We start from the raw sequence: 40,918 nt of genomic DNA, 5'->3' as shown, positions 1-40,918 counted from the left end.
ATAGCAATTGACACTGTTTTTGTAATCAATAAATTGAGCAAATCAGTATCTTTTAACCGAAGTTTTCTAAATTTAGTTAGCGAACTCGGGTTAATAACAGCATCTTCTGGAAGCATTCCTAAAAAATATTTGAAGGACATGTCAAACTGTGAACGTTCTACAACATCAACATCTGAAATCGTATAAATAACTTTTAGCAACAAGTATTTAAACATTCGAATGGGACATTCTGCTGTGCGGCCATTATTCAGGCTATACTTGGTTACCAACTCTTCATAGATGAAAGAAAAGTCTATTAAATCATTAATTTTTCTTAATAAATTATCTTTAGGAACAATTAAATCATACAAAGAACTGTATTGACTAAATTGAATTTCTTGTTGTTGAACCAGCATCTATAAAAGCATTATTTTACTTTTTTAAGATACGAAAAAAGGAGTAAAAAGTTTTTACTTTCTACTCCTTTTAATTTAGTCTTGAGGACTTTTTCAGTGCCCTCTTATAAAGTGAGGTTTTTTTTTACTATTTAAGCGACTCCTAAAATTCTTTGCAACGGAATAATTGTTGATTTTTTTAAGATAACCGACTTTTCTGTCAATGCCCATATAGTAGTTTCTACCATTTTTAAACCTGTGTCATCTACAAAGGTAATTCTTACCTTTCCTTTTTCAAGATTACCAAGCGCTAAAGCTCTTTTTAAATCTAAAAAGCGGTTCAATTGATCATCTTTTTTACCTAAAACTTCTGATTTTGAAAAAGTTAAAAATTTAATTTGTTCTTTTTCAATAATTTGGACGTTGTTAACTGTGTTCATATAGCTGGGGGATTATAGGTTATTCTCTAATAAGCATACAAAATATAATACTCAGTAAATATACTAAATAAACAACTATAATACAATAAACATATGTTAACAATTACAATTCAACAACAAATCACTTAAAAAAACACATATAACAAAACACAAGTCCAAATACTCATCTATGGTTATAAACTCTCTAATTTAAACGAATATTTTTAAAATCATTTTCTTATTTTTACCCTATGAAATGTACTATTTTTATATTATTATTTTTTTCTGCTCTTGTTCAATCTCAACAATTGCCAAATGGTTTTTCTTATCTTCAAGAAGTAATTCCTACGGTAAAAAAAGAACTTAGGTATTGCTCTGACAATAATTTTATTGGCACATCTATAAATGGTTATGAAAAAAATGTACTTATTATTACTACGCAAGCAGCAAAAGCATTAAAAAAAGTACAAGCCGAGTTATTAAAAAAAGAATTAAGTCTTAAAGTTTTTGATGCATACCGCCCACAAAGAGCTGTAAATCATTTTGTGAAATGGGCTCGTGTTATTAATGACACATTAATGAAACACCAATACTACCCAAGTGTAAATAAGAGACACTTATTTAAAAAAGGTTATATATCGTCTAGGTCTGGGCATTCTCGTGGTAGTACCGTCGATTTAACAATTATCAATTTAAAAACAAAAAAAGAGTTAGACATGGGAAGTCCATATGATTTTTTTGGAATTTCTTCACATATTGCCTATCCGAAGTTAACTAAAAATCAAAAGAAAAACAGGCAATTATTACAAACTATAATGCGTAAAAATAATTTTAGACCCTATACAAACGAATGGTGGCACTTTACTTTACGACACGAACCTTTTCCTAAAACTTATTTTGATTTTCCTATAAAATAATTTTATTACTTAAACAATAACGGCAACAATAGATAAGATTCACCTCGTAGGCACATAAGTTTTAACGCTTTGTTTAGATTAATAAAAAATATCGGCATTATATTTGCTTAGATTAATTTGCGATGATAAAAACTAAACACTCTTTTTTTCTGATTATCTTATTAAGTATAAGCACCTATAATTTTGCGCAACTTGATGGTTCATTTAAAAATAAAAAAGACAACAATTCCTCTTTTGGTATTATAACCGCTCCTGCAAAAGAAGTTAAAAAACCAACTTCATTAGATTTTAAAAATAATGATGGTTTTAAAACTGCGCATAACAAACAGCAAAAAGATTTAAAAAAGAAACAGGCTGAAAGAAATTTAGCCAATAAAGGTATTTTAACTAAAGCAAAAATATCGGAAGAACGCTACTTAAAAGCTTTTCAAAAGATAAATGGAATGTACCAATACCCTATCATCGATCAAGATTTAGGTAGTTTTAGTACAAAATCTAATAGTGTAACTATTATTTGCAGAGATTTTCAGTATCCTGATGGCGATAAAGTAACCATTCTTATCAATAATATGCCTGTGGTTAGCAACCTAATTCTTAAACAAAATTACCAATCTTTTAATATCCCTTTAGATAAAGGTATAAATACTATCGAAATTTTAGCTATAAACCAAGGTAGTTCGGGGCCAAATACCGCCGGTTTTAAAATTTACAGCGAAGCCGGATCGTTAATTTCAACCAATCAATGGAACCTAGCTACTGGTGCAAAAGCATCAATTATAATAGCTAAACAGAAAGATTAATACGAGCAGGTTTTAGCACCAAAAAAACCTTACTGTAACTTTTAACAAGAACTTTTTTAAAATTACCAAAAACTACTTACTTTTGTAGTTACGTTTTAAAACACGTAAAACAAACAAACTTTAAATAAACAACTAATATATAATGAATAAAATCACCAAAGAAACCTATATCAACTGGTATAGAGACATGCTATTTTGGAGAAAGTTTGAAGACAAGTTAGCTGCTGTTTACATTCAACAGAAAGTAAGAGGTTTTTTACACTTATATAACGGTCAAGAGGCTGTTTTAGCAGGTGCATTGCACGCAATGGACTTATCTAAAGATAAAATGATTACTGCCTACCGTAATCACGTGCAACCAATTGGTATGGGAGAAGATCCTAAACGTGTAATGGCTGAATTATATGGTAAAGTTACCGGTACCTCTAAAGGTATGGGAGGTTCTATGCATATTTTCTCTAAAGAACACCGTTTTTATGGTGGTCACGGAATTGTTGGTGGTCAAATTCCTTTAGGAGCAGGATTAGCTTTTGGTGATAAATACCAAGGTAATGATGCTGTAACATTATGTTGTTTTGGTGATGGAGCAGCTCGTCAGGGTTCTTTACATGAAACCTTTAATATGGCTATGAACTGGAAATTACCAGTGATTTTTATTGTTGAAAACAATGGGTACGCCATGGGAACTTCTGTTGAAAGAACTGCAAATCATACTGATATTTGGAAACTAGGTTTAGGATACGAAATGCCTTGTGGTCCTGTTGATGGAATGAACCCTATTAAAGTTGCCGAAGCTGTTGATGAAGCTATTCAAAGAGCACGTCGTGGAGAAGGACCAACTTTCTTAGAAATGAAAACATACCGTTACAGAGGTCACTCAATGTCTGATGCGCAACATTATCGTACAAAAGACGAGGTTGAGGAATACAGAAAGATTGATCCTATTACACAAGTTTTAGACATCATTAAGGAAAACAAATACGCTTCTAACGACGAAATAGAAGCAATTAAACAAGAAGTAAAAGATTCAGTAAAAGAATGTGAAAAATTCGCTGAAGACTCTCCATATCCAGAATTAAATCAATTGCAAGATATGGTATACGAACAAGAAGATTATCCATTTATAAAATCTAAGTAAACCATGGCTATAATTATAAACATGCCTCGCTTAAGCGACACGATGGAAGAAGGAGTGGTAGCTTCTTGGTTAAAAAATGTAGGTGATAAAATTGAAGAAGGTGATATTTTAGCTGAAATTGAAACTGACAAAGCGACAATGGAGTTTGAATCTTTTAACGAAGGAACTTTATTATACATTGGAGTACAAGAAGGAGAAACTTCTCCTGTAGATACTTTGTTAGCTATTATTGGTGAAGAAGGTGAAGATATTTCTGCTTTATTAAACGGAAATACAACTTCTGAAGCTAAAGAAGAAACAAAACCTGAAACTACAAATAGTTCAGTTGCATCACAAAATGATACTATAACAATGCCCGAAGGTGCAATTGTTATAAACATGCCTCGTTTAAGTGATACAATGGAAGAAGGTACTGTAGCTTCTTGGTTAAAAAATGTAGGTGATAAAGTTGAAGAAGGTGATATTTTAGCTGAGATAGAAACTGATAAGGCGACAATGGAATTCGAATCTTTTAACGAAGGTGTTCTATTACACATCGGTGTTGAAGAAGGACAAACCACTCCTGTAGATACACTACTTGCTATTATTGGTAAAGAAGGAACAGATGTTGCTACTGTATTAGCTGCTCAAGCATCAGGAAACACTGTTATTACAAAGAAAACCAAAGATACAACAACAAAAGAAGAAACTAAAACTGTTACAGAAACTGCTGTAACCACAACAACTTCTTTAGGAAAAAGAATTTTTGCTTCTCCATTGGCTAAAAAAATAGCAAAAGATAAAGGTTTTAACATAGCTGATATTAAAGGTTCTGGTGAAAACGGACGTATTGTTAAAAAGGATGTAGAAAACTATACTCCTTCTGCAAAACAAGTAACACCTAGCTCGGCGACAACGAATACTCCTACTCCATCTGCAGTAACAAATTTTGCTGTTGCAGGCGAAGAAAACACATCAGAAATTAAAAATTCTCAAATGCGTAAGGCTATAGCTAAAGCATTAGGAAATTCTAAATTTTCTGCACCTCACTTCTACTTAAATATTGAAGTAGATATGGACAATGCAATGGCTTCTCGTAAAACAATTAATTCGATTCCTGATACTAAAGTGTCATTTAACGATATGGTTGTAAAAGCTTGTGCTATGGCATTAAAAAAACATCCAAATGTAAATACTAGCTGGACGGATAATAACACATTATTCCATACTCATATTCACATTGGTGTTGCAGTAGCTGTTGATGAAGGTTTAGTGGTACCTGTTGTAAAACATACAGATGCTTTAAGCTTAACTCAAATCGGAGCTTCGGTTCGTGATTTAGCAGGTAAAGCAAGAGATAAGAAAATTACTCCTACAGAAATGCAAGGTAGTACTTTTACGGTTTCTAATTTAGGTATGTTTGGTATTGAAAGTTTTACTTCTATTATAAACCAACCTAACTCAGCAATTTTATCTGTTGGAGCCATTATACAAAAACCTGTTGTTAAAGACGGAGCTATTGTAGTTGGTAACACCATGAAATTAACTTTAGCTTGTGACCACAGAACGGTTGACGGTGCAGTTGGTGCTCAGTTTTTACAAACATTAAAAACATTTATTGAAAACCCTGTTACAATGTTAGCATAGTTTTTCAATAATATTCTATAAAAAAAAGCTCGCAATTTGCGAGCTTTTTTTAGTTTAAGGCTTTTTTTGCTTGTACAATATGTCGTTCGTTATGATAAATTGTAAATCGAAAAGTATCACCTAATCTAAATTTTAATAAAGGCAATGTTATTGATGTTTTCACTTTAGTTAAATTAACTTTTTTAGAAGACTCTAACAGCTGTAAAAGCTCTTTTTGAAACGCTATAAATCGAGTTAAAACATCATTAACATCAAGTGAAGAATGTATCGGATTTTTACTCTTAAAGGTATCCATTGTTTTCATTTTTTCTTGCGGAAACATATCTAAAGAGAATTTATTACCTAAAAAACCAGGTTTAAAATTAGGGTTTGATTGTTGTTTTGCATTTTTAATTCTTCCCTTAATTTCGGGATTATAAAACGCCGCATATAAATTTAAATGCTCTATACACTCTACCGCCGACCAAGAAGATTTGTTTTCTTTTTGCTGTAATTCTTCTTCAGAAATATTTTTTATTGATTCGACAAAAGTAATGTGATTTTCTACATACTTTTTTAAGTCATTTATTAATTCTTCAGATTTTAAAATCATATCTACTAAATTTTATTCAAAGTTGATGATTTTAAAATTGATAATTCTTGAGGCTAATCAAGAGTTTTTAAAATTCTAGATACCGTTTCAGGTGTCATCCTTAAATAGGAGGCAATGTATTTTAATGGAATTTCTTGAAATAACTGCGGACTTCGATGCAATACTCTTTCAAAACGTTTTTGTGGAGAAAAAGTTATTAAATCTATTTCTCGTTCTATTTGTTGGTATACAAAACTTTGCAACATCTGTTCCCACACTTTTTTATTTTCTGCGGAAGATTGCATCACTTCATTAAAACGTTTTTTAGATATTACTTTTAAAGTACTCTTTTTTAATGCCTGAATATAAAAATCGGTAGGCTTATCTGTTAAAAATGAATCTAACGCTGTTATTAATGAATTTTTATATCCAAAACGGATTGTATGATCCTCCTCTTCATCATTAATAAAAACACGTAAACTACCTTCTTCAACAAAATACATTTGCGTACTTATGTTTCCTTTAGTTACTAAAAAGTCGTTTCTCTTTATTACTATCTGATCTTCCCAATTTAATGAAAGAATTTTTAAAAGCTGCTCATAAAAACTCATTATAAACTATATCGTTCTCATTTTATTTAACAACCAAAAATCTGCTAAAACTAACGCTGTTAAAGCTTCAACTATTGGCACCGCTCTTGGCACAACACAAGGGTCATGACGACCTTTACCATGTATTTCGGTTAACTCATTTTCCGAATTAATTGTTTGTTGATTTTGCATAATGGTAGCCACTGGCTTAAAAGCTACACGAAAATAAATGTCCATTCCGTTAGAAATTCCTCCTTGAATTCCACCTGATAGATTCGACTGTGTTGTACCATCTTCATTAAAGATATCATTATGTTCAGAACCTTGCATTTTTGCTCCACAAAACCCACTTCCAAACTCAAAACCTTTTACAGCATTGATTGATAACATAGCTTTACCTAACTCTGCATGTAATTTATGAAAAATAGGTTCTCCTAAACCAATAGGCATATTTTGCGCTACACATGTAATTGTTCCTCCAATAGTGTCGCCTGCTTTTTTTATTTCTTCAATTTTAGTAATCATTTTTTCTGCCGACACTTCATCAGGACAACGAACAGCATTATTTTCTGTTTTCGTAAAATCTAAATCCTGATAAGGTTTCATCATAAAAACATCACCAACGGATGATGTAAAAGCGTTTATATTAATATGCTTTATTAATTGCTTTGCCAAAGCACCCGCAACTACCCAATTAGCTGTTTCACGAGCTGATGTACGACCGCCACCTCTATAATCTCGAATCCCATATTTTTTATCATAGGTATAATCTGCGTGAGAAGGACGATATACATTGGTATTATGATTGTAATCTTTACTTTTTTGATTGGTGTTTTTAATTTGAAAGCCAATAGAAGCTCCTGTTGTTTTTCCTTCAAATATTCCTGACAAAAATTCAACCGTATCTGGTTCTTTACGTTGGGTTACAATTTTAGATTGCCCAGGCTTACGGCGATCTAATTCTTTTTGAACCGCACTAAGGTCAACTTCCATTCCTGCCGGAAAACCATCTATAACACCTCCTATTGCAATTCCGTGTGATTCTCCAAAAGTGATTAGTTTTAATATATTTCCAAATGAATTAAACATACGCTCTCTATTTTAAACGAAAGTAATTTATTTGCGATTAAAACTATAATTTTTGAATCATAATTATCTAAAAAGAAACCTAAAAACTCCAAATATTAATACAAATCTTAAAAATGAAGATACTAAAATACAATCTACAGAAAAAAAAACATTTATTTTTTCAGAGCAAACTTACTGGTATCAAAACAATTACCTCCAAAAGCTTTTAATCACTCTAAATTTCCATAAAAAAATCAACTAAAAGTTTTTTTAGAAGTGAAAAAAGGTTGTATATTTGCACCCGCAATCAGGACATACTTGATATGCATGTCAGGAGAAATGGCAGAGTGGTCGAATGCGGCGGTCTTGAAAACCGTTGTCTGTTACAGGACCGGGGGTTCGAATCCCTCTTTCTCCGCAAAACCCGAAGCAAATGCTTCGGGTTTTTTTATGCATTAAAATGAAACTCAAAAAAAATAAAACGATCTCTACTTTTAGAAAAGTAGAGATCGTTTTATTTTTTTCTAATATTAAGTATTTACATTACAAAAGAGTAGAATTAATCAAATATTTTTCTTGATATAATTTCATATAATTTATACGCAAGGCATCCTATTACTGTTCCGTTTATAAAACCACATAATATATCAATAGGAAAATGAACTCCTAAATACAGTCTGCTATAAGCAAAAACTAATGGGAAAAATATCAAAAACTTAATAGCCTTTACGTGTTTTCTTAAAAGCATGATTAAAAAAACAGTAATAACTGTAGATGTTGTTGCATGACCAGAAGTAAAACTAAAACTCTGAGGTCTTATAAGCGTTCTTAATGAATCTTTAATCGCTGGATCATTATTTGGTCGTAATCGCTCAAAAACACCTCTAATAACATTTGTTATCTGATCTGAAAAAGTAATTAAAGCCGCTATAAACAACATTGTAAACAATCCTTTTTTCCATCCTAAATGTTTAAAAACTAAAAAAAGAATAAATATAAAAAAAGGAATCCAGTAAAATTGATTCGTTATTACCAACCAAAGTCCGTCCCATTGCTCACTTCCTAAATTATTTAAATAAATTAAAAGCTCTTTGTCTTTTTGTATAATATTTTCTATCAAAATTATTTACCTACTTTTAATACTTCTATTTCTAAAACTAAATCTGTCTTTCCAATAATTGGCCCTAAACCACTTTCTCCGTATCCTAAATAATAAGGTATAAAAAACCTTGATTTACCCCCTTTTTTCATTTTCTTCACACCTTCTTTCCAACCTGTAATTAAAGGTAGTTTCGGATCATTAATTATAAATGTAAATGGAGTAGCTTTATCTAAACTCGAATCTATTTTTTTTCCATCAGCCAAAAACAACGTATAATGAACTGTGGTAGGAATAGCTGGGTTAACTTTTTCACCAGTTCCTTTTTTCAATTGTAATACTTTTAAACCAGAATCCGTTTCAACAGCTTCTTTAATTCCTTTTTCTTCTTGGAATTTACGTTTTAATTCTGCTATTATTTCTTCACGTTCAGCTTCTCTCTTTGCTACATTCGTAAGTTCATATTCAAATACCTTAACTGCCTTAAATTTTTTAGCTTCCTTACCTACTCTTATTATTTCTACTTGATTGATATAATCGTTTTGTTTTATTAAATCAACAATGTTCTGCCCTAACAATACTTTACCAAAAACCGAATGCAAACCATCTAACCAAGGCGTTTCTTTATGCGTTATAAAAAACTGACTAGAGTTTGTTGCTTTTCCTGAATTCGCCATAGATAACACTCCTGGTGAATCGTGCTTATAAATTAATTCTCCGTTTTCATTCATCGGAAATTCATCTCCAAACCTATAACCTGCATTACCTCTACCAGTACCAGTAATATCACCTCCTTGAACCATAAAATCTTTAATAACTCTATGAAACTTTGTATTATTATAATATGACTTTCCTTTTAAAGAATCAGTCATTTTCGGATTGTTTCCTTCAGCTAACGACACAAAATTAGCAACCGTCATTGGCATTTCTTGTTCGTGTAACTTTATTAAGATATCTCCACGATTTGTTTGTATATCTGCATACAATCCATTTTCTAAATCTGGATACTTAACAGATTTACAAGCTGAAAACAATACTAAAACTGCTATTAAAACTTTATAAAATTTCATTTATTATTATTTTAAGATTCTCTTATAAACAATCAATTAGGTTAGTAACGAGTACTAACCTAATTGTATTTTAGTTATTTATCTCTTTATTACTTGATCTCAAGCAACTCTACATCAAAAACTAAAGCAGAAAAAGGCTTAATTACAGCACCTCTTTGTTGTGCTCCGTAAGCTAAATCTTGTGGAATAAAGAATTTATATTTAGCGCCTGTTTTCATTAATTGTAATCCTTCTGTCCACCCCTTAATAACTTGTGTTACGCCAAACTCTATTGGCTCACCTTTATCTACTGAGCTATCAAAAACAGTTCCATCAGTTAATGTACCATGATAATGAACTTTCACACGTGAAGCTGTTGTTGGCGCATCACCATTTCCTTCTTTTAAAACAATATATTGCAAACCAGAATCGGTAGTTTTCACACCTTCTTTTACTTTATTCTCAGCTAAGAATTTTTCTCCCGCAGTTTTATTCCCTCCAAATTCAGCTTCTGCTTTTTTAGCTTGTGCCGCTTGTTGCTCTTTCATTTTTTCTTGTTGTTGTTTCTGAAAAAATGTTCTTAAAATGTTATCAATATCCTTAGATTCAACTAGCAGATTGGTAGAGTCCATTCCGTTTGTAAACCCTTGAACAAATAAACCTTGATCTATATCGTTAAAATTCATTTTAATTTTATTAGCCATATCTAATCCTAAACTATAACTTACAGAATCTATTTCTGTTGTTAATGATTTTTTGGTTTCAAATTGACTGTTACCACATGATACAATTGATAAGGTTACAACTGCTGCTGCTAAAATTTTAGTTAATTTCATTTTTATTTATTTGTTATTTAATTTCGATTAATGTTACAGTACTTTTTATTGGTTGATTTACAATTATCTTATTTCCATCTCCTACAACACCAAAAGCTCTATAAGACGGAATTACAAATGTAATTGTTTCTCCCTTTTTCATCAACTTTATTCCGTCTTGTAATGCAGGAATAAAATCTTCTTTATCTACTTTATAATTTCTTTTTTGCTTTGGATAAATAATCCAGTTATTAATATCAGAAATACTATAAGAAATTAAAACAAGATCTTCCGATTTAGGTTTTACGGTATTTAAAGTATCTTTAACAACATAAGTATACCAAAATCCACTTTCTGAAGCTATATATTTATGAACTGTATCTTTAGAAATAAAGTTTTCTAATCGCTCTTTCTCTAAAGCATTTAGTTTTTTGTTTTTAGCAACAACTTCTTTATAAAAATTAACGGTTCCTTGTTTTTTAGGCCTTCTTGCTTCAGGCTCTTTACAAGAACTTATACTTAAAACAACTAGTAAGAAAAAAACTAAATTAAACTTCATAAGACGCTGCTAATTCTTTTTGATAGTTAGGTAATAACGCTGCAAATGTTGCAATCGTATCTTCCATCGACTCTAAACTTTTACCACCAGCAGCATTGTCGTGTCCGCCACCACTAAAATGGTTTCTAGCAAACTGATTTACAGAAAATTTCCCTTTACTACGAAGTGACATTTTAATGATTCCTTGCTCTTTATCTTCAATAAAAATAGCCGCAAATACAATCCCCTTTAAAGAAAGCGCGTAATTTACAACCCCTTCTGTATCTCCTTTTTCGTAATTAAACTTTTTCTTTTCTTCTTCGGATAAAGTTATAAACGCTGTTTTATATGCTGGCAACAACTTCATATTACTTAATGCTTGCCCCAACAATAAAAGTCGACTGTATGAATTTGCATCAAGCACATTACTGTGTATTCTATCATTTTCAGCTCCTTTATCTATTAAATCTGCAATAATACGGTGTGTTGTACTTGTGGTAGATCTAAAACGAAACGAACCTGTATCGGTCATAATACCTGTATATAAACAGGTAGCTATGTTTTTATCAATCAAATCAACATCACCCATCATTTCGATGAAATTATAAACCATTTGACAAGTTGATGACATTGTAGTATCAGAATACATATAGGTAAAATCGTCTGGTTGTTGATGATGATCTATCAATGCAAAATCATTCCCATATTGCTCTAAAGTATTCTGCATATCACCTCCTACTCTGTGTAATGCATTAAAATCTAAAAGAAATACAATTTCTGAATTACTTAAAGACCGAACACTTTGCTTATTTTGGTGATCAAAACGATATACGGTATCTGAACCAGGAATCCAATGTAAAAAATCTGGGTATTCATTCGGCATAACCACCTGAGCAGTGTGTCCTTTTTTATCTAAATAATGTTTTAATCCTAAAGTAGAGCCAACGGCATCACCATCTGGATTTCTATGACCAATGATCACAATTTTTTTAGGTTGTGATAAAAATTCTTTGAGTTCTGTAAAGTGTTTTAAAATCATAAGTGGCGAATATACAATTAAATTAAAAAAATTGTGTAATTTCGCGCCGATTTTGTGTGACGTTCACACGTATAACTATTAAAAAAAATACAGATGGCAACAAATAGAACTTTTACAATGATTAAACCAGATGGTGTTGAAAACGGACATACTGGTGCAATTTTAGACAAAATTAATGCTGCAGGTTTTAGAATCGTAGCAATGAAAAAAACTCAAATGACTAAGCGTGATGCTGAAGCTTTTTATGCTGTGCACAACGAACGCCCTTTCTTTGGTGAATTAGTTGAATTTATGACTCGCGGGCCAATTATTGCTGCTATCTTAGAAAAAGACAATGCTGTTGAAGATTTTAGAACTTTAATCGGTGCTACAAATCCTGCTGATGCTGCTGAAGGAACTATTCGTAAAATGTTTGCTACTTCTATTGGTGAAAACGCTGTTCACGGATCTGATTCTGATGAAAACGCTGCTATTGAAGGTGCTTTCCATTTTTCTGGTAGAGAAATGTTCTAAGAGCTAACTTCTTAAAATATAAAAAAACTCGTTACTGTACAGTAACGAGTTTTTTTATGCTTCTAACTTTAATCTTTTTACAGGTTTGTTTCAAAAATCATTTTAACATTTTCATACTCTTTAATTTACCACTAAAACAAACCAGTACAATTAGAGCTTATTTAATAGTATGCATACTAAAAAATAATTAGAAAAATAAAAATACTAATTTAGCTCATTAAATATAAATCAAATGGCAGGGGAAACAAATTTATCTGAATTAATAAAAAAAATGACACCTAAATTGATGGATGGGGATTATGTGTTTTCTACAATAAAAGACATTAGTATAATTGATAGGAAAGATACTATTTGTGAATTTAAAGAAAAGGAAGGAACAACTATAGTTATTGAGAGAGAAAAAGCAGATAAACTGAGCTTAAATTATGAATATATTGCTTCTTGGATTACACTTATGATTCACTCATCTCTTGATGCTGTAGGTTTAACAGCTGTTTTCTCAACTGAATTAGCAAAAAGCAATATTAGCTGCAATGTAATTGCTGGTTATTACCACGATCATATTTTCGTTGATAAAAAAGATGCTAACAAAGCAATTAAAGTTTTAATAGAGCTATCTAAAAACCAACGATAAAAACACCACAAATTGGGGAGATTATTATACTAACATTAACTTTTTTACTAGCTCTTCTCCCATTTCTTCATTAATCATAGTTATAATTTTATCTTTTCCGTAACTTAATTGCTCTCTTAAAGCTGATGAAGTTAAACTAACTATTAAAGTTCCGTTTTGCAATTTCACTTCACTTGTATAAGATACCACACCTGGCCCCATCATTTTACCCCAGGCTTCATCTATATGGATTTTTTGAAAACCTTTATGTAAGTTTCCTTCTTTTATATAACTCCCCAATAAATCTTTCATTGAAAGACTATCGCTTTCTCTTTTTGCCATAATTATTTATGATAATACGTCATTACTAACAAAATGAAGTAACTTTTTTAATAATTGCTTCACCGTTTTCTCTTATGGATGACATTATAATTTAAAAATCTGATATTCTTGATTACTCTTTTTGATAACACTCTCGGTACGATTAAAATGTGTGTCGGTAATAAAAATCTGTCCAAAAGCGTCATTATTTACTAAATCTACTATTTGTGCAACACGATTTTCATCTAATTTATCAAAAATATCGTCTAATAATAAAATCGGAGTTACGTTAGATTGCTTTTTTATAAACTCAAACTGCGCTAACTTTAAAGCTATTAAATATGATTTTTGTTGTCCTTGAGAGCCGAATTTTTTTATCGGATATTCTCCTATTTCGAAATTTAAATCGTCTTTATGAATTCCTACAGAAGTATATTGTAATAACCTATCTTTCTCTAAGCTTTGCGCAAACAAATCTGTTAAAGAAAAATCGTGTAACTGACTTTTATAACGTAAATTCACCTCTTCTTTAGCGCCCGATATAATTTGGTGTTTTTCATTAAAAATAGGCACAAACTCCTCTAAAAAAGCTTTTCTTTTGTTATAAATAACGGTTCCGTATTCAACTAATTGTTCGTCGTACACTTTTAAATTTAAGGCATCAAAAATTCTGTTTGCTGCAAAATACTTTAACAATGCGTTACGCTGACTTATTATCTTATTATACGAAATTAAACCTTGTAAATAGTTTTTATCTTGCTGAGAAATAACACCATCTATAAATTTCCTACGAGTTTCACTTCCTTCAACAATTAAATCTCTATCCGCAGGTGAAATAATTACCAAAGGTAACTGACCGATGTGCTCAGAAAACTTTTCATAAGCCTTACCGTTTCTTTTTAGCATTTTTTTCTGACCTCTTTTTAAAGAACACAAAATTTTCTCATTTCTGTCGCCTAATAAGTAATCTCCTTCGATCATAAAAAAATCTTGACCATGACGAATATTCTGTCCAGCGACCGAATTAAAATAACTTTTTGCAAAAGATAAATAATAAATAGCATCTAACACATTGGTTTTTCCAATTCCGTTATCTCCCACAAAACAATTTATTTTCTTCTGAAAATCAAAGGTTTGTGTTTCTATATTTTTAAAATTTACTAGTGATATTTTCTGCAAATACATGAATGAGAATTGTTTCGAAAAAGAAGGCGCAAATTATCAAATTTTTTACGAATAACCGATTTTTAAAATCCAATTTAAAAACCTATTTTTGTCGCCACTAATTTTTAAGCAATTATGGCTACATACAAGAAAAGAGGTTATAAACCTAAAAAAGAAAAGTTTGCACAAGAAGAAGTAGAAAACTTTGATGAATCTCAAAGTACTACTGCCGAAGTATTTAATACTTTAGACGATACAGCCAACAAATCAGAACAATGGATTGAAAAAAACAGCAAACCATTATTTTATGGATTGATAACTGTAGCGGCTTTAATTTTAGGATATTTAGCCTATACTAATTTTGTTTCAGAGCCAAATGAAAAAGAGGCTTCTAACGAATTAGCTTACCCAAGAAGTTTCTTTGATAAAGCAAGTACTTCAGCAGGTGTTGCCGCAGATTCTTTATATAATTTAGGATTAACTGGTGGTGATGGAAAATATGGCTTTACTGATATAGCTGCTGAATTTAGTGGAACTAAAGCTGGAAACTTAGCAAACTACTACGCAGGTATTTCTTACTTAAAAATGAAAAAATACGAAGAAGCAATCGAGTATTTAAGCGACTTTAATTCTGATGATGAATTATTAGGGCCAACTGCTTTAGGTGCTATCGGTGATGCTTTTGCTGATATTAATCAACCTGAAGATGCTTTAGCTTATTACCAAAAAGCAGCCAACAAAAAAGACAACGACTTTACATCTCCTTTATTTTTATTCAAAGCAGCTCAAATTGCGATGGACTTAAAGGAATACAGTACTGCTGAAAAATTATACACAAGCATTAAAGAAAAATACGCTACTACTGATCAAGGTAGAGATATTGAAAAATATATCAACAGCGCAAAATATGCTCAATAATGGCAACAACAAATTTATCATATTACGATAAAGCTTCAATCCCAAATGCGAAATCTTTTCGATTTGGGATTGTTGTTTCAGAATGGAATCCTGAAATTACTGGCAACCTGCAAAAAGGTGCTATTGAAACACTTTTAGACTGTGGCGCAATAGAAAGTAATATTGTTTCTTGGGATGTACCAGGAAGTTTTGAATTGGTGTACGGCTGTAAAAAAATGATAGAATCTCAGAAAGTAGACGCTGTTATTGCTATTGGAAACGTAATTCAAGGAGAAACAAAACATTTCGATTTTGTCTGTGAAGGAGTAACACAAGGAATTGTAGATTTAAATATTAAATACGATGTTCCTGTTATTTTCTGTGTCTTAACTGACAACACTAAGCAACAATCTATAGATCGATCTGGAGGGAAATTAGGAAATAAAGGTATTGAATGTGCTGTAGCTGCTGTAAAAATGGCTGCTATTAAAAACCTAGAAAGACCTAAAGGCTCTTTAGGGTTTTAGAGATCATAAAAAATACAATTAAAATATAAAGAACCAAGATGTTTATCATTTTGGTTCTTTTTTTAACTTTAATTTAGTCATAATTTTTGACCAATTATTCATAATTCAGTAACTTTGAATTTCGTCTTAATTTGGTGTGATTTTTGTTACACTACAGTATTCAAAACAACCGCATTTTATGGGATTTATTAAAAGAGAAAATAAAAAGTTCGATTACAAGCCTACTTATTACAAAGGCGAAGGAAATCCGTATCAAGTAAAACATAAATTTGATAAATACCGTACAACTGTTGGTAAATCAAAAAATTTAAAAGGAAAATTTACTGCTGCAATTAATGAATTTAAAAGTTCTGAAAATGGCGGATTCAACCCAACAATCTTAATTATAATTGCTATTTTACTGTTATTATTTTTATTTTTTATCGACTTTGATCTTTCTATATTTTTATCTAAAAACAACTAATGTCAGATATTATACAATTACTTCCTGATCATGTGGCGAATCAAATTGCCGCAGGTGAAGTGGTACAACGACCTGCTTCTGTAGTTAAAGAATTGGTAGAGAATTCGATTGACGCAGGTGCTAGTTCTATAAAACTTTTAATAAAAGATGCTGGTAAAACGTTAATTCAAGTAATTGATGACGGTAAAGGAATGAGTGCTACTGATGCTCGCCTAAGTTTCGAGCGTCATGCGACTTCTAAAATTAAAGATGCCCAAGATTTATTTAACTTAAACACCAAAGGTTTTCGTGGCGAAGCCTTAGCTTCTATCGCTGCCATTGCACATGTTGAGTTAAAGACTAAACAAGAAGAGGAAGAACTAGGTTCTCAAATAAAAATAGAAGGAAGTAAAATTGTTTCTCAAGAAGCTGTTTCAACTTCTAAAGGAACAAGTATTGCGGTTAAAAACTTGTTTTACAACATCCCTGCTAGAAGAAATTTTTTAAAATCAGATACTATTGAAACACGTCATATTGTAGATGAATTTCAAAGAGTTGCATTAGCACATCCTAATATTTCATTTTTATTACACCATAACAATACAGAAGTTTATCATTTAAAAAAAAGTAATTTACGTAAACGAATTGTAGCTATTTTCGGCGCAAAGATGAACGAAAAATTAGTTCCTATTTCTGAGCAAACCGATATTATTACCATCAATGGTTTTACAGCAAAGCCTGAATTTGCTAAAAAGAAAAGAGGTGAACAATACTTTTTTGTAAATAACCGATTTATAAAAAGTTCTTACTTAAATCATGCCGTTTCAAACGCTTTCGAAGGCTTACTAGAACACGGTTCGCATCCGTCTTATTTTTTATATTTAGAAGTGCCACCTAATAGCATCGATATAAATATACATCCAACAAAAACGGAAATTAAGTTTGATAATGAAAAAGCTCTATATGCTATTTTACGTGCTACCGTAAAACATAGTTTAGGGCAATACAATGTTGCCCCTGTATTAGATTTTAATAGAGATGCCACGCTTGATACTCCTTATGATTACAGCAAAAAAAACACATCATCTTCTGTCCCTCCGATTAGTGTAGACCCTACATTTAATCCGTTTAAAACAGAAACCAGCTACGAATCAAAATCAAATAATTCAAACGATTCACAGGGTTCACAGGGTTCAAAATCGGTAAGTTATCAATCTAACTTCAAAAAAGACACCAGTAATTGGGAAGCTTTATACACCAATACAGCACCGTTAGACAACGTAAAACAAGAACAACTTTTTGAAAGTAATCAAGAAACTGAAACGGGTAAAACTTTTCAAATTCAAAAAAAATATTTGTTAAGTTCTATAAAATCAGGTGTTGTTTTAATCAATCAATCGTTAGCGCATCAACGTATTTTATATGAAGAATTTTTAGAAAACATTACCGTAAAAGAAGCAAGTAGCCAACAATTATTATTTCCAGTAAATATTTCTTTTTCTAAAGCAGATATTGAAATGATATATACGATAAAATCGGATTTAGAAAGTGCTGGTTTTATGTTTGATGAATTCACTAAAGAAAGTGTCGTTATTGGCGGAATACCTACATCAATCAGTGAAAGCCAAATTACCTTGATTTTAGAACAATTATTAGACGACATTAAATTAGAAGTACCTGATACTAGTTTTAGTCATTTTGATGTAATGGCAAAATCTTTTGCAAAATCATTGGCTATAAAAACAGGAACTGTGTTAGCTATTAAAGAGCAAGAAAATTTAGTAGACGATTTATTTTCTTGTAAAGAACCAAACACATCACCATTTGGTAAACCAACGTTTAAAACATTGACTTTAAACGAAATTGACACCATTTTTAACAGATAAAACAACACATGGGAAAATTAACTGACGCTATAAAACACTTAATAATCATTAACGTGATTATGTATTTTTTACCGCAATTTTTAAATTTAGACTTAACAAATATATTTGCTTTACATTATCCTCAAAATGAGCATTTTGGTGTTTGGCAATACGTTACGCATACTTTTATGCATGGCGGAACAATGCATTTACTTTTTAACATGTATGCGTTATGGGCTTTTGGTACTCCTTTAGAACAAATGTGGGGTAGAAATAAATTTTTGTTTTTTTACTTCTCTGCAGGTATCGGTGCAGGTTTGATATATACACTTGTAAATTATTATCAATTTAATGGTATTTACGAGCAAATAACTGCTTTAGGAATTTCTCCTTCAGAAATACAAAACATTTTAACTACAGGGCAGTACAATGAAAATATAATAACACTTTCTAACAGAACAATGAGCGAGTTTTACAGCTTGTACCACACGCCTGCCGTTGGTGCTTCTGGTGCTGTTTATGGTATATTAGTTGCCTTCGGATTAACGTTTCCAGATGCAAAATTAGCATTGATATTTTTTCCAGTGCCAATTGCAGCTAAATACTTTATTCCTGTAATGATTGCTAGTGATTTATTTTTTGGCGTTACAAAATATTCAATTGGTAACATTGCGCATTTTGCACATATTGGAGGTGCAATTATTGGTTTTATTATTGCTTGGTATTGGAAAAAAAATCAATTCAAAGCTCATTAATGTAGTATATTAGATTCCTTGAAAGAAAAAGAAAATTGATGAACACTTTAGAAAACTTAAAATATCGTTTTAAAAATGCAGGTATTGTAGAACAACTTATCTATGTAAACCTTGCTGTTTTTTTATTAGTTTTTATTACCAATACCTTTGGTTTTTTATTTCAATCTAATAATAATTTATTGGTTGAATGGTTTTCTTTACCTGCCAATTTTGATGATTTTTTATCTAAACCGTGGACAATTATTACCTATGGATTTTTACACACTAGTTTTCTTCATATACTCTTAAACTTAATTGCTTTATTTTACATTGGTCACCTTTTTAAACAATATTTTACCTCAAAACAACTGCTAAATTTTTATCTTTTAGGAACACTTTTTGGTGGGATTATTTTTATTGCGAGTTATAATTTTTTTCCTGCATTGCAACGAATAGCAGACAACAGTGTGCTTTTAGGAGCATCCGCAGGTATTTCGGCAATTTTTATAGGTATTGCAACCTATATTCCTAATTACGAATTAAAGTTTCCTTTAATTGGTTTTGTGAAATTATGGGTATTAGCTTGCATTTGGATCGCTATTGATGTTATACAAATTCCTGCTGGTAATGCTGGCGGTCATCTTGCGCACATCGGTGGTGCTTTATTTGGTTTTTTATATGTTGTAAGAGCAAGCAATAAAGAATTAGAGATTCTAAAACCTTTAAAAAAATTCTTTAAAAAGAAAGAAAAACCTTTAAAAACAGTTTATAAATCAAATAAAAAAACGTCAAAAAACACTTTTAAAAAATCAGAAAACCAAAAAGAAATAGATCTTATTTTAGATAAAATAAGTAAATCGGGCTATGACACTTTAACCAAAAGTGAAAAAGATTTTTTATTCAAAGAAGGTAAATAATTAAATGAAAAAACAATCACTTGTATATAAGTTGTTATTCTTTATCAATTCAGTTTTCGCAACTGTTTTGTTACTTTCTTATGTGTTGCCTTTTATATCTCCTAAAACAATTCCTGCGCTTGCGGTTTTTAGTTTGTTTGTACCTCTTTTATTTATTTTAAATATCACTTTTTTTGTGTATTGGTTACTTAAAGCACACAAAAATGCTTTTTTATCTCTAGTTGTATTAGTGATAGGCTGGTTTATTTCACCTCCACTCATAAAGTTTTCGGGAAAAGAAATTATACTAAATAACGACTTAAAAGTAATGAGTTATAATGTTCGTTTATTTAATCATTACAAGCATTTGGATGACGTTACTACCGAACAAAAAATATATGAATTTATTAACAACGAGAATCCTGATGTTATTACAATGCAAGAATTTTATAGGTCAGAATTATTAGACATAAAACTCCCGTATAAATACATTAAAACGAAATCGAAAGCCAATAAATTCGGACTTGCCATTTACTCAAAATATCCAATTGTAAACTCTGGTTCTTTAAATTTCAAAAAAAGCGCTAACAATACTATTTTTGCTGATATTGTAAAAAACAAGGATACTATACGTGTATACAATGTGCATTTAGAATCTTTAAAAATAAATCCGGAGGAAGTAAATTTCGGGCAAAAAGACTCTGAGCGTTTATTTAAACGTCTCGCAAATGGTTTTGAAAAACAAGTAGCTCAAGCAGAACTTATTTTACAACATGAATATTCTTGGAAAGGAAAAAAAATCGTGTGTGGCGATTTTAATAACACAGCTTATTCTTGGGTATATCAAAAACTATCAAAAAACAAAAAAGATGCGTTTTTAAAGGCTGGTACTGGCTTAGGTAAATCTTTTAGATATATGTATCCAATGCGTATCGATTTTATTTTCACGGATAATAAAGCCACTATAAATCAATACAAAACATATAGTGACATTAAATTATCAGACCACTACCCTATTATGACACGCTTACACTGGTAATTAAATTAGTTCTTTTTAACACGCTTCAAATTCAGTAAATCAATAGGATTTATTCCCAATCCTTGAATGTTTTTTTGACTAAAACGAATTACTTCATCGTAATATAACGGAACAATCGGAGCTTCCTCTATAATAACACTATCCATTTGCTGATATAATTCATAACGCTTTTTAACGTCGACTTCCTTTATTGAGTTCTCATATAGCTCATCAAATTTCTCATTCTTAAAATGCGTATAATTTGGTCCATTTGGTGTAAAATTTTTACTATAAAATAGCGACACATAATTTTCTGCATCAGGATAATCAGCAATCCAACTTGCTCTAAAAACGGGTAGCTTTCCACTCGATTTTCCTTGTCGCAAAGTTGAAGGCGGAATTACATCTACCTTGGTTTGTAAACCTATATTTTGTAATTCACGTTGTATAAACTCACATAAATCTAAATAATTACCATTTGTCGTGATCGTTATTTCCGGGTTTTTATTTCCTGTTTCTTTTATGTATTTCGCAACCAACGCAGCCGCTTTTTCTGGCTGATAAGAATATCCTTTTTGATTATTAAATGACGGTAATCCTTTTGGTATAAATCCACTTGTAGCAGGTGTTCCTATTCCATTTCTTAAAAACTTAATCATTTTCACACGATCAAATCCGTAATTTATAGCTTGCCTTATTAATTTTGATTTCGTTGGTTCTTCATTTTCACCATCTAAATAAATACCTAAATACTCAGTATTCAAATATGCACCGGTTTCCATCTTAATTTTACCAACATATTTCTCTTTTAAAGTTCCGTTTGTATTTAAAATATCATCTTTATAAGAAGCATCTAAACTTTTCATAAAATCGAGGTTTCCTTGTATAAATTGCAAAAATTCACTCTGCTTGTCAGGTAAAAAAGTAATTGCGACAGCTTCTAAATAAGGCAATGAATTCCCTGTTATATCCTTTTCATAAAACAACGGGTTTTTACGCAACACCAACTTCGTGTTTTCTACCCATAATTTAAATTTAAAAGGACCCGTACCTATTGGATTTGCTCTAAAAGAATTCCCAAAATAAGTCACTGCTTCTTTCGGTATCACAGAACAATATTTCATTGCCAACAACCCTAAAAAAGGCGGAAAAGGCTGTTTTAAATTGATTGTAAAAAGCGAATCATTTTCAGCTTTAAAATCTGCTACGTTTTGCAAAACCCAACCTCCTGGAGAGGCTACGTTTTTATGTAATAATCTATTAAATGAATATTCAAAGTCATGAGCTGTTACGTTTCTTGTTGAATCTTTTCCGAATAGCGAATGTTTATGAAATTTCACATCGTTTCTTAAAGTAAACTTATATGTTTTTCCGTCTTCAGAAATCGCCCAGTTTTTAGCAATGTCGGGTTGTACATGCAAACTATCATCTAACTGAACCAAACCATTAAACAATTGATTTACCGCCCAAATATTACGTTGGTCTTTTGCAAAAGCAGGATCTAAAGAAGTAATATTAGAGTGTTCGTTATAACGAAAAACCTGAGTTTCAGAAAAAGAACTGGCTTCTTTAGTACAAGAATAAAAACTTATAAAAAGGACTATTAAAATAAGAAATTTACTTGTTTTTTCTTTTGTTTTTATAATATGATTTATCTGCAATGTATATGATTTTAGAAACTTCAGCATATGTAATTGAAGCATCTTTATTTGTAATTTTAATTTCTTTTTGTAAATCTATTTCTTGCTCATTTTTTAGTCGTTCTTTTATTTGCTGAATTTCATCTTCAGTAAAAATAAAATTAACATACGAATTTGATTTTGCAGGTCTTTTAAATTTAATATTGGCACTTTTATCCCAAACTACATAATCGTTTCCTAAAACATTCATTAACTGAATCATAAAAACAGGATCGGTGGCTGAAAATAAACTTCCTCCGAAAATAGAACCTACATAGTTTTTGTTCTTATAACTAATAGGTATTTTAACTTTTACATTAAACAAATCATCAGATACTTCAATAATTTTCCCTGTCGATCTACGATACATTGGCGAAATATTAAATCCGTATTTAAAAATAGTACTTTGTTTTAAAAAAGTACTTAAAACCTTAGATATTGTTGCGTACATTTAATTGTTATTATTTTTCAAATCCATATTCTCGCTCTACCTTACAAATTCGGAGCTGGTATTTTGTATACCATTTTTCTCTTCCTTTTTCTCTAGCTTCTATATGCAACAAGTTGTTTTTCCATTTTGTAATAGCATCCAAACTTCGCCAATATGAAACGGTAATTCCAACTTCCGACCGAGCTGATTCAGCTCCTAAATAACCTTCTTGTTGTTTTGCTAATTCTACCATTCTTTTATTCATGTCTTCATATCCTTCTTGGTTTTCAGACAATACTGTTGTAAATACAACCGCGTAATACGGTGGTGTTAATGAATTTTCAATCATAATATTAATTCGTATTTAGTTTCTGGCAAGCCGATATCATCACTAATAAATTTCTTTACTTCTGTAAAATTAAATCGCTTTAATATTTTAGCTGAAGCGATATTTTCATCAACTACATAGCCTACAATTTTTTTCATCCCTACAAATTTACAATAAGAAATTAGTCCTTTGCAAATTTCAGTTGCATATCCTTTACCCCAATATTCTTCAATAAACCGATACCCTATTTCATCATCTATATTGTCTTTTACCAAAGCAACGGTTCCTATAAACTTCTTATCAGTTTTTCGTTCGATAGCATAAATCCAAAAATCATTTTTAGGCTTATCATACTTATCTATCAATTCTTTAAGTTCTACTTCACACGCAACAATCGTTTTAATTTCACCTGTTGCATATTGTAAAACTACAGGATTACTTTCTAGCTTAAAAAAAAGTTTTAAGTCAGTTAAAAGAAGTTTTCTAATGCGTAATCTTTCGGTTTCAAAAATCATGAATAAATTGTAATTTTGCCATTAATAAATACTGTCTAAAACAGATTTATAAAAATACACCATACGAACTTCTAAAAAATTAAAGACTTACACAAGACTTTTGTTTTTTATTAAGGATATTAAAAGAATGAACGTAGATAAAAAAGTAGCTTTTTACACTTTAGGATGTAAATTAAATTTTTCTGAAACTTCAACTATTGCTAGAAATTTTGTTTCTGAAGGTTTTGAACGCGTTGAGTTTGATGAAAAAGCAGCTATATATGTAATTAATACATGTTCGGTTACTGACAATGCTGATAAACGTTTTAAATCGATTGTAAAATCAGCTTTAAAACAAAATGAAGATGCTTTTATAATTGGTGTAGGTTGCTATGCGCAATTAAAACCAGAAGAATTAGCCAATGTTAATGGTGTAGATTTAGTTTTAGGTGCTACCGAAAAATTTAATGTTACTAGTTACATCAACGATTTAACTAAAAACGATATTGGCGAAGTACATTCTTGCGAAATTGAAGAAGCCGATTCTTATGTTGGTGCCTATTCTATTGGCGATCGTACCCGTGCTTTCTTAAAAGTACAAGATGGTTGTGATTATAAATGTACGTATTGTACAATTCCGTTGGCAAGAGGAATTTCTAGATCTGATACTTTAGAGAACGTTTTAAAAAATGCCAAAGAAATATCAGAAAGAGGAATTAAAGAGATCGTTTTAACTGGTGTAAATATTGGTGATTACGGTAAAGGTGAGTTTGGTAACAAAAAACATGAACATACTTTCTTAGAATTGGTTAAAGAATTAGATAAAGTTGATGGAATCCACCGTTTGCGAATATCGTCTATCGAACCTAATTTATTAAAAGATGAAACGATCGATTTTGTTTCTAAATCTAACACTTTTGTTCCGCATTTCCACATTCCGTTGCAATCTGGTTCTGATGAATTGTTAAAAAAAATGAAGCGTCGTTATTTAACGCAAACCTATACAAATAGAGTTACTAGAATAAAAGAAGTAATGCCAAATGCTTGTATTGGTGTAGACGTTATTGTTGGTTTTCCTGGTGAAACAGACGAATTATTTTTAGAAACCTACAACTATTTAAACGAAATGGACATTTCGTATTTACATGTATTTACCTATTCTGAAAGACCTAATACAGAAGCTGTTGATATGGATGGTGTAGTTGCCAAAAATGTACGTGCAAAACGTAGTAAAATGTTACGTGGTTTATCTGTTAAAAAACGTAGGGCTTTTTATGAAACTCAAATAGGAAATACGTTAACGGTACTTTTTGAAAGTGAAAATAAAGAAGGTTATATTCACGGATTTACTCAGAATTATGTAAAAGTAAAAACACCTTGGAACCCGGAGTTGGTAAACACACTGCATACTGTTTCCTTAACCGAAATTGACGAGGACGGTTTAGTTCGTTTTAACTTTGTAAAAAACGAAGTTATTGCTTAAATTGTGAATAGTTTTTCAACTACCTTAAAATAAAATTATGAAATACCTACTAGTATTGTTTTTCGCTTTAATCTTAGCCTGTAACGCTCCTAAAAAGGAACAAAAAAAGGAGGTTAAACCTATCGAAAAAGAAATAGTAGTTGAAAAAGCAATCGAAAAACCTAAAATAGCTGAAAACGAATTAATTGTAGTTTTTAAAAACCCTAAGAAAATAGAAGATGCTAAATCATTGCTTAAAAATAGCGGTTTAACGTTTCGTAAAATGGTATATAACAAGAGCTCTTCAAAGATTGGAATAATTGCCGTTCCCGAAGGGAAAAGAACTTTTTGGTTAGATAAATTACAAAAAACAAATGCTTTTAGACTGGTTGATATCAATACAAAAGAAACATTGAGTGAATTAATTAGCAAAGAAGAAAACACACTAATAAGCATTCGAAAAACACCTTGTTTTGGAGATTGCGTTGTTTATAATGTTACTATTGATAAAAATGGTAATGTTACCTACAACGGAATTAAATACGTACTTGAAAAAGGAACTCATGAGTTTACACTTACCAGTAATCAGTTAGAACAACTTACTAAAATGCTTGCTAAAAAAGATTTTAACGAATTTAAAGACACATACGATGACCCGCGTATAACTGATTTAGCAAGTACGTATATTGTAAGTAACGGAAAACAAGTTAAAATTCGTTTATGGAATGAAATTCCGGATGAATTAATTGATATACATGAATATATTGAAGGTCTTTTACTTGATAAAAAATTCTTTGAATAATGGCAAAAACGCCTATTTATTTTATGCCTGGTTTAGCCGCTAGTTCTAAAATATTTGAGTACCTTTCATTGCCTGAAGAATACTTCGAACTTTATTTTTTAGAATGGTTAATCCCAACATCAATAAATGAAAGTATACAAGAGTATGCACAGAGAATGTGTAATGCAATTCAACATGAAAACCCCATATTAATTGGTGTTTCTTTCGGAGGCATACTTGTACAAGAAATGAGTAAAATTATCACTTGTAAAAAGGTAATTATTATATCTAGTGTAAAAAGCAATGAAGAGCTTCCTAAACGATTAAAATTAGCTCAAATAACTAAGATTTATAAAATTTTCCCTTCAAAAATTATTGCAAATATCGAAAAATATGAACATTATTTTTTTAATGATTATTTAAAGAAAAGAGCAGAATTATACAAAATGTATCTTTCTGTTAGAGATCCTAAATATTTGCAATGGGCAATATATAATGTACTACATTGGCAACAAGATAAACCATTGGCCAATATTATGCATATACATGGAAAAAAAGATGAAGTTTTTCCTTTTAAACACATTAAAAACAGCATTGAAATAGAAAATGGTACACACATAATGGTTTTAAATAAAGCCAAAACTATTTCTAATATTTTAGAGAAAGAATGTTCAAAAATTAAAAAGAAAGAAAATGAATAAATATATCCGATTTTTATCGCTACTAACTATTGTTTTTGTAGCTGTACTATTTACAAATACAATTAGTCAAACGAACGAACCCGAAATAAAAAATGTTGCTGAAAGTTATGAAATTAGAGCCGTAAAAACGCCTAGTCATATGGAATTAGCAGGCGAGCGAGTTCCTTTAGAAAAAGCTGATATAAAAGAACGTATGGATCGTGAATTATTGGTAAATACTTACTGGCAATCTAACGGATTATTACTGATAAAACGCGCCAATAAATTTTTCCCTATTATAGAACCATTATTAGCAGAATATGGCTTACCTGATGATTTTAAATACTTATGCGTTGCAGAAAGTGCTTTAATTAACATCCCTTCTACTAAAGGTGCTGCTGGATATTGGCACTTTATGCCTGCTACGGGTCGTGAATATGGATTAGAAGTTAATAAAAACGTAGATGAACGTTATAATTTAGAAAAGTCGACACGAGTTGCTGCCGAATATTTAAAAAGAGCTAAAAAAAAACTAGGTTCTTGGACTTTAGCTGCTGCTGCATATAATGCGGGGAATGGTAGAATCTCTCAACGTTTAAGACAACAACAAGTTGATGACTATTATGATTTACTCTTAAACACTGAAACAGGTAGATATATTTTTAGGATTTTAGCTTTAAAAGAAGTTTTATCAAACCCTAAAAAATACGGTTTTTCTTACGATCAAGAAGATTTATATACCTATCCAGACACCTACGAAGTTAAAGTAGATACCACCATAACAAATATTGCAGATTTTGCAAAGAACTGCGGAATTACTTATAAGGATTTAAAATTAGTGAATCCTTGGTTACGAGAAACTAAACTTAATAATAAAAGCAGAAAAACATACACCATAAAAATACCTGTTCATTAATGAAAAAAGTATTGCCTTACCTATATATAATCGTTGGATTATTTATTCTAACAGCAACTTTCTCTCAGTTTTTTCAAGATAAAGAAAGTTACAGAGTACTTTTAAGCTTTAGAACCGAAAGCAAATACCTATTTTTATTAGTTAGAGTATTGTTTGCAGGTTGGTTTTTAGTTGATGGAATAAAAAAATTAAAAGAAAACAAAGAAGATTAGTTCATCTAATCTTCTTTTATATTTTTTACTCTTCCTACAATTCCAGAATCTAATTGCACCTTAATTCCATGAGGATGATTAGCTGAATTTGTTAATATTCTACTTACAATACCCGAAGTTAATTCACCTGATCTTTGATGATTTTTTTGAATAACCTCAACCTCACAACCAACACGAATATGGTTTCTATTTCTACCGTCTTTCATTTAAAATATTTTATATAAAAAAATAAGAAAGCCTATCAAATTATTGATAGGCTTGTCTTTAAAAAGTTTACTCTGGTAATAATATATATTATAATACTCTTACGTTTACAGCGTTTAATCCTTTTTTTCCATCTTGTAAGTCAAACTCAACCTCATCGTTTTCACGAATTTCATCGATTAATCCTGAAACATGTACAAAATGTTCTTTGTTGTTTCCTTCTTCTGTGATAAATCCAAATCCTTTTGATTCGTTGAAGAATTTTACGGTACCTTTATTCATAATAAAAAATTATTTGTTGCTTGCTTAAGTGCTAACAACGTTTATTGAATTGCAAATGTAATGCCAAAAATTATAAAATCAACATAAATAATTGATTTTATTAAAATTAGCTGTAAATTTATTCACATGTATACTCTTTCGCTAAGGTTATTTAACAAGTAAAAACAAAAAAGCCTATCAATAGTTGATAGGCTTTTTTTAAAAAGTTTACTCTGGTAATAATATATATTATAATACTCTTACGTCAACAGCGTTTAATCCTTTTTTTCCTTCTTGTAATTCGAATTCAACTTCGTCATTCTCACGAATTTCGTCGATTAATCCTGAAACATGTACAAAATGTTCTTTGTTGCTTCCTTCTTCTGTGATAAATCCAAATCCTTTTGATTCGTTGAAGAATTTTACGGTACCTTTATTCATAATAAAAAATTATTTGTTGCTTGCTTAAGTGCTAACAACGTTTATTGAATTGCAAATGTAATGCCAAAATATTAGAAACAACATAAATTTACATTTTATTTTAATAAACATTTCTTAATTACTCTTTTTTGTCCTTATGTTTTACGCAAACACAGAAAGAACACCTTACTTACTGACTTACAAGTTACTAAAATGTAAAATCCTCTATATAATCTGCTCACATTGTTTTATCCTAAGTAATAACCTTTACTAAAATATACCTCCTAAATGAGTTAGAAATACCACTAAAAAATAAAACTAACGCAAAAAAAAGTCGATTTACCTTTAGCAAATCGACTTTGTTATATTTAAATATTTGATATTAATCAAATTTTGTATCCATTTTTACGTAATCTAAAAACTCTCGTTTTCTATCTTTCTCTTTAAACTTACCTCCAAATTCAGCGGTAACAGTACTGCTTTCAATATCTTTTATACCTCTTGAATTTACACATAAATGTTTTGCATCAATAATACAAGCTACATCTTGTGTTCCTAATGCTTCTTGCATTGCTTGCACTATTTGCATTGTTAAACGCTCTTGTACTTGCGGTCGTTTAGAAAAATATTCTACAATACGGTTCATTTTAGAAAGGCCAATCACTTTTCCATCAGAAATATAAGCAACATGTGCGCGACCAATTATTGGTAATAAATGATGCTCACAAGTAGAATATACTACGATATTTTTTTCCACTAACATTTCACCATAATTGTAATTATTGTCAAACGTAGATGCCTTTGGCATATTTGCAGGGTTTAATCCCATAAAGATTTCATTTACAAAAGACTTTGCAACACGCTTTGGTGTTCCTTGCATACTATCGTCTGTTAAATCCATTCCTAAAGTGATTAAAATATCTTTAACACTTTCTTCAATTCTTTTAATTTTTTCTTGGTCCGAGATATCAAAAGCATCTGAGCGTATTGGCGATTCTGCTGATGTGCTTATGTGGTTTTCTCCTATCTCGTCTATTCTCTCGTCATTCATTTTGTTGCTCTTAACTTCAAACATTTCTTTCAATTATTAGGGCGCAAATTTACAAATTAGTTGTTAACTTACTGTACTTTACTTATCAATTCATCTAAAGAACAAGTAGTTTGCTCTCCGTTTATCATATCTTTTAAAACAAACATATTGTTTTCAATAGTCGTTACCACAAATTGTATGCCTCTATTGCTAACGTATTTCCATTGCTTCTTTTCCTGTTTATTACTTGTTGCGGTATCAGGATATAATTCTGATTTCACATTGTTTTCTCTTAAACTTTTTATGGCTTTTATTTTTGATAAATTCTCAGCTTCATCAAAATTTAAAAACAATACTCTTGGTTTAGGTAGTTCAACTTCTCCAAATAAACCAAGCTCTTCCATCACTAAGTAAATTCTGTCTAATCCGAAAGAAATACCTACGCCACTTACATCTTTTAATCCGAAGATTCCCGTTAAATCGTCATAACGACCTCCACCACCGATAGAACCCATTTTTACACCTTCGGGAGCACTTACTTCGTAAATAGCACCTGTATAATAATTTAATCCACGAGCCAAAGTTACATCTAACTCTAACGATGCTGATGTTAAGCCAATTTCTTCAATCATACTTACCACAGTTCGTAAATCTGCCACTCCTTGTAAACCTTCTTCGGATGTTTGCAACATGTTTTGTAAAGAAGCTAATTTAGCTTGATTACTTCCTGTAAAATTAAATAGTGGAGCTACTTTTTCAATAGCATCTTCCGAAATTCCTTTTTCAAGCATTTCTTTTACAACACCTTCTTTACCAATTTTATCTAATTTATCTAAAGCTACTGTAAAATCGATTAATTTATCCGAAGCTCCGATTACCTCAGCGATTCCTGATAAAATTTTTCTGTTATTTATTTTGATAGTCGTACCCTTTAGGCCTAACTTACTAAAAACAGTATCATATAACTGTACAAACTCTACTTCTTGCAATAAGGATTTACTTCCTACTACATCGGCATCACATTGATAAAATTCTCTAAAACGTCCTTTCTGCGGGCGATCAGCCCTCCAAACAGGTTGAATTTGATATCTTTTAAAAGGAAACGTAATATCGTTTTGGTGTTGCACCACATAACGTGCAAATGGCACTGTTAAGTCGTAACGCAATGCTTTTTCTGAAATTTTTGATATTATTTTCTGACTATTTTTTTCAGTCAATAAAGTATCATCAACTTTCTTTAAATAATCCCCAGAATTTAAAATCTTAAAAATTAAACGATCTCCTTCTTCCCCATACTTTCCCATTAAAGTTGATGAGTTTTCGAAACTTGGTGTTTCAATAGGTTGAAATCCGAAATTTTCAAACGAATATTTTATTATATTAAAAATATAATTTCTTTTTGCTACTTCGTTTGATGAAAAATCTCTAGTTCCTTTTGGGATTGATGGTTTCATGTAAATAATTATGAATTATGAATTGTAAATTATGAGGTTTTTCTCAAAACTTAAAATACTTATTTTTTAAATGTTTGTATGCTGTATTCTACTTCTTGAAAGTAAGTCTTTCACAAGAGTGAAATACTTAATCCAATTTAATTGGCAAATATCTGAATTTATAGGCGAATTATAAAGTTTTATTTACACGTTTTAAACTATAAATAGATGCATTTAACTCAAACCCTAAAAGCAATATAATTGCGTTTAACCACACAAATAACATGAGTATTAATAACGTTCCTATTGCACCATACAATTGGTTATAAGTTGCAAAATTTGTTACATAAACACCGAATATATAAAATGTAAATAATGATAATACTGTGGTTAAAATAGCTCCTGGTGAAAAAAACTTCACTTCCTTACCCTGTTTAGTACCAAAGCGAAATAGCAACGAAACAATCGTGAAAATCATTATTAAAAACAACAAGCCTTTTCCCCAATAAAACAAATCTAAATCACTGGTATCTAGCCAACCTATATTATCTATTCTTGACAATGCTATTTGATAAAAAATGATTGCAACTACTGTTATTATTAAGAAAAGAGACATTAATAACGAAACTCCTAACGAAACAATGTATGCTGTAAAAACGTTTCTCATCTCTGTTACATGGTACGAATATTCGAAACCTCCAAAAATAGCATTTACACCATTTGTCATTAAAAATATTGAAGCTAAAAATCCGAAAGATAATAATCCGCTATATTGATTATTTATAATATCTTTTAACACCACATCTACGGCATCAAAAGTTTTAGGAGGCAACATTTCTTGAATTAACCAGAAGAGATTATCCTGAAATCCTTCGATAGGAATATAAGGAATCAGTGATAAAATAAACAGTAAAAAAGGGAATATTGCCATAAAAAAACTAAATGCAATTCCACCTGCACGCGTTGTTAAAGCCCCTTTTACAATACCTATAATATACATTTCAATTACATCGTATAATGACATACCTTGTAAACCTGGAATTTTTATTTTTTTTCCAAGTTTTACCAAAATGTTTACTACTGGTATTTTTTCTAGGTTACTTTCTGTTTGTTTGGTCATTTATTGATATTTCCTTTTCACTATCATTTTTTTTTAAAATAGATACCCTATCTGAAAGTATCTTTTTTTAGAATGAGTTTCCTGCCTTCGCAGGAATGATACATTTTAATTAATCTATATGTTAACCTGAAATAAATTCAGGTTGACGTTAAAAATTAAATACATAATCTTCTTTTTCAACTTGTTTCAAAATAACATCAAACAAAGTTATCATAAAATAAACTATGTTAAGAGTTACTCAACTACAATATTATATTTCTGTAACAAGCCTATAATATTTTCTTTACTAAACTTTCCTCCTTTTAATTTATTTTCTTCAGGATCAATATTAAAATTAAAAGCAGTTTTAAAATCTGATTTTTCTAAAATAGTTCTATCAAATATCGTTTTTTTAAAATCGCAATTTTCAAAATCCGAATTTGTTAAATTAGTTTCTGTAAAATCTACTTCTTGCAAATTACAATCTATAAATTTTGTATTCGGAATTTTAAGTTGATAAAATGACGAGAAATTTAATTGACATTCTTTAAAACTAAACTGTAATAAAAACGAATCACACTCATTAAATTTTACACCTATCATTTTACAATTAATAAACGAAGCTTCTTTAAAAGCAGTGTTTGCAACTATTGCATTACTAAAATTACAATCGATAAACTCACACTCCACAAACTGGATATTTGATGCATGTACGTTCTCGAAATTACAATCCGTGAACGTACAATTATCATATTCTCCTTTTTTGATTTTTGCTTGTGCAAAATCTATTTTATTAAATGTTTCACTATCGAAGTAATCGTTCATTTTAAAATAATCTTATGATGTTTATGAATACTAAAAACATCTCGATACAAATTTATTCGTTCCTCAAAATTTACTCGATATGACAATCGAACTATTGTAAACCTCTTGCTTTTAACATTGGTGCTGCTTTCGGATCTCTTCCTGCAAATACTTGATACATTTTTGCATAATCCATCGTGTTTCCTTTTGACAGCACTTCGTTTCTAAATTTATCTCCGTTTGCACGTGTTAACAATCCGTTGTTTTTAAACCAATCGTAAGCATCGTGACTTAACATTTCTGTCCATAAATAAGAATAATATCCGGCTGCATAACCTCCACTAAAAATATGTGCAAAATAAGTTGAACGATATCTTGGTGGTACTTCCGCTACTTTTAATTTCATTTTTTCTAATGCTGCTGCTTCAAATTTGGCAACATCTTCAATTTTAGTATCCACCGAAATTGTATGCCATTGCATATCTAAACTTGATGAGCTTAAGTTTTCAATCATTGAATATCCTTGATTAAAAGTTCCGGCATCTTTTATCTTTTTTAATAATTCGGCAGGAATAACCTCTCCTGTTTTATAATGTACCGCATAATTATTTAAAACAGCTGGATGTGTTGACCAGTTTTCGTTAAATTGCGACGGAAACTCAACAAAATCTCTCGCAGTACTTGTTCCCGAAATTGATGCGTATGTTTGATTACCAAATAAACCATGCAAGGCATGACCAAATTCATGAAACATCGTTTCTACTTCATCAAAACTAATTAAAGCTGGTTCACCTGCTGCTGGTTTTGGCGAATTACACACATTATAAACTACTGGTTTTTGGTTACGTAATTTAGATTGTTTTACAAAAGCGCTCATCCACGCACCTCCACGTTTACTATCTCTTGCAAAAAAATCACCGTAAAATAATCCTAATTTACTTCCGTCTTCTTCAAATAACTCATACACTACAACATCTGGATGATAAACCGGAATATCAGTACGTTTTTTAAAAGTGATTCCGTATAATTTTGTAGCTGCAAAAAACACCCCTTTTTCTAACACATTTGTTAATTCGAAATAAGGTTTTACTTCCTCTTCATTTAAATTGTATTTAGATTTACGCACTTTTTCAGCATAATGATTCCAATCGTAGGCAGTTAATTTAAAATCTTTACCTTCTTTATTTATTTCAGCTTGAATTTCTTTTGTTTCTGATGCAACTTTAGTTAAAGCACCCGGAATTAATCCTTCAAACATTTCAAAAACTTTAGCGGGTGTTAACGCCATGGTTCCTTGTAAGCTCCAACTTGCGTAATTATCAAAACCTAAAATTTGCGCTTTTTGAGCTCTCAAAGCCACCATCTTTTTAACCAACTCACTTGTGTCGTATTCACCAGCATCAGATCTATGGATAGACTTTTCAAATAATTCTTTACGAACTTCTCTATTTTCTAACGTTTGTAATGATGGTTGTTGTGTTGTATTTATCAACTGAATTTCGAATTGCCCATCTTTTTCAATCGATTTTATTTTTTCTTCAGAAAATCCTTTTAGCTTTTCTTTATCAGCAATTACAACTCCGCCTTTTTTACTTGCATCTAATAGCTTTTTACCAAAATCATTAGCTAAACTTGCTATTTCTGAATTGATCTCTTTTAATTTTTCTTTTTTATCTTCTGATAAATCAGCTCCTGCTTTTGAGAAGTTTTTGAAATATTCTTTTACTAAGTGTTTCGATTCTACATCAAGTTCTAATTCTTCTAAATTATCATAAACGACCTTTACTTTAGCAAACAACTGCGTGTTTAATAAAATATCATCGTTATGTTTAGAAAACTTAGGTGCTAATTCTTTCTCATTTTCTTTTAAAACATCATTGGTATTTGCTCCAGCTAAAGCATAAAAAACAGCCGTTACATTGTCTAAGGTTTTACTACTTTCCTCTAAAGCTAAAATGGTATTATTAAAAGTTGGAGCATCCGTATTTGCAACAATTTTATGTATTGCTTCGTTTTGCAATTCCATCCCTTTTAAAATAGCTGGCATAAAATGTGCATCTTGTATTTTAGTAAAATCTGGCGCACCATAATCTAAGGTACTTTTAATTAATAACGGATTTTCTACAGCCATATCTTTTTTACTTTCTTGCTTTGTTTCTTTTGTTTTGTCAGTATTACAAGACATTGCAAATACTAAAGACGCTACAATAATTATTTGTTTTTTCATTTTACTGATATTAAATTAATCAACTGCTTTTAAACTTAAATCTAAATTATAAACCGAATGCGTTAAAGCTCCTGATGAAATAAAATCTACCCCACAATCAGCATATTTACGAATTGTTTCTTCGTTAATTCCGCCTGAAGATTCTGTTAAACAAGTATCACCAATTAAGGCAACTGCTTTGCGCGTATCTTCGTAATTAAAGTTATCTATTAAAATACGATACACACCTTCGTTTGATAAAATCTCTTTAATTTCTTCCAAACTACGTGCTTCAACTATAATTTTGATATCTAAATTTTTAGCTGCTAAATATTTTTTAGTTTTGGTAATTGCTTGTGTAATTCCGCCTGCAAAATCGATATGATTGTCTTTTATCATTACCATATCATATAAGGCAAATCTGTGATTTTCTCCGCCACCAATTTTAACTGCCCATTTTTCAAGAGCTCTAATCCCTGGCGTTGTTTTACGAGTATCTAAAACCTTTGTTTTTGTGCCTTCTAATAAATTGGCAAAGAATTTTGTTTTCGTAGCAATGGCACTCATACGTTGCATGGCATTTAACACCAAACGTTCTGCCATTAAAATAGCTTGTGATTTTCCTGAAACATAAAAAACAATATCTCCAAACTTAACTTCATCACCATCATTAATTAAAGTTTCTACCTGTAAATCAGCATCAACATACTTAAAAACCATTTTAGCAAACTCAACTCCGGCTATAATTCCATCATCTTTTACCAGTAATTTTGCTTTTCCGGTAGCATCCGAAGGAATACAAGAAAGTGAGGTATGATCGCCATCACCTATATCTTCGCGAATGGCATTTGAAATAATTAAATCTAGTTCTGTATTAAATTGTTCTTTTGATATCATATTTTTAATAATTTCTGATGTAAAAATACTAATTCGTAGCTCATAATTCATAATTTTACGGCATGAAAATTAAACTACTTGCTATTGGTAAAACTGATGATAAAAATTTGATTCAGTTAATTGATAATTATCAGAATAGGCTAAAACATTATATAAAATTTGAGCTTGATATTATTGCAGATATTAAAGACGTAAAGAACTTAAGCGAATCTCAGCAAAAAGAAAAAGAAGGCGAATTAATTTTATCGAAGCTTCAAAATACCGATCAGTTGGTTTTATTAGACGATAAAGGAAAACATTTTACATCGATTGAATTTTCTCAATATCTTCAAAAAAAGATGAACTCGGGCATTAAACAACTCGTATTAGTTATTGGTGGTCCTTACGGATTTTCGGATGCGGTTTACAAAAAATCAAGCGGAAAAATATCTTTATCAAAAATGACATTCTCTCATCAAATGATTCGTTTATTTATTGTTGAACAAATTTACAGAGGCTTTACAATTCTTAAGAATGAACCTTATCATCATGAGTAGTTAAAAGCTGTTTTTCAACCTTATTATATGTATTGAATATAAATACTATTTCAAGAGTTAATATTGGAATCATAAAAAACAAAGAAATTGGAGACAATATTACTGTAATCAACATACATCCGTTTACAATTTTTACAACACCTGTTATTTGAGCTAATGACCCTAAATTTTCTTTTAACTTTAAAATACCTAGTCCCATAATTAATTCTCCCGCTCCAAAAGCCAACATTAACAAAATGCTTAAAACGATATCTAAACTATTTAAAAATCCTGGCGAGGTTGTAAAAAAAGTGATTATAAGCATAATAATACTTGTAACTATATAAACTTTAACCGCGCTAATTAAAAAACTATTATTAAATTTTTCTGCTATTATTTTATACCCTTTCAGAAAGTAAATTAATATTATAAAAAAAGGGATCATGTAAAGTGTTCTTAAAAAAAATACTTTTTCATATTGTATGTGATTAGCTACAAGATACGTTTCAATAATTAGCCCAATTAAAGTAATTACTAAGTAAAGAATTGCAAAAACTCTACTATTTCTTAATATCTTTAATTCATTATTAGTCCATTCATTCTGATTGTTTTTTGAAGAATTATTTTTATCTATTATTTTAAAATCCTCCCCTAAAGCTTCTAAAATGGTTTTAAGAGTATAGCTTCTAGGATTTACTTCTCCTGCTTCAATTCGCTGAATTGTTCTTACATTAATATTACATTGTTCTACTAATTCTTCTTGTGTTAATCCTTTTTCTTTTCTTAATTGAAAAATACGCTTTCCTAATTCTGGTTGTTTCATAATATGAATGTTCTTATTTATCATACAATGTTAACTTCTATTTTAATTCTTATTAATTATTCTTATTGAATTTAACCCGACATTTACATGACATATCAGACACAACGGTGCTTTTAGTTCAATTTGTTTGCAATTTACATTTTAATTTTCTCTCTTAATATTATAGTTATCAACTATGACATTCTCTCATCAAATGATCCGTTTATTAATTATTGAACAAATTTATCGTGGATTTACAATTCTTAAGAATGAACCTTATCACCATGAATAGTTTTATTTTAAACTTTATTTTAATTACAAAAAAAATCGTAATTTTGTCGCCCTTAAAAAACACTTTTGAAAACCCCAATAAACAAATCATAATGAAAACATTAAAACATTTATTCACAGCTCTTTTTTTTATTTTTTTTGTTGGCTTACAACAAACAAACGCTCAAAACGGTTTTAAAGATTTAAGAAATCAAATAAAAGTAAAAAAAGATCAGGTTAGTGCTAATGAAGAAATTCTAATGAGTGGTATAAAAGCCTTAAAACGTGTTACTGCAAATTTAGAAGATTTTAAAAAAAGCGGAAAAGCAACTAAAACTAACGTTAGTAGAAAACAGAAAGTTGTTGCTAGCATGCAAGACAGACTTACAAGGTTAAATTCTCAAATTGATAGTCAAAAAGAAGATTTAACATCTCTTGAAAGAAAATTAGCAAGAAAAACTAAGAAAAACACGCCTAAAAAAACTGTTGCTAAAAAAGTAGAGAATACTGTAGACACTCCTATAAAAGACAACGTTAGTGAACTAGCTTTACGTAAGCAAAAATTAGAAAATGCACGTAAAAAATTAGAAGAAAACCGTAAAGCAAAAGAAATTGCTTATTTAAAAGAACAAGAAGCTTTACGTTTAGAGGTTGCAAAATTAGAACAATTAGACAATGAAATTAAAGCTGAAGAAAAATCTATCGTTAAAGAAAAAGGTACTTTAATTAGCGATTATGAAGATGACATTAGCATTAATGAAGAAATTTTAATTAGTGGTAAAGAAGGCTTGGCTAGAATGAAATCGAAGTTAGAAAAAGCGAAACAAGACCCTACTACTTCTAAAGAAAGTATTGCTCGTAAAGAAGCTATTATCGTTAAAATTCAAGAGCGATTAAATAAAATACAAGAAGAAATTAATTCTAAAAAATTAGAATTAAGCAAATTAAAAGCATAAACGACTTTTAAAAAACCAATTTAAAAAAGCGAAATTTAGAGTGTTCTAAATTTCGCTTTTTCATTTTTACTATATTAGTTTTTTCTACTAAAAATAATAATTTTAAGTAGTTTATTATTTGCTTAAAAACAGCAGCTACAAAGATGATAAAAAACAATACATTTGTTACTCTAAAAAATTGATTAATGAAACTTGTTTTTGCTACAAATAACCTAAACAAACTTGCTGAAGTTCAAAAAATGTTACCAAACAATATTGAATTATTAAGTTTAAAAGATATTGAATGTTTTGATGACATTGAAGAAACTGCAACTACCTTAGAAGGAAATGCAAAAATAAAAGCAAATTACATTACCCAAAAATTTAGTTTTAATTGTTTTGCTGATGATACTGGCTTAGAAATTGAAAACTTAAACGGAGCTCCCGGAGTATATTCTGCACGTTATGCTGGTGAACCTAGCAACTCAGAAAATAATATGCAAAAAGTATTGACTGAATTAAACGGAAAAACTGATCGAAAAGCACAATTTAGAACTTCTATTTGTTTGAATTTAAATGGAAAACAATTTCTATTTGATGGCATTTGTAAAGGTGCTATTTTAACTCAAAAGCAAGGAGAAAAAGGTTTTGGCTACGATCCTATTTTTAAGCCTGAAAGATTTAATAAATCATTTGCAGAAATGACTTCTGAAGAAAAAAATATTGTTAGCCACCGTGGATTAGCAATTCAAAAATTAGTTGAATTTTTAAAATCAATCGATTAATTGAACTCGTCAAGAAAACACACAAAACACTTTGTTTTTTTATTAGTTTTACTAATACTATGCTTTTTTATAAACATCAGTTTAGGTTCGGTATCTATTCCTTTTAAAGATATTTTTAATTCGCTTACTGGTGGTATCGCTTCTAAAGACAGCTGGCAAACCATTATTTTAAATTTCCGCTTACCAAAAGCTATTACAGCAATCATGGTAGGTTCTGGTTTGGCTATTTGCGGATTATTAATGCAAACCCTATTTAGAAACCCCTTAGCAGGCCCATTTGTATTAGGTATCTCTTCGGGTGCTAGCCTAGGAATAGCTTTACTCATTTTAGGTTCTGGCTTATTTGGCGGTGTTTTTGTATCGATTGCATTTTCTAATTGGGCATTAGCAATTGCAGCAAGTTTAGGTTCTTTTTTTGTTTTATTAGCTGTAATTATTGCAGCGAATAGAATTAGAAATACCATGTCTATTTTAATTATCGGATTAATGTTTGGGTCGTTAACTTCAGCTGTAATAAGTGTTTTATCTTATTTTAGTGAAGCCGATCAAATTCAGCAATATATGTTTTGGAGTTTTGGTAGCTTAGGAAACTTATCATGGACAGAACTTTCTGTTTTCGGAATTATTTATAGCATTGGTATTTTAGGCACATTTACCATCATAAAACCTTTAAATAGTTTTTTATTAGGTGAAAATTATGCAAAAAGCTTAGGTATCAACATCAAAAAAAGCAGAAACATTATCTTATTGATCACAAGTTTATTAACTGGCGTTATCACTGCTTTTTCGGGACCTATTGCTTTTATAGGTTTAGCAATACCTCATATAGCTAAAATGATTTTTGTTACCTCAAATCATAAAATACTATTACCTGCATCTGCATTTATTGGTGCAATTGCTTTATTAATTTGCGACTCCATTGCGCAATTACCTACAAGTGAATTTACTTTACCAATTAACGCAATCACTTCTTTATTTGGTGCACCTGTAGTTATTTGGTTATTAGTACGAAAAAAGAAAATATACGTATAAAGTTGACTGATTCTAAAAAAAATATCGTTCTTAAAACTGAAAACCTTTCAATAGGTTATCAAACAAAAAAGCAACAAACTATTATTGCTTCCAACATTAATTTTTCTGTTGAAAAAGGAAAATTTGTAGCGCTTTTAGGTAAAAACGGAATCGGTAAATCTACCTTATTACGAACACTATCTAAAGTTCAAAATCCTTTGAGCGGAAGCA

49 protein-coding genes, 1 tRNA gene and 1 pseudogene (1 of these 51 running past the window's edge) are annotated in these 40,918 nt (G+C 30.3%); 25 read left to right on the top strand and 26 right to left on the bottom strand.

Translation table 11 applies throughout. The features are described 5' to 3' along the window. Positions 1-395, bottom strand: a 395-nt coding sequence (locus N2251_RS02340) for a transposase (protein ID WP_260585093.1), incomplete at its 3' end; no start/stop codon positions are given. A 131-nt stretch (positions 396-526) separates the two neighbouring features. After that, the gene (locus N2251_RS02335; protein ID WP_260585092.1) at positions 527-814 is read right to left on the bottom strand and encodes a hypothetical protein; all 288 of its coding nucleotides are present in this window, start codon (positions 812-814) and stop codon (positions 527-529) included. Between the two features lie 230 nt (positions 815-1,044). On the opposite strand from N2251_RS02335, the gene N2251_RS02330 reads away from it, so the two are divergent. The 4 genes from N2251_RS02330 (at position 1,045) to N2251_RS02315 (ending at position 5,274) form a co-directional block, all read left to right on the top strand. Further along, positions 1,045-1,710, top strand: a complete 666-nt coding sequence (locus N2251_RS02330; RefSeq protein WP_260585090.1) for a M15 family metallopeptidase — start codon at positions 1,045-1,047, stop codon at positions 1,708-1,710. Positions 1,711-1,832: 122 nt separating this feature from the next. Then, positions 1,833-2,510 carry a hypothetical protein gene (locus tag N2251_RS02325; protein ID WP_260585089.1) on the top strand — a complete coding sequence of 226 codons (678 nt, stop codon included), beginning with the start codon at positions 1,833-1,835 and terminating at the stop codon, positions 2,508-2,510. Positions 2,511-2,652: 142 nt separating this feature from the next. Continuing rightward, positions 2,653-3,648, top strand: coding sequence for a pyruvate dehydrogenase (acetyl-transferring) E1 component subunit alpha (gene pdhA, locus N2251_RS02320; protein WP_260585088.1), 996 nt, complete (start codon positions 2,653-2,655; stop codon positions 3,646-3,648). 3 nt (positions 3,649-3,651) lie between these two features. Further along, the gene (locus N2251_RS02315) at positions 3,652-5,274 is read left to right on the top strand and encodes a dihydrolipoyl dehydrogenase family protein (RefSeq protein ID WP_260585087.1); all 1,623 of its coding nucleotides are present in this window, start codon (positions 3,652-3,654) and stop codon (positions 5,272-5,274) included. 49 nt (positions 5,275-5,323) lie between these two features. Here N2251_RS02315 and N2251_RS02310 read toward each other — a convergent pair whose 3' ends face one another. Genes N2251_RS02310 through aroC form a run of 3 tightly spaced genes read right to left on the bottom strand, consistent with a single transcriptional unit; the run spans position 5,324 to position 7,524 of the window. Then, complete coding sequence (locus N2251_RS02310) at positions 5,324-5,866, bottom strand: DinB family protein (RefSeq protein WP_260585086.1); 543 nt, start codon at positions 5,864-5,866, stop codon at positions 5,324-5,326. A gap of 53 nt (positions 5,867-5,919) precedes the next feature. Next, positions 5,920-6,456 carry a Crp/Fnr family transcriptional regulator gene (locus tag N2251_RS02305; RefSeq protein ID WP_260585085.1) on the bottom strand — a complete coding sequence of 179 codons (537 nt, stop codon included), beginning with the start codon at positions 6,454-6,456 and terminating at the stop codon, positions 5,920-5,922. Positions 6,457-6,462: 6 nt separating this feature from the next. Next, positions 6,463-7,524, bottom strand: a complete 1,062-nt coding sequence (gene aroC / locus N2251_RS02300; protein WP_260585084.1) for a chorismate synthase — start codon at positions 7,522-7,524, stop codon at positions 6,463-6,465. Positions 7,525-7,836: 312 nt separating this feature from the next. Between aroC and N2251_RS02295 the strand changes: the two genes are divergently transcribed. Further along, positions 7,837-7,921: transfer RNA gene (locus tag N2251_RS02295), tRNA-Ser, on the top strand. Between the two features lie 141 nt (positions 7,922-8,062). On the opposite strand, the gene N2251_RS02290 is transcribed toward N2251_RS02295, so the two are convergent. The 5 genes from N2251_RS02290 to N2251_RS02270 all read right to left on the bottom strand — a co-directional run bounded on the left by N2251_RS02290 (position 8,063) and on the right by N2251_RS02270 (position 12,043). Further along, complete coding sequence (locus tag N2251_RS02290; protein WP_260585083.1) at positions 8,063-8,623, bottom strand: phosphatase PAP2 family protein; 561 nt, start codon at positions 8,621-8,623, stop codon at positions 8,063-8,065. 2 nt (positions 8,624-8,625) lie between these two features. After that, a complete protein-coding gene (locus N2251_RS02285; protein ID WP_260585082.1) occupies positions 8,626-9,672 on the bottom strand; it encodes a peptidylprolyl isomerase in 1,047 nt (348 codons plus the stop codon). Between the two features lie 89 nt (positions 9,673-9,761). Beyond that, positions 9,762-10,487, bottom strand: coding sequence for a BamJ family beta-barrel-assembly machinery protein (gene bamJ, locus N2251_RS02280; RefSeq protein ID WP_260585081.1), 726 nt, complete (start codon positions 10,485-10,487; stop codon positions 9,762-9,764). 13 nt (positions 10,488-10,500) lie between these two features. Beyond that, on the bottom strand, positions 10,501-11,025 hold the full coding sequence (gldI, locus tag N2251_RS02275; RefSeq protein ID WP_260585080.1) for a gliding motility-associated peptidyl-prolyl isomerase GldI: 525 nt from the start codon (positions 11,023-11,025) through the stop codon (positions 10,501-10,503). Next, positions 11,015-12,043, bottom strand: a complete 1,029-nt coding sequence (locus N2251_RS02270; protein WP_260585079.1) for a DHH family phosphoesterase — start codon at positions 12,041-12,043, stop codon at positions 11,015-11,017. The genes gldI and N2251_RS02270 overlap by 11 nt, the downstream gene beginning before the upstream one ends. 93 nt (positions 12,044-12,136) lie before the next feature. On the opposite strand from N2251_RS02270, the gene N2251_RS02265 reads away from it, so the two are divergent. Together N2251_RS02265 and N2251_RS02260 are read left to right on the top strand one after the other, a co-directional pair. Continuing rightward, on the top strand, positions 12,137-12,556 hold the full coding sequence (locus N2251_RS02265; RefSeq protein ID WP_260585078.1) for a nucleoside-diphosphate kinase: 420 nt from the start codon (positions 12,137-12,139) through the stop codon (positions 12,554-12,556). Between the two features lie 232 nt (positions 12,557-12,788). Then, a complete protein-coding gene (locus tag N2251_RS02260) occupies positions 12,789-13,190 on the top strand; it encodes an ACT domain-containing protein (RefSeq protein ID WP_260585077.1) in 402 nt (133 codons plus the stop codon). 24 nt (positions 13,191-13,214) lie between these two features. On the opposite strand, the gene N2251_RS02255 is transcribed toward N2251_RS02260, so the two are convergent. Then, the gene (locus N2251_RS02255; RefSeq protein WP_260585076.1) at positions 13,215-13,511 is read right to left on the bottom strand and encodes a DciA family protein; all 297 of its coding nucleotides are present in this window, start codon (positions 13,509-13,511) and stop codon (positions 13,215-13,217) included. Between the two features lie 84 nt (positions 13,512-13,595). After that, complete coding sequence (gene recF, locus N2251_RS02250; protein ID WP_260585075.1) at positions 13,596-14,675, bottom strand: DNA replication/repair protein RecF; 1,080 nt, start codon at positions 14,673-14,675, stop codon at positions 13,596-13,598. A gap of 114 nt (positions 14,676-14,789) precedes the next feature. Between recF and N2251_RS02245 the strand changes: the two genes are divergently transcribed. The 7 genes from N2251_RS02245 to N2251_RS02215 all read left to right on the top strand — a co-directional run bounded on the left by N2251_RS02245 (position 14,790) and on the right by N2251_RS02215 (position 21,054). Continuing rightward, a complete protein-coding gene (locus N2251_RS02245) occupies positions 14,790-15,572 on the top strand; it encodes a tetratricopeptide repeat protein (RefSeq protein ID WP_260585074.1) in 783 nt (260 codons plus the stop codon). Next, entirely contained in the window at positions 15,572-16,078 is a 507-nt protein-coding gene (ribH, locus tag N2251_RS02240; RefSeq protein ID WP_260585073.1) for a 6,7-dimethyl-8-ribityllumazine synthase, read from the top strand. Before N2251_RS02245 ends, ribH begins: the two co-directional genes overlap by 1 nt. 178 nt (positions 16,079-16,256) lie before the next feature. Then, the gene (locus N2251_RS02235) at positions 16,257-16,541 is read left to right on the top strand and encodes a riboflavin synthase subunit beta (protein WP_260585072.1); all 285 of its coding nucleotides are present in this window, start codon (positions 16,257-16,259) and stop codon (positions 16,539-16,541) included. Beyond that, positions 16,541-18,406 (top strand): DNA mismatch repair endonuclease MutL, encoded by a 1,866-nt coding sequence (mutL, locus tag N2251_RS02230; protein ID WP_260585071.1) that lies wholly within the window; start codon positions 16,541-16,543, stop codon positions 18,404-18,406. Before N2251_RS02235 ends, mutL begins: the two co-directional genes overlap by 1 nt. An 8-nt stretch (positions 18,407-18,414) precedes the next feature. Then, positions 18,415-19,140 carry a rhomboid family intramembrane serine protease gene (locus tag N2251_RS02225; RefSeq protein WP_260585069.1) on the top strand — a complete coding sequence of 242 codons (726 nt, stop codon included), beginning with the start codon at positions 18,415-18,417 and terminating at the stop codon, positions 19,138-19,140. A gap of 38 nt (positions 19,141-19,178) precedes the next feature. Next, positions 19,179-20,036 (top strand): rhomboid family intramembrane serine protease, encoded by an 858-nt coding sequence (locus tag N2251_RS02220; protein ID WP_260585068.1) that lies wholly within the window; start codon positions 19,179-19,181, stop codon positions 20,034-20,036. Positions 20,037-20,040: 4 nt separating this feature from the next. Then, positions 20,041-21,054 (top strand): endonuclease/exonuclease/phosphatase family protein, encoded by a 1,014-nt coding sequence (locus N2251_RS02215; protein WP_260585067.1) that lies wholly within the window; start codon positions 20,041-20,043, stop codon positions 21,052-21,054. 5 nt (positions 21,055-21,059) lie between these two features. Here the strand turns inward: N2251_RS02215 and N2251_RS02210 are convergent, their stop codons facing one another. The 4 genes from N2251_RS02210 to N2251_RS02195 are packed head-to-tail and all read right to left on the bottom strand — an operon-like array spanning position 21,060 to position 23,985. Next, positions 21,060-22,694, bottom strand: coding sequence for an ABC transporter substrate-binding protein (locus N2251_RS02210; RefSeq protein WP_260585066.1), 1,635 nt, complete (start codon positions 22,692-22,694; stop codon positions 21,060-21,062). Beyond that, positions 22,651-23,163: a PaaI family thioesterase gene (locus N2251_RS02205; protein WP_260585064.1), complete on the bottom strand. Its 513-nt coding sequence runs from the start codon at positions 23,161-23,163 to the stop codon at positions 22,651-22,653. The genes N2251_RS02210 and N2251_RS02205 overlap by 44 nt, the downstream gene beginning before the upstream one ends. Positions 23,164-23,173: 10 nt before the next feature. Continuing rightward, complete coding sequence (locus tag N2251_RS02200) at positions 23,174-23,491, bottom strand: antibiotic biosynthesis monooxygenase family protein (RefSeq protein WP_260585063.1); 318 nt, start codon at positions 23,489-23,491, stop codon at positions 23,174-23,176. Next, on the bottom strand, positions 23,488-23,985 hold the full coding sequence (locus N2251_RS02195; RefSeq protein WP_260585062.1) for a GNAT family N-acetyltransferase: 498 nt from the start codon (positions 23,983-23,985) through the stop codon (positions 23,488-23,490). Before N2251_RS02195 ends, N2251_RS02200 begins: the two co-directional genes overlap by 4 nt. Positions 23,986-24,112: 127 nt before the next feature. On the opposite strand from N2251_RS02195, the gene mtaB reads away from it, so the two are divergent. Genes mtaB through N2251_RS02170 form a run of 5 tightly spaced genes read left to right on the top strand, consistent with a single transcriptional unit; the run spans position 24,113 to position 28,015 of the window. After that, positions 24,113-25,447: a tRNA (N(6)-L-threonylcarbamoyladenosine(37)-C(2))-methylthiotransferase MtaB gene (gene mtaB / locus N2251_RS02190; protein WP_260585061.1), complete on the top strand. Its 1,335-nt coding sequence runs from the start codon at positions 24,113-24,115 to the stop codon at positions 25,445-25,447. Positions 25,448-25,484: 37 nt separating this feature from the next. Continuing rightward, complete coding sequence (locus tag N2251_RS02185) at positions 25,485-26,228, top strand: DUF6438 domain-containing protein (RefSeq protein WP_260585060.1); 744 nt, start codon at positions 25,485-25,487, stop codon at positions 26,226-26,228. Then, complete coding sequence (locus N2251_RS02180) at positions 26,228-26,908, top strand: alpha/beta fold hydrolase (RefSeq protein WP_260585059.1); 681 nt, start codon at positions 26,228-26,230, stop codon at positions 26,906-26,908. Before N2251_RS02185 ends, N2251_RS02180 begins: the two co-directional genes overlap by 1 nt. Continuing rightward, complete coding sequence (locus N2251_RS02175; protein ID WP_260585058.1) at positions 26,901-27,803, top strand: lytic transglycosylase domain-containing protein; 903 nt, start codon at positions 26,901-26,903, stop codon at positions 27,801-27,803. Before N2251_RS02180 ends, N2251_RS02175 begins: the two co-directional genes overlap by 8 nt. Continuing rightward, a complete protein-coding gene (locus N2251_RS02170) occupies positions 27,803-28,015 on the top strand; it encodes a hypothetical protein (protein WP_260585057.1) in 213 nt (70 codons plus the stop codon). The genes N2251_RS02175 and N2251_RS02170 overlap by 1 nt, the downstream gene beginning before the upstream one ends. Before the next feature lie 5 nt (positions 28,016-28,020). On the opposite strand, the gene N2251_RS02165 is transcribed toward N2251_RS02170, so the two are convergent. The 9 genes from N2251_RS02165 to nadC all read right to left on the bottom strand — a co-directional run bounded on the left by N2251_RS02165 (position 28,021) and on the right by nadC (position 36,369). Then, a complete protein-coding gene (locus tag N2251_RS02165; RefSeq protein WP_260585056.1) occupies positions 28,021-28,221 on the bottom strand; it encodes a YwbE family protein in 201 nt (66 codons plus the stop codon). Positions 28,222-28,309: 88 nt separating this feature from the next. Continuing rightward, positions 28,310-28,501 carry a cold-shock protein gene (locus N2251_RS02160; RefSeq protein ID WP_218771141.1) on the bottom strand — a complete coding sequence of 64 codons (192 nt, stop codon included), beginning with the start codon at positions 28,499-28,501 and terminating at the stop codon, positions 28,310-28,312. 228 nt (positions 28,502-28,729) lie between these two features. Then, positions 28,730-28,921: a cold-shock protein gene (locus N2251_RS02155; protein ID WP_260585055.1), complete on the bottom strand. Its 192-nt coding sequence runs from the start codon at positions 28,919-28,921 to the stop codon at positions 28,730-28,732. Positions 28,922-29,282: 361 nt separating this feature from the next. Further along, the gene (gene folE / locus N2251_RS02150; RefSeq protein WP_260585054.1) at positions 29,283-29,951 is read right to left on the bottom strand and encodes a GTP cyclohydrolase I FolE; all 669 of its coding nucleotides are present in this window, start codon (positions 29,949-29,951) and stop codon (positions 29,283-29,285) included. A 68-nt stretch (positions 29,952-30,019) separates the two neighbouring features. Next, on the bottom strand, positions 30,020-31,384 hold the full coding sequence (hisS, locus tag N2251_RS02145) for a histidine--tRNA ligase (RefSeq protein WP_260585053.1): 1,365 nt from the start codon (positions 31,382-31,384) through the stop codon (positions 30,020-30,022). A gap of 169 nt (positions 31,385-31,553) precedes the next feature. After that, the gene (locus N2251_RS02140; RefSeq protein ID WP_260585052.1) at positions 31,554-32,483 is read right to left on the bottom strand and encodes a YihY/virulence factor BrkB family protein; all 930 of its coding nucleotides are present in this window, start codon (positions 32,481-32,483) and stop codon (positions 31,554-31,556) included. 234 nt (positions 32,484-32,717) lie between these two features. Then, positions 32,718-33,287, bottom strand: a complete 570-nt coding sequence (locus tag N2251_RS02135) for a pentapeptide repeat-containing protein (protein WP_260585051.1) — start codon at positions 33,285-33,287, stop codon at positions 32,718-32,720. Positions 33,288-33,378: 91 nt separating this feature from the next. Beyond that, positions 33,379-35,493: a M3 family metallopeptidase gene (locus N2251_RS02130; protein WP_260585050.1), complete on the bottom strand. Its 2,115-nt coding sequence runs from the start codon at positions 35,491-35,493 to the stop codon at positions 33,379-33,381. Positions 35,494-35,508: 15 nt separating this feature from the next. Next, positions 35,509-36,369: a carboxylating nicotinate-nucleotide diphosphorylase gene (nadC, locus tag N2251_RS02125; RefSeq protein WP_260585097.1), complete on the bottom strand. Its 861-nt coding sequence runs from the start codon at positions 36,367-36,369 to the stop codon at positions 35,509-35,511. A gap of 62 nt (positions 36,370-36,431) precedes the next feature. Between nadC and rlmH the strand changes: the two genes are divergently transcribed. Continuing rightward, positions 36,432-36,905 (top strand): 23S rRNA (pseudouridine(1915)-N(3))-methyltransferase RlmH, encoded by a 474-nt coding sequence (rlmH, locus tag N2251_RS02120; RefSeq protein ID WP_260585049.1) that lies wholly within the window; start codon positions 36,432-36,434, stop codon positions 36,903-36,905. On the opposite strand, the gene N2251_RS02115 is transcribed toward rlmH, so the two are convergent. Beyond that, positions 36,877-37,707: a helix-turn-helix domain-containing protein gene (locus tag N2251_RS02115; protein WP_260585048.1), complete on the bottom strand. Its 831-nt coding sequence runs from the start codon at positions 37,705-37,707 to the stop codon at positions 36,877-36,879. The genes rlmH and N2251_RS02115 overlap by 29 nt on opposite strands. 166 nt (positions 37,708-37,873) lie before the next feature. Between N2251_RS02115 and N2251_RS02110 the strand changes: the two are divergent. The 5 genes and pseudogenes from N2251_RS02110 to N2251_RS02090 form a co-directional block, all read left to right on the top strand. Further along, positions 37,874-37,978, top strand: a pseudogene (locus N2251_RS02110) (23S rRNA (pseudouridine(1915)-N(3))-methyltransferase RlmH); the annotation flags it as partial. Between the two features lie 91 nt (positions 37,979-38,069). Beyond that, positions 38,070-38,912, top strand: a complete 843-nt coding sequence (locus N2251_RS02105) for a hypothetical protein (protein WP_260585047.1) — start codon at positions 38,070-38,072, stop codon at positions 38,910-38,912. 185 nt (positions 38,913-39,097) lie between these two features. Continuing rightward, positions 39,098-39,676, top strand: a complete 579-nt coding sequence (locus tag N2251_RS02100; protein ID WP_260585046.1) for a non-canonical purine NTP diphosphatase — start codon at positions 39,098-39,100, stop codon at positions 39,674-39,676. Continuing rightward, complete coding sequence (locus N2251_RS02095) at positions 39,677-40,708, top strand: FecCD family ABC transporter permease (RefSeq protein ID WP_260585045.1); 1,032 nt, start codon at positions 39,677-39,679, stop codon at positions 40,706-40,708. A gap of 2 nt (positions 40,709-40,710) precedes the next feature. Further along, on the top strand, positions 40,711-40,918 hold the beginning of the coding sequence (locus N2251_RS02090; RefSeq protein WP_260585044.1) for an ABC transporter ATP-binding protein. The gene runs 590 nt beyond the window's last position; 208 of the gene's 798 nt are visible here — the first part of the coding sequence; it begins with the start codon at positions 40,711-40,713; its stop codon lies off the right edge, out of view.

The sequence above is a fragment of the Tenacibaculum haliotis genome (genome assembly GCF_025215075.1).
GTDB lineage: Bacteria > Bacteroidota > Bacteroidia > Flavobacteriales > Flavobacteriaceae > Polaribacter > Polaribacter haliotis_B.
Note: the sequence above shows the minus strand (reverse complement) of the source record. Positions and strands in the feature narration are given on the sequence as shown.

Bases quoted from the DNA above. Each gene is read 5' to 3' on its own strand.
- N2251_RS02335 (WP_260585092.1), bottom strand. From the start codon at position 814: ATGAACACAGTTAACAACGTCCAAATTATTGAAAAAGAACAAATTAAA.
- N2251_RS02330 (WP_260585090.1), top strand. From the start codon at position 1,045: ATGAAATGTACTATTTTTATATTATTATTTTTTTCTGCTCTTGTTCAA.
- N2251_RS02325 (WP_260585089.1), top strand. From the start codon at position 1,833: ATGATAAAAACTAAACACTCTTTTTTTCTGATTATCTTATTAAGTATA.
- pdhA (WP_260585088.1), top strand. From the start codon at position 2,653: ATGAATAAAATCACCAAAGAAACCTATATCAACTGGTATAGAGACATG.
- N2251_RS02315 (WP_260585087.1), top strand. From the start codon at position 3,652: ATGGCTATAATTATAAACATGCCTCGCTTAAGCGACACGATGGAAGAA.
- N2251_RS02310 (WP_260585086.1), bottom strand. From the start codon at position 5,866: ATGATTTTAAAATCTGAAGAATTAATAAATGACTTAAAAAAGTATGTA.
- N2251_RS02305 (WP_260585085.1), bottom strand. From the start codon at position 6,456: ATGAGTTTTTATGAGCAGCTTTTAAAAATTCTTTCATTAAATTGGGAA.
- aroC (WP_260585084.1), bottom strand. From the start codon at position 7,524: ATGTTTAATTCATTTGGAAATATATTAAAACTAATCACTTTTGGAGAA.
- N2251_RS02285 (WP_260585082.1), bottom strand. From the start codon at position 9,672: ATGAAATTTTATAAAGTTTTAATAGCAGTTTTAGTATTGTTTTCAGCT.
- bamJ (WP_260585081.1), bottom strand. From the start codon at position 10,487: ATGAAATTAACTAAAATTTTAGCAGCAGCAGTTGTAACCTTATCAATT.
- gldI (WP_260585080.1), bottom strand. From the start codon at position 11,025: ATGAAGTTTAATTTAGTTTTTTTCTTACTAGTTGTTTTAAGTATAAGT.
- N2251_RS02270 (WP_260585079.1), bottom strand. From the start codon at position 12,043: ATGATTTTAAAACACTTTACAGAACTCAAAGAATTTTTATCACAACCT.
- N2251_RS02265 (WP_260585078.1), top strand. From the start codon at position 12,137: ATGGCAACAAATAGAACTTTTACAATGATTAAACCAGATGGTGTTGAA.
- N2251_RS02260 (WP_260585077.1), top strand. From the start codon at position 12,789: ATGGCAGGGGAAACAAATTTATCTGAATTAATAAAAAAAATGACACCT.
- N2251_RS02255 (WP_260585076.1), bottom strand. From the start codon at position 13,511: ATGGCAAAAAGAGAAAGCGATAGTCTTTCAATGAAAGATTTATTGGGG.
- recF (WP_260585075.1), bottom strand. From the start codon at position 14,675: ATGTATTTGCAGAAAATATCACTAGTAAATTTTAAAAATATAGAAACA.
- N2251_RS02245 (WP_260585074.1), top strand. From the start codon at position 14,790: ATGGCTACATACAAGAAAAGAGGTTATAAACCTAAAAAAGAAAAGTTT.
- ribH (WP_260585073.1), top strand. From the start codon at position 15,572: ATGGCAACAACAAATTTATCATATTACGATAAAGCTTCAATCCCAAAT.
- N2251_RS02235 (WP_260585072.1), top strand. From the start codon at position 16,257: ATGGGATTTATTAAAAGAGAAAATAAAAAGTTCGATTACAAGCCTACT.
- mutL (WP_260585071.1), top strand. From the start codon at position 16,541: ATGTCAGATATTATACAATTACTTCCTGATCATGTGGCGAATCAAATT.
- N2251_RS02225 (WP_260585069.1), top strand. From the start codon at position 18,415: ATGGGAAAATTAACTGACGCTATAAAACACTTAATAATCATTAACGTG.
- N2251_RS02220 (WP_260585068.1), top strand. From the start codon at position 19,179: ATGAACACTTTAGAAAACTTAAAATATCGTTTTAAAAATGCAGGTATT.
- N2251_RS02215 (WP_260585067.1), top strand. From the start codon at position 20,041: ATGAAAAAACAATCACTTGTATATAAGTTGTTATTCTTTATCAATTCA.
- N2251_RS02205 (WP_260585064.1), bottom strand. From the start codon at position 23,163: ATGTACGCAACAATATCTAAGGTTTTAAGTACTTTTTTAAAACAAAGT.
- N2251_RS02200 (WP_260585063.1), bottom strand. From the start codon at position 23,491: ATGATTGAAAATTCATTAACACCACCGTATTACGCGGTTGTATTTACA.
- N2251_RS02195 (WP_260585062.1), bottom strand. From the start codon at position 23,985: ATGATTTTTGAAACCGAAAGATTACGCATTAGAAAACTTCTTTTAACT.
- mtaB (WP_260585061.1), top strand. From the start codon at position 24,113: ATGAACGTAGATAAAAAAGTAGCTTTTTACACTTTAGGATGTAAATTA.
- N2251_RS02185 (WP_260585060.1), top strand. From the start codon at position 25,485: ATGAAATACCTACTAGTATTGTTTTTCGCTTTAATCTTAGCCTGTAAC.
- N2251_RS02180 (WP_260585059.1), top strand. From the start codon at position 26,228: ATGGCAAAAACGCCTATTTATTTTATGCCTGGTTTAGCCGCTAGTTCT.
- N2251_RS02175 (WP_260585058.1), top strand. From the start codon at position 26,901: ATGAATAAATATATCCGATTTTTATCGCTACTAACTATTGTTTTTGTA.
- N2251_RS02170 (WP_260585057.1), top strand. From the start codon at position 27,803: ATGAAAAAAGTATTGCCTTACCTATATATAATCGTTGGATTATTTATT.
- N2251_RS02165 (WP_260585056.1), bottom strand. From the start codon at position 28,221: ATGAAAGACGGTAGAAATAGAAACCATATTCGTGTTGGTTGTGAGGTT.
- N2251_RS02160 (WP_218771141.1), bottom strand. From the start codon at position 28,501: ATGAATAAAGGTACCGTAAAATTCTTCAACGAATCAAAAGGATTTGGA.
- N2251_RS02155 (WP_260585055.1), bottom strand. From the start codon at position 28,921: ATGAATAAAGGTACCGTAAAATTCTTCAACGAATCAAAAGGATTTGGA.
- folE (WP_260585054.1), bottom strand. From the start codon at position 29,951: ATGAATGACGAGAGAATAGACGAGATAGGAGAAAACCACATAAGCACA.
- hisS (WP_260585053.1), bottom strand. From the start codon at position 31,384: ATGAAACCATCAATCCCAAAAGGAACTAGAGATTTTTCATCAAACGAA.
- N2251_RS02140 (WP_260585052.1), bottom strand. From the start codon at position 32,483: ATGACCAAACAAACAGAAAGTAACCTAGAAAAAATACCAGTAGTAAAC.
- N2251_RS02135 (WP_260585051.1), bottom strand. From the start codon at position 33,287: ATGAACGATTACTTCGATAGTGAAACATTTAATAAAATAGATTTTGCA.
- N2251_RS02130 (WP_260585050.1), bottom strand. From the start codon at position 35,493: ATGAAAAAACAAATAATTATTGTAGCGTCTTTAGTATTTGCAATGTCT.
- nadC (WP_260585097.1), bottom strand. From the start codon at position 36,369: ATGATATCAAAAGAACAATTTAATACAGAACTAGATTTAATTATTTCA.
- rlmH (WP_260585049.1), top strand. From the start codon at position 36,432: ATGAAAATTAAACTACTTGCTATTGGTAAAACTGATGATAAAAATTTG.
- N2251_RS02115 (WP_260585048.1), bottom strand. From the start codon at position 37,707: ATGAAACAACCAGAATTAGGAAAGCGTATTTTTCAATTAAGAAAAGAA.
- N2251_RS02105 (WP_260585047.1), top strand. From the start codon at position 38,070: ATGAAAACATTAAAACATTTATTCACAGCTCTTTTTTTTATTTTTTTT.
- N2251_RS02100 (WP_260585046.1), top strand. From the start codon at position 39,098: ATGAAACTTGTTTTTGCTACAAATAACCTAAACAAACTTGCTGAAGTT.